Genomic DNA, 57671 nt, shown 5'->3' with positions numbered 1-57671 from the left:
CGACCGCGTCGGTCCCCACCAGGTCGGGCACGTACATCCGGCCCAGCCAGCCGTACAGGGCGGGCAGCAGGTAGAACGCGCCGAGCAGCGACAGGACCACGAGCGTGGTGCGGCGGGCGGCCCGGCCGTCCGGGTTGGTGTAGAAGCGGACGAGCACGTGCGGCAGGCCCATCGTGCCGAGAAAGGTGGCCAGGATCAGCGAGTACGTCGAGTACAGGCCGTACTCCTTGCCGCCGGCGAGCGGCACCTGCCAGGTGGCCGCGTCGGCCGCGCTCACCGTGGGCGCCCCGTCCGCGCGCCACGCCATGAGCAGGAACACCAGCGGTACGGCCAGCGCCGTCAGCTTGAGCCAGTACTGGAAGGCCTGCACGAACGTGATCGACCGCATGCCGCCCGACAGCACGTTGACCGCCACCACGGCCGCCACCAGCAGCCCGCCCACCCACACCGGCGCCCCGGTGACCGTCCGCAGCACCAGGCCCGCGCTCTGGAACTGCGGCATCAGGTAGAGCCAGCCGATGAGCACGACGAGCACGCTGGCCGTGCGGCGCACGGTCATCGACTCCAGCCTGGCCTCGGCGAAGTCGGGCAGCGTGTACGCGCCCGAGCGGCGCAGCGGCGCGGAGACCAGCACGAGCAGCACGAGGTAGCCGCCGGTCCAGCCGACGGGCAGCCACAGCATGTCGGCGCCGAACGACAGGATCAGCCCCGCCACGCCGAGGAACGAGGCCGCCGACAGGTACTCGCCGCCGATCGCCGAGGCGTTCCACAGCGGGCTGACCGAGCGGGAGGCGACATAGAAGTCGGAGGTCGTACGGGAGAACCGGATGCCGAACGCCCCGATGAGCACGGCCGCCACCACCACGACCACGACCGCGGTGAGGCTCATGGGCGTTCGACCAGGTCGGCGAAGTGGCGCTCGTTGCGTTCCGCCTGCCGTACGTAGAGCCAGGCGCCCACGACGAAGGCGGGGTAGATGAGGCCGGCCAGCACCGCCCACGGCAGCGGGATGCCCAGCAGGTCCGCCTCGCGCAGCTCCGGGATGGCCAGGAACAGCAGCGGCAGACCGCACACCACGCACGCCAGCACCGTGCAGACGAACAGGGCCAGACGGAACTGGGTGCGCAGCAGCGAGCGCATGTACACCTCGCCGAGATGCGTCTGCTCGTCGATCTCACGGGTGGCCGGGTAGCGGGGGCGGCGCGCGGCGGCGGTCCGGGGACTCGTCACCGTGACCCGGCGCGCGGTGTCGTGGCGGGCGAGCGGCACCCGGCGGGCGGGGCGGGGCTCCGGGCTCACTCCGGCCGTCCTCTCTTGGCCCTGCGGACGAGCATGTCGCGCAGTTCGCGGGTGTGGCGGCGGCTGACCGGGATCTCGGTGTCGCCGACCCGGACCGTGCACTTGCCCGAGTCGATGTGCAGCTCCTCGATGTGCTTGACCGCGACCAGGTGGCTGCGGTGCACCCGGACGAACCCGGCCGAGGCCCAGCGGTCCTCCAGCGTGGCCAGCGGGATGCGTACCAGGTGGCTGCCCGCGGCGGTGTGCAGGCGGGCGTAGTCGCCGTGCGCCTCGACGTAGACCACGTCGGCGCTGGAGACGAACCGGGTCACGCCTCCCAGCTCGACCGGAATCGTGTCGGATTCGCCGAGCTCGACCGGTACGTCAGCCGAGACGGCCACCCGCCTGATCGCCTCGGCCAGCCGTTCGGGGCGCACCGGTTTGAGCAGGTAGTCCTCGGCCTTGATCTCGAAGGCGTCGACCGCGTGCTCCTCGTACGCGGTGACGAACACGACCCTGGGCGGGTTGGCGAACTGCGACAGCAGCCGCCCGAGCACCACGCCGTCGAGCCCGCGCATCCTGATGTCGAGGAAGACGGCGTCGATCGGCCGGCCGTCGGCGATGGCACGGTCGAGCAGCCTCAGCGCCGCGGCGCCGTCCCTCGCGGTGGCCACCTCCCCGATGCGAGGATCGGCGCGGAGCAAGTACGACAGGTCTTCCAGAGCGGGTAGCTCGTCGTCGACGGCGAGGACCCGGAGTTGTGCCATAGACAGTGATAAAACAGACAACAAAGATCGAGGTCAACGGGCCGAGACGCCGGGGTGATACTTCGGCAACCTGATGTTGACCTTCGTGCCCGCTCCGGGGCCTGTCTCGACGACCAGCCCGTACTCGTCTCCGTACACCTGGCGGAGCCGCTCGTCCACGTTGGCCAGCCCCACGCCGCCCGCGGGGGCTATCTCACCGGCGAGGATGCGGCGCAGGTTGTCGGGCTCCATGCCGAGGCCGTCGTCCTCGACGTTGATGCGGCACTCGGCTCCGGCGTCCTCGGCGACGATCGTGATGCGGCCGACGCCGTTCTTGCTCTCCAGGCCGTGGCGGACGGCGTTCTCCACCAGCGGCTGCAGGCACAGGAACGGCACCGCGACCGGCAGCACTTCAGGGGCGATGCGGAGGGTCACCTGGAGCTGGTCGCCGAAGCGGGCGCGTTCCAGGATCAGGTAGCGGTCGATCGAGCGCAGCTCCTCGGCCAGCGTGGTGAACTCGCCGTGCCTGCGGAAGGAGTAGCGGGTGAAGTCGGCGAACTCCAGCAGCAGCTCGCGGGCGCGTTCGGGGTCGGTGCGGACGAACGACGCGATCGTGGTCAGCGAGTTGTAGATGAAGTGCGGCGAGATCTGCGCCCGCAGCGCCCGTACCTCGGCCTCCATCAGGAGGGTGCGGGAGCGGTCCAGCTCGGCCAGCTCCAGCTGCGAGTCCACCCACCCGGCCACCTCCTGGGCGGCCCTGACCAGCCCCGCCGAGGCATGCGGGCCGTAGGCCGCCAGCGCGCCGACGACCCGGTCGTCGGTGGTGAGCGGTACGACCACGGCGTGCCGGATCGGGCATTCGAGCAGCTCGCACTCGATGGCGAGCACCTGGGTGCGGCCGTCCTTCAGCGTCGCGCCCGCGTGCTCGAACGCCTGACTCGCGTGGTGCTCCCCCGCGCCGTCGTAGACGAGCAGCCGCTTCCCGTCGGTGATCGCCAGCGCCGAGGAGCCGAGCAGCGTACGCAGGTGCCGCGACGCCTTCTGGACGGCCTCCTCGGTCAGCCCGGCGCGCAGCGGCGGCCCGGCCAGAGACGCGGTGTGCAGGGTCTCGAACGTGGCCCGCTCAGCCGGGCTGGTGCCCAGCTCGCGCCGCCCGCGCAGGACCCTCCAGAGCACGATCGCGGGCACGCCCACGAGCACGGTCACCACGGCGACTCCGACCAGGTACTCCACGTCGCCGGAGCTTAATGCCCGCCTTGACGCTTTTGCAGTCTCGATCTACGTTCCGACAAAAAGCAAGGAGTTCTGTCATGGGCCTCGATCCGAAGTACACACCGGCGGGCTGGGTCGGATGAATCGCTGGTTACTCGCGGCAGCCGCGGTACTCTTCCAGCTCGCACTCGGCGCCGTCTACTCCTGGAGCGTGTTCTCCAAGGCGCTCCAGGCCAAGGCCAGCGACTTCGACCTCACCAAGGCAGAGGCCGCGCTGCCGTTCTCGGTGACGATCGGCATGATCTTCCTGGGCACCTTCATCGGCGGCCGGATCCAGGACATGCGCGGCCCCCGGCCGGTCGCCCTGGCGGGCGGCGTGCTCTACTCGGCCGGCATCCTGCTGGCCGGCTTCGCCGCCGATCACTCGCGGTTATGGCTGCTCATCCTCGGCTACGGCGTCATCGCGGGCTTCGGCCTCGGGCTCGGTTACATCGTGCCGATCGCCATGCTGCAGAAGTGGTTCCCGGACAAGCGCGGGCTGATCACCGGGATCGCGGTGGGCGGCTTCGGCTTCGGCGCCGTGGTGACCTCGCCCGTCGCGCAACGGCTGGTGGAGTCCAACCCGGTGGTGCCGACCCGGGCGTTCCTCACGCTCGGGGTGGCGTACCTGGTGATGACACTGGTGGGCGCGTTCTTCTTCCGCAACCCGCCGGCGGACTACCAGGTGGCCGCGACCGGGCGGATCGCCGCCAGCGGGCGCGAGTACACGCAGGGCGAGGCGCTGCGTACGCCCCAGTGGTACCTACTGGCCGGCGTCCTCTGTCTCAACGTGACCGCGGGCATCGCGCTCATCTCGGTGATCAGCTCGGCCGCCACGTCCATCGCCGGGTACACCGCGGCCGCCGCGGCCACGCTGACCGGTGTCATGGGGCTGTTCAACGGTGCCGGGCGGATCTTCTGGGGCTGGATCTCGGAGCGGACCGGGCGGATGGTCGCCTTCGCCGGGATGCTCGGCCTGCAGGGGATCTGCTTCCTGCTGCTCGGCCACGCCTCGCAGGTGGCCGTGTTCGCGGTCCTGTCGGCGGTGGTCTATCTCTGCTACGGCGGCGGGTTCGGCACCATGCCCGCCACCGCGGGCGACTTCTTCGGCCTGCGCAACGCGGGAGGCATCTACGGGCTGATGATCGTGGCCTGGAGCGTGGGCGGCATCGTCGGGCCGCTGCTCGCGGCCGCGCTCATCTCGGGCGACAACTACACGACGGCGTTCACCGTGATCGGGATCATCGCGCTGGTGGCCCTCGTGCTGCCGCTCGTCACCCGGCCGCCGAAGGCCGAGCGGGTCGTCACTCCGCAGGAAGCGCTTTAGCGATCAGCTCGGCATAGGACCGCGCCTCGTCCTCGGAGGCGTACTTGGTGCGGGGCCAGAAGAAACCGCGCAATCCGTCCTTCGGGTTGCGCGGCACCACGTGGACGTGCAGATGGGCCACGCTCTGGCTGATCCGGTTGTTCATCGCGACGAACGTGCCGGCCGCCTCCAGGCCCTCCTCGACCGCGCGGGTCACCAGCTGGACCCGCTCGAAGAAGGGGCCGACGTCGTCGAGCTCGCCGAAGGTCTCGACATGGATCCTCGGTACGACCAGGACGTGGCCCTTGAAGACCGGGCGGACGTCGAGGAAGGCGACGGCGACCTCGTCGGAGTGGACGATGTGGGCGGGCCGCTCGCCCGCGACGATCTCGCAGAACAGGTCGTTGCTCACCGGCCGACCCTACCGGGCTTTATCAGGCGGACCTGTCCGGGCGGCCTGGCCGGCTTTGACGGGCGGCCTGCCCGGCCTTATCGGGCGGCCTTGTCCGCGAAGGCCGTCCAGCTGGTCACGTTGGGCGCCGACCACTCCTCGGGCGCGTGCAGGAAGTGCTCGCCCACGTGCGCGCGGAGCCGGTCGGGCACCTCGGTCGTCTTGTGGCCGCGGCAGTGGTAGACCAGCCCACCCTGGCGCTGCCCCATCGCCATCCACGGCAGCCACGGCGAGACCCGGCACCACGAGAACACACACGGCACGCTCGGCACCCCGGAATCGAGATCCTTGGCCGAGGCGAAGAACTGGAACAGCTCCAGCGCCCGGTAGGTGTCACTGGCCGAGTTGTCGGGATAGTCGGCGACCTTGAGCGGTGACGGGTAGGCCAGCCGGATGTCGGCGTTGAAGACGACCTGGTCGCCGAGCCTGGTGGTGGGGACCGGGTAGGCGCCGAAGCGCTGGTTGACCGGGTCGTTGAAGACGTGCTGGACCTCGACGGACGCCCCGGTGAACGGGTTGTCCCAGGTGCCGAGGATCTCGCGGGACTTCGGGTCGAGGTAGGCCGCGGCCTCCCTGGTCAGCATCTGCCAGCCGCCGTCGGTCTCGACCGCCCTGGCCACGTTGACGCCCTCGAAGCCGAACAGGTGGTGCGGGCCGTCGTCCTGCTGCCAGCCGTAGACGTCACCGGTCCACCACGAGATCGTCTCCGCGCCGTCGGTCGAGGCACGCACGCGCATGAAATCCACAGGTCTCCCCCACGGGTGCTCTATTTGACGACGACCGCGAAGATCGCTTCGCCCGACTGCGCCTTGCTCTGCTCGTCGACGGGGCTGGCGCCGGCACTGGGACAGCGCCAGCAGTCGTACAGCCTGATCTCGGTGTTGCCCGGGTGCTTGCCGTTGAAGACGAAGTAACTCGTGCCGCCCGAGCCCGTCCCGCCGCCCTCGCTCTTGTATTCCTTGCTGATGAACGAGGCCACCTTGGCGTCGGGCACCGCCACGAGGCGCCACTGATCGCCGGTGGACGGGTTGTCGACCACGGCCAGCGAGAACCGCTGGCCCGGACCGACCTCCACCGTGACGGTCGAGCCCTTGGCGCCCTTGATGACCTTGCCGTAGTCGTTGACGGCCGACCCCGCGCCACAGCCCGTGCCGGCCCCCAGCATGAGGAGGGCCAGCAGGGCTGTGGCGGCCGTTCGACGAATCACTCAGGCAGGCTATCGGCTCGGGGGCTCACTTGCTCTTGTTGCGCCTCATGATCCGGCGCAGGACCAGGGCCACGAGGGCACCGGCGGCGGCGATGGCCAGCACGGGGCGCTTCCTGGCCTCCGTGGTGACCTTGTCGGCCGCTTCCTTGACCTGGTCGGGGGTGACATCTCGTACCTTGTCCGCCACCTCGGCGGCCTTGTCCTTCGCGACGTCCGCCACTACGGCGGCCTTGTCCTTGGCGACCTCGGCCACCACCGCCGCCTTGTCCTTCGCGACCTCGGCCACTACGGCGGCCTTGTCCTTGGCGACCTCGGCCACCACCGCCGCCTTGTCCTTGGCGACCCCGGCCACCTCGGTGGCCTTGCCCTTCGCCGCCTCCGCCGCGTCGTTCGCCCGGCCCTTCACGTCCGCCTTGTCGGCCAGGGCCGCCACGGTGTCTCCGAGTTCCTGACGGGTTTCCTTGATGTTTTTGTGCACGTCGTCCTCTTCCTCATCATCGTCGTCGGTCGCCGATTCCGCCCTCAGCGACTCCGTCTCGCCTTCCCTGGCCTCCGCCGCCTCGGTCCGGTCGTCGACCAAGGGGGGTTCGGGGATGAAGGTCTCGTGCTCCTGACGGGCGGCCTCCGCCTTCGTCGCGTTCTCCGCCGCGCCCGGCCTGGTCGGCGGTACGTTGACGGACTCGTGGTCCGTCGGCATGCCGACCGTCGTCCGGCGGGCGCCCACGTCCCCGGCGTGCTGCTCGCTGTATCCCTGCTCGCCGTATTCGGGGTCCGTCTCACTCATCGCCGAGCCCTCTCCTTGACCACGTCGATATCGGCCTTGACGCTGGCGATCGTCTCTTCCGGCACCAGCGGCGCGGCCTGTTTCACCTGGTTCTTACCGATGAGACCCAGCACTGCGGCAACGGCGAACAAGGCGCCCGCCACAACCGCGGCAGCCGCCCAGGCGGGCATCACCAGGGCGAGCAGCAGAATGACGGCCGCCACCAGGGCGGCACCGCCGAAGAACGCGGTCATTCCCGCCGCCCCGAACAGGCCCGCGCCGAATCCCGCCTGCTTGCCCTTCCGCGTGAGCTCCAGCCGCGCCAGCCGCAATTCGTCTCTGACGAGCCGGGAGACCTGCTCGGACAGTTCGTTGACCAGCTTGTGGGTGTCGTTCACGTCGCCTCCTCTGCCGAGGAGGCGACTACCCAGCGAAGTGGCTTTCTATCACCGCTTGGCGGCCCGCAGCAGGAAGTCGACGACGGACAGAACTGGGGACTTGGGAACGTCGCACCAGGTGTCGGGCTTCTCGGGCTTGCTCCACGGGGAGGGCAGCTCACACGAAGGAGCCGACGGCTTGGGCCGTTCGCACCACGATCCGGGAGGATTCATATTTTCACTGTACAACTTCCCCTGCGGGTGTCACCGGAATCGCCGACCCGCGCGGGGATGGGGAACCTCACCTGCGGGTGTCACCGGCCTGCGCGATGATGTGGGTCAGCGGGGCCACCCGCCGGTAGGGGTCGCTCGCCCCGGCCCGCTCCTCGCACTCCAGCAGGAGGTCCAGGTCGTCGGGGAGGGGCGCGTCGTCGGCCGCCAGGTCCGTGAGCACCCGCACGCCGTACCACTGCCGGACGCCCAGCCCTCGTACGGCCAGGCGCCGCGTCAGGTCGTCGAGCCGGTCGGCCCGCGCCCGGACGCCCAGGCGGTTGGTGTACGCGTCCGCGTCGAACGCCTCCCTGGCCGCCGCCCAGTCCCCCGTCATCCCCGGCCGCATGGCCAGCGCGTCACCGTTGCGTACGAGCAGGGACAGCACCCCGCCGGGCGCGAGCACCTCCGCCATGGCCGCCAGGAGCGGCTCGGGATCGTCGAAGTACATGAGCACTCCGTGGCAGAGGACCACGTCGAAGCTCCCGCGCCCGAACAGCTCCCCCAGGCGCTCGGCGGGCGCGTGCACCACCTCGATGGCCATCCCCGGCTCGATCCGCTCTTTCAGCAGCCCGAGCAGATCGCTGGAGGCGTCGAGCGCGGTCACCTGATGCCCCTGGGCGGCGACCCTGAGCGTCTGGGTCCCCTGCCCACAGCCGACGTCCAGCACCCTGGCCGGGGCGGGCGGGAGATGGGCCGCCAGCTGTCGGCTCACCAGCTCCTGCCTGACCACGTCACGCAGGCTGCCCAGCCGCTCCCGCCACCTTTTCTCGCCTGCTGAGAACCCCATCATGAAGGCCTTTCACAGAGTAAAACATCGGTCACGCAGTGTAGTATTTCCGATGACGCGAGCGAAAGGATGACCGCGATGGCCACCGGCACTACGCGCAGAAAGACACGCAGGCGTGCAGCCGCGCCTGAGCCCGGCGGCGACTGCCGGCCGTCGCCCGCGTGGGGTCCGGGCTGGGGGCGATCCGGACCGACCCAGACCGAGCTCAAACGCGAACAGCTCTGGCAAACCCTCATCGGAGAGGGTTGGAGAGCCGAAATCATCCGTGGAAGGGTCGTAGTGAGCCCCTGGACGAAGAGACGTCATGCGCAGCTGGTCCACCGCGTTCAGATGCAGCTTTTCGAGTTCGCGCTTGACAAGGGGTGGGAGTTCTACCAGACCTGGGCCGTTCACATCCCGCCCCATCGGGGCGACAAACGGCTTCCCGATCTGCTGGTCGCACCACCGGACAGCCCCGAGTTCGACGAGAACCAGGCCTACGGCCACGGCACGCTCCTGGTCGTCGAGATCACCTCCTCCGACAACCGGACCGATGATCTGCAGGTCAAGCCCGCCGAATATGCCCGGGCCGGCGTGCCCATCATGCTGATCGTCGACGACTTCTCCGCCCCTCGGTCGGTCACGCTGCTGTCGGACCCGCGTGATGGCGAGTATCGCAGCATGGCCAAGGTGGATGAAGGCGAGCAGGTGAAGTTGCCGGAACCGTTCGGGGTCGTGCTCGACACCGGCCTGATCTTCCGCTGAGCAAGGCACCCAGCCGGGGGCGCAGGTACGGGGCCTGAACAGCTTGATGACGCGAGCGAAAGGACGACCATGCCCACCGGCAGCACGTATGGGAAGGCACACGGGCACGACCCCGCCCTGGGTGCAGAGCGCCCGCCGATCGCCGCACCCACGTGGGGCCCTGGATGGGGCGCCTTGGGACCCACCGACGACGAGCGCCGCCGCGAACAGGTGTGGGAGAGGCTCGTCGGCCAAGGGCTGAGGCCGGAGATCGTCGATGGGCGGATCTATGTGAGCTCCAGGGCCAAGAGACGGCACTGCGTCCTGGTCGACCGGCTGGCGGACCAGCTCTGCGACGTCAAGCGGAAGAACGGCTGGGAGTTCTACCAGTCCTGGGCGGTTCACATTCCGCCGGGGCGTGGCGACAAACGGCTGCCCGACCTCCTGATCACCCCGCCGGGGAGCCCGGAGTTCGACGGCAACCAGGCCTACGGATACGGCACGCTGATGGCCGTCGAAGTGGTGTCGTCCGACAGCCGCGACGACGATCTGGAGGCCAAACCCGTCGCCTACGCGCGGGCGGGGGTCCCGATGATATTGATCCTCGACGACTTCTCCACCCCTCCGTCTGTCAGGTTGCTTCACGGGCTGTCCGACGGCGTGTACGCCACCTCGATCGTCGTCGAGGCGGGGCAGCCGCTGCCGCTGCCGGAGCCGTTCGGAGTCACGCTCGAGACCGGGCCCATCTTCCTCTAGAGGGGAGATACGCTGCCGAGATGCTGGTCGTACACGGGGTCTGGGCAGGAGACGCCCTCGCCTTCTGGGCAGAGGACACCGACGGCACCTCGCAATCCGCCGGCGCGCCCGCCGGCGGGACGACCAGCGGCGCCACCACCCACCCAGCCACCGAAACGACCGCGGGAACCGCCCAGCAGGCCGTCGGGACGGCCGCGGGAGTGGTCGTGCGGCCGCATCCGTTCGCCGCGACCGCTGCCGCGCTCGGCGATCTGCTCGGCCTCCTGCCTGACCCGGACGTCGCGCTCCATGACCACGCCTCCTCCGCCGGAAACCCGGCGCTCGGCGATCCGCCCGGCCTCGCGCCCGACTCAGCCATCACGCTCCGTGACCACGCCGCCTCCACCGAGGGCCTGCGGGAGGCATTCACGGAACGACAGCCGGCCGATCGGCTGCCGCCGGTGCCACTGGGTGGCTCCGTGCGCGGTCTGCGGTTGATGTTGCCCGGCTCCGCCAAGGAGCCGCTGGCCTCGCCCGAGGCCGGGCGACTGTCGGCGGTAGCCCGGCCGCGCCTGCATCTGTGGGAGGTGCCCGCCGTCGTCCCGGCCACCGATGACGCGCTGCGGGTCCTCGCCGAACACCCCGGCGCCGCCACCGTACGCCACTGGGGGGTGGTCGCCGAGTTCGCGCGCGATCTCGTACGGCGGGGCCGGGTCATCCCTCAGCTCATCCCCCAGAACCGGCAGCACTCGCGAGAAGCCGATGGGCGGGCGGTGTGGCGGGCGGTGCTGACCGGGGCCGACGCCGCCTACTTCCGGGACCTCGCCCTCGCCATGCCGCCCGCCTGCCGTACCTCCGAGATCGAGCGCCCCTCCGTGGAGGTGCTCGGGGCGGCGCTCGACGCGTTCGCCGACGCGCTCGTCAGGGCGTCGCTCACCGAGCCGCTCGTGACCGCACCCCGTACGGGCCAGGAGCGGTGGCTGGCGGCGCTGACCGGTGCCGACGACAGCTGCCCGGACAGCCCGGAGCTGCGCCGCGAGCTGGAGGAGTGGCGGGCTTCCGTAGCCGCCGCGGACGGGGCCGCCAGGGTGTGCTTCCGCCTGCTCGAGCCCACCGCCGACCTCGAACGCCTGGACGGCACCGCCCCCATCTCTGCCGACCACCTCGACCGACTGGGCGGCACCGCCCCGCCCCCTGCCGACGACCTCGACCGACTGGATGACACCGCAGGCACCGTGAATACCGCAGGCACCACAGGCACCGACGATGACGATGCCCGCGGCTGGCGGGTCGAGATCGCGTTGCAGGCCGCCGACGACCCCAGCCTCTACGTACGCGCCGAACGGGTGTGGAGCGGCGAGCCGGTGCCCGGCCTGCCCAGAAGCCCGGAGCGCGAGCTGCTGGCCGGGCTGGGCCGTGCCGTACGCCTGTACCCCGACCTCGACCGGGCCCTTCGGGTCGCCGAGCCGACGGGGCTGGAGCTGGACACGGCAGGCGCGTTCGAGTTCCTGCGGCAGGCGGCGCCGCTGTTGCAGGCCGCCGGGTTCGGGGTGCAGCTGCCGCGCTGGGCCGGCCGTACGAGGCTGGGGCTGAAGCTGACCACCCGCACCAAGAAGCAGAGCGCGGCCACCGCCCAGGGGTTCGGGCTGCGCGAGCTGGTGGACTTCCGGATCGACCTCGCGGTCGGCGGCGAGACGATCAGCGAGGCGGAGCTGGCCGAGCTGGCCAGGCTGAAGGTGCCGCTGGTACGCGTCCGCGGGCAGTGGGTGGAGCTCGACGACCGTCAGCTCAAGGCCGCGCTGAAGGCCGTCGGGGGCGAACGCACCGGCGAGCTGCCCGCCGCCGAGCTGCTGCGCCACGTGGTCCAGGGTGACGACGAGCTGCCGCTGCTGGAGGTCGACGCCGACGGCGTGCTCGGTGATCTGCTGTCCGGCCAGGCCGAGCGGCGGCTCCAGCCGATGGCCACGCCCAGCGGCCTGGACGCGACGCTGCGGCCCTACCAGGAGCGCGGGCTGGCCTGGCTGAGCTTCCTGTCGGAGCTGGGGCTGGGCGGGGTGCTGGCCGACGACATGGGGCTGGGCAAGACGGTCACCACGCTGGCGCTGCTGGTCCACGAGCGGGCGGGCACGCCGACGCTGCTGGTGTGCCCGATGTCGCTGGTGGGCAACTGGGAGCGGGAGGCGGCCAGGTTCGCGCCGGGGCTGCGGGTCTATGTGCACCACGGCAGTGGCCGGGACGCCCAGGCGATCGGCGACGCCGACCTGGTGATCACCACGTACGGCACGGCCCAGCGCGACCTGGAGACGCTGCGGCAGGTCGAGTGGCGGCGGGTGGTCTGCGACGAGGCCCAGGCGATCAAGAACAGCGGCACCCTGCAGTCGCAGGCGGTCCGGGCGATCCCCACGGGCACGCGGCTGGCCCTGACCGGGACACCGGTCGAGAACCATCTCGCCGAGCTCTGGTCGATCATGGAGTTCGCCAATCCGGGGCTGCTCGGGCCGCGGTCGCGGTTCAGGACCCGGTTCCAGGAGCCGATCGAGGCGCGCCAGGACGAGCAGGCCATGCGGGCGCTCAAACGGGCGACCGGGCCGTTCGTGCTGCGCCGCGTCAAGACCGACAAGTCGATCATCTCCGATCTGCCGGAGAAGATGGAGGTCAAGGAGTGGTGCCCGCTCACGCCCGAGCAGGCCAGCCTCTACCAGGCCGTCGTCGACGACATGCTGGGCCGGATCGACGACAGCGAGGGCATCGAGCGCCGCGGCCTGGTGCTGGCGGCCATGGCCCGGCTCAAGCAGGTCTGCAACCACCCTGCCCACCTGCTCAAGGACGGCTCGCTCCTGTCGGGCAGGTCGGGCAAGCTGGCCCGGCTGGAGCAGCTCGCGGAGGAGATCGTGGCCGAGGGGGAGAAGGCGCTGGTCTTCACCCAATACGCGGAGTTCGGGACGATGCTCCAGCCCTACCTCGCGCAGCGGCTCGACCGGCCGGTGCTCTGGCTGCACGGCGGCCTGCCCAAGAAGACGCGTGACCGCCTGGTCGAGCGTTTCCAGCATGACGACGAGCCGATGCTGTTCCTGCTGTCGCTCAAGGCCGCGGGCGTCGGCCTCAACCTGACGGCGGCCAATCACGTGATCCACGTGGACCGCTGGTGGAACCCCGCGGTCGAGGACCAGGCCACCGACCGCGCCTTCCGGATCGGCCAGCGCAAGAACGTACAGGTGCGCAAGCTCATCTGCGCGGGCACCCTGGAGGAACGCGTGGACGAGATGATCGAGCGCAAGAAGGCCCTGGCCGAGAGCGTGGTCGGCACCGGCGAGGACTGGCTGACCGATCTGTCCACCGGCGAGCTGCGCGAGGTCTTCCGCCTGACCGCCGAGGCGGTGAGCTGAAATGGCGTGGTTCGAGGCCGCCAAGCCGATCAGGGTCGAGGGCGGGCTGCGGGCGCGTACACAGCGGGGTTCGATCGGCTCCACCTGGTGGTCGCGGCGCTTCATCGACATCCTGGAACGCGTCTGCGACAAGGGCCGCCTGTCCCGGGGCCGCGCCTACGCCCGCGCGGGCCAGGTCCTGTCGATAGACCTCGCCCCCGGCCTGGTCACGGCGGCCGTCCAGGGCTCGCGGCGCCGGCCGTACGACATCAGGATCGAGATCGAGGCGTACGACGAGGCGCGCTGGACGGCCATCGAGGAGGCGATCGCGGCGCAGGCCGTCTACCGGGCGAAGCTGCTGGCCGGTGAGATGCCGACGGAGATCGAGGAGCTGTTCGCCGCGCTGGGCATCGACCTGTTCCCCCGGGACCTGGACATGGAGTGCTCGTGCCCCGACTGGGGTCTGCCGTGCAAGCACCTGTCGGCGGTGCTGTACCTGCTGGCGGAGTCGTTCGACGACGATCCGTTCCTGGTGCTGGCCTGGCGCGGGCGCAGCCGCGAGCGGCTGCTGGGGTCGCTGGCCGATCCGGAGCCGGAGCCGATCGCGGTGCGGGACGTGCCGTTCGCCGACCGGCTGGCCGACTTCTACGCCCCGGGCGCCACCGCCCACCGGCCCGAACGCCGTCCCGCCGCGGCGGCCTCCGATCTCCTGCCCCGCGTCTTCCCGCCGCCGCGCGATCTGGCGGACCCGCTGGCCGCGGCGTACCGCCGCCTCGGCGAACCCCCGCATGATGAGAGCCAACCGGGGGTATCGCCACCGGATGGCATGCCGTATCAGTGAGTTGGTGCTCGACTGTCGAGATCCCGAACGTCTTGCCGCGTTCTGGTGTGAGGTGCTCGGCTACGTCATTCTCGATCGGGACGAGGACGGCAGCATCGAGATCGGTCCTGAGGCTGAAGGCTTCGGCGGTCTCCAGCCGACACTCGTCCTCAGCCCGGACGACCATCCGAAAACCGGAAAACTGCCGCTGCACATCGACGTGAACCCCACCGACCGCGACCAGGACGCCGAGCTCGAACGCCTGCTGGCCGCCGGTGCCAAGCCCGCCGACGTCGGACAGACGGGCGATGAGTCCTGGTACGTCCTGGCCGACCCTGAGGGCAACGAGTTCTGTCTTCTGCGCCGGCGCTTGAACGACTAGTCGCCAAGTCCTAGCGGTCGTCGAAGTCGGCGGGCACCATGACGCGCACCCCGTTGGGCACCACGCGGAGCCGGATCGGGGTGCGCAGGCGCACTTCGCCGTCGACGTCGGCCGCCATCGGCGGGTCGGTCTCCAGCAGCATCTCCTGACCCATCACGAACGGGCCGCCCGCCAGGCTGCGCCAGCGGCCGGTCGTGGCGCGCACCAGCGTCTCGCCGAGCAGCCGCAGCTTCTTGCCCGAGCCGAGTTGGTAGGCGACCAGCATGCCGTTGTCGATGCTGACGTCCTTGGCCAGCTGCCAGCCGCCGTGGAAGCGGCCGTTGGCGATGTTGAGCTGGTGGGTGAACAGCTCGTGGCGCGTGCCGTCGACCGTGATGTACGCGCGGAACGGCCGGTGACCGGGCAGGACCCGCAGCGCGGTCAGCGGGTAGGCGGGACGGCCGAGAATGCGCTTGAGCCACGGCTTGACCGTGCCCGCCACCTCGACGGACACGCCGAAGCTGGCCAGGTTGGCGAACGGCCGGTCACCCGCCATGCCGAGGTCGATGTCGGCCACCTTGCCGGTGGCGAACACCCCGACCGCCCCGGCCAGGTCGAGCGGCAGGCCGAGGCTGCGGGCGAAGTTGTTGGTGGTGCCCAGCGGCAGCACGCCGAGCGCCACGTCACGGTGGGCCACGTGGCGGACCGCCGAGGACAGTGTGCCGTCGCCGCCACCGACGATCAACAGGTCGGGCCGGGTCTCGAGAGCCTGGTCGAGCAGGGCGCGCAGCCGTTTGGGGTTGGAGACCGACAGCTCGGCCTGCGGCTCGAAGCCGAGGGCGTGGATCTGGTCGATCACCTCGAAGTAGTGCCGGCGACCCCGGCGCGAGCGAGTGTTGACCACCACCGCCACCCGGCGGTCCTGGAGGATCGCCTCGGTGTGCTCGGTCTTGGTACGCAGTTCGCTCATGGTCATCAATGGTAGGTGCGTCGGGGGCCACCTGCGGCCGACCTTAGGTGAATGGAACGCTACCCGCGGCCAGCCGAAAGGGGCCGCCGGATGTCCCGGCGGCCCCTCGATTTACTTCAACAGCCGGTTACTTCCACAGCCGGATGGCTGTTACTTCTTCGGCGGGATCACCTGGACGATGGCGCCCAGGTTGCCGGGCAGCGGCGAGACCAGCTTGAACTGGACGCCGAGCGCCTTGCCCTCGTCACCCGGGTTGCCGGAGCCGGCCACGTGGCCGCCCCCCAGGTCCGTGCCGTACAGCTCGGTGGCCGGGGTTCCGTCGAGGTTCACGACGCGGGTGCTGTACGGCTGGTCGCCCTTGGACGGGACGACCACCGACGCGTCGAAGTCGCGGTAGAACAGGCTGCCGTTCTGCACTTCCAGACCCGGGTACCAGGTCTTGGCGTCGGTGAAGTTCGGCACGCCCTTCAGCGCCGCGATGTCCGTGCAGTACTCGCTGAACGGCTCGTCCGCCGCCTCCAGGCACTCCTTGAGCGGGTACGTCTTCCCGAAGGAGAACGCCGCGTTGGACGACTGGGTGCGGCCTTCGAGGTTCTTGTGCCGCGTCGGGTCCTTCTGCGCCGCGGTGCCGGTGCGGCGCAGCGGATCGAAGTGCGAGTCCACGACCAGCAGGCTGCCCTTCGACCCGATGCTCGGCTGGAGATCGAGGTTGTTGGACAGCGAGTTGTTGGTGAACGTCGAGTCGCGGTACCACACCAGCAGGCCAGGGGCGTTGTACTTGACCTTCTCCACCTTCCACGCCCCGTCACGGGAGTAGTTGGTGTCGTAGGCGTACTGCAGGCCCTGGTCGAACCCGTCGAAGTTGCGCCACTCGGCCAGGTAGAAGCGGGACACCTCGCGCGAGCCGTTGTTGATCGTCCAGCCCTGGCCGCTCGTGTTGGTGTGCGTGCCGCCGATGGCCTTCCAGCCGTTCTCGCCGCCCTCGACGTCGTCGCTCCACACGGCGGTGCCGCCGTTGGTGAGCTGGAAGTCGTCGGCGTGCCAGCCGCGCGGGGTGAAGGCCGCGTCGGTGTTGTACGCGAGGCGCAGCTTGATCGTCTTACCGGCGAACGCGGTCAGGTTGACGTAGTCGTGCCGCCAGCCGTTGGTGTTGCCGGTGAGCCCGTACTTCTTGTTGCCGAACGTCTTGAGGTTCTTGTTCGGGTCCGGGTAGCCGTCGGGCGTGCTGACCTCGTTGCCCGCCTCGTCGTAGACCTTCTGCTGGGCCCAGGTCTCGCCGCCGTCGGTCGACACCTCGACGAAGCCGAAGTCCCAGTCCTGCTCGATCTCGTAGTTGTTCCACATCCAGAACCGCAGGTCGGTTCCGGCGGGCACCGCCACGTCACGGGTCAGCTTGACGTCCGCCCATTCCTGGTCCAGCCCGGACCACCAGGCGTTGGCGCCGCTGTGCGGGTCGACCATCTTCAGCGGCGTGGAGGCCAGGTTCACTCGGACGCCGTCCTGGGTGAGCTTGGGCGTCCGCGACGACTGTCCGACGGTGACCAGCTTGGCGGCGTCGCCCGGGTTGAACGTCTTCGGGTTCGCCCAGCCGAGCACCCACTTGTCCCACAGACCCATGTGGGTCGGCATGGACTGGAAGATCGGCCCGGAGTGCGAGCCGCTCGACATCAGGTCCCAGAAGTCGACGGCGGAGCTGGCCTGGCCCGAGGTGTCGTACAGGTCGGGCAGACCGAGGTCGTGGCCGTACTCGTGGGCGAAGACGCCGACGCCGGAGTCCTCCGGCTGCACGATGTAGTTGGAGATCTTCTTGTCGCTGCCGGGGATCTTGTAGCCGCCGGCCACCGCGCTGGAGTGCGCCCAGATCGCGTACGTGCCCTCGGCGCCGCCGTTCGACGACTTGTCCTTGCCCGCGTGCACCATGACCAGGTGGTCGATGACGCCGTCGGGCTCGCTGAAGTTGCCGTCACCGTCGACGTCGGAGACGTCCTCGACGTCGTAGTCGGCCCACGGGAAGTTCGGCTGGCTCTTGGCCAGCGCGTCCACCGTGTCGATGGCGAGCTGGCCCGCGCCGAGCGGGTTGTCCGGGTGGCCGGTCATGTCCTGGGGAGCGCCGCCGCAGGCCGCCGCGCCGTACCAGGCCTCGGAGTGCGGCGCCTTGATCCAGCCGACCGCGGAGCCGGTGACCGAGTAGGCGCCCTTGGACATCTCCTCGTACATCTTCTTCATGGTGAAGCCGGAGATGTCGATGCCGGGGCGGCCGTCGCGCGGGTCCTTCAGGTCGGGACGTACGCGCTGGGTGATGCCCTTGTCGGTGTAGAGCATCGTGTTGAAGTGCGAGGTGCTGAAGTCCTTGACCCAGAAGCTGTTGTTGTCCTTGTGCGGCAACGTCGCGGGGTCGGGGATGTTGTTGTGCAGCGGGCCGTTCTTGACCGTGCCCGCCGGCTCGACCACGCAGTCATCGGGCGCGCTGTTGACCGTGCGCAGGCGGTTGTAGCCGGAGAAGTCGTCGTTGGCCTGCTCGTTGAACTCGACCAGGACGGTCAGCAGCTTGGCGACGCGGGTCTGCTTGGACTTCTTGAAGATGAAGTCGGCGGGGTTGCGACCGGTCTTGATCGCCTCGTTCTCGCGGGCCGCGAGCACCCGGGCGGCGGCCGGGTTGCCGCTGGTGAACTTCCTGTCGGTCTTCTGCGCCGGGCTGAGCGAGCGGGCCTTCTGGTTGGGCAGGAGAGGCTCGTCGGGCGTCTCTTCGACGCTGGGCGGCGCATAGTTGATGTAGAAGTCGGATGCGCCCGGCTCGTACCTGGCGGCAGAGGCAGGAGCGGCGGGGACCGTCAGCGCGGCGCCGAGGAGGGCGACCGCGGGTAATGCGGTTAACAGACGCTTTGTGCTGGGCACTGATAACCCTCTCTGCCCGGGATCGCCGGGCCGCATGGCCACAGGGTGCAATGCCGGAATTTAGAGGGTGAGTAAAGCCAACGTAAAGAGCCCGGTCGAAATGTGATGAAACTAGAACAAAAGCAGCGCCCCAGTCACGGCGCCCACAATCGCCCCGCCGTAGCAGAGCACCGCGATCAGCGAGTCGTAGCGGGCGATGCCGAACAACTCCTCGCTGGTGAACCGGATCCGATGCGCGGCGTGGAACAGGCAGAGCACGATGACCACGAGCAGCGCGAGCCGTACGAGGACGTTGTCCAGGAGCGCGCGCAGGTGCGCGACGGTCGGCCAGTCGATCACGCCGAGCGGCATGAGCACGCCGAACAGCAGGACCAGCACGGGCAGCAGCAGCGCGGCGGCCACTCCCCCGCCGCTGAAGAGCAGCCACAGGTACGGCTCTATCGTCCGCTTCACGGTGACCTCAGGATGAAGTAGGCGATCAGGACGGACAGCGCCAGCCACGCCGAATGGTTGCCGCCCTGGATCATCCAGGCGGGCACCCGCCAGCCGTCGAGCCGGACCACGGTGGCCTTCGGCGCCAGGTTCAGGAACGTGACGGCGTGGAAGGCGGTCGCGACCAGGGCCACCACGTTGACGGCGATCATCCAGGGCCGGGCGGCCAGGGCGGTGAAGTCCTGGAAGGTGCCGTTCAGCAGGGCGCCGACCAGCAGGAGCAGGAAGACGACCGTCCACGCGACCAGCACGCTGGTGAGCTCGCGCAGGACGAAGATGGTGTAGTTGCGGGTACGGGCGAACCAGAACGCGTCCCGCGGCGGCCGGTAGGTGCTCGTCGCTCGCTCGCTCCCGGGCGGCCTGGTCATCGCTTGCTCCAGGGCAGTACCGAGCGCAGGGCGGCGGTCAGCTTGCCGCGCTGGATCGCCTCGGCCGGGTCCACGTGCTTGGGACAGACCCGCGTGCACTCTCCGACGAACGTGCAGCCCCAGACCGCCTCCTCCAGGTTGAGCACGTCGAAGCGGTCGCCCATGTCCCGGGAATCGAGGTTGTAACGCTGCGCCAGCGCGATCGCGGCCGGGCCGAGGAAGTCGGGGTTGAGCACGTACACCGGGCAGGCCGAGTAGCAGAGCATGCAGTTGATGCACATGCTGTACTGCTTGTAGGCGTCGAGCTGCTCGGGCGTCTGCGCGTACTCCGTGGTCAGCGGCAGCTCCTCGCCCTCCCTGATGAGCCACGGCCGCACCGACGACAGCTTGGCCAGGAAGTCGTCGATGTCCACGACCAGATCCCTGATCACCGGGAAGCCCTTGAGCGGCTCGATCCTGATCGGCCCGTCGCCGTACTCGGTGAGGAAGGTCCCGCAGGTCAGCCGGGGCTCGCCGTTGACGGTCATGCCGCACGAGCCGCAGACGCCCATGCGGCACGACCAGCGGAACGACAGGCTGCCGTCGAGCCGGTCCTTGACGTAGTTCAGGCCGTCGAGCACCGCCCAGTCGGCCGTCAGCGGCACGTCGTAGTCCTGGAAGACCGGCTCGCTGTCCTGCCCCGGCCGGTAGCGGGCGACCTCCAGCCGGATCGTGCGGGTGGCCGCCGCCTGCCGTACGGACTCTTCGGTGTCAGTCACGTCCATAGACCCTTTCCCCCGGAGGCCAGCGGGTGATCGTCACGGGCAGCAGGCCGACCGACGGCGTGCCGTCGGGCGCGCGGTGCACCAGCGAGTGCGCGAGATAGGAGGTGTCGTCCCTGGCGGAGAAGTCGGTGCGCTGGTGCGCGCCGCGCGACTCCTTCCGGTTGAGCGCGCAGGCGACGATGGCCTGCGCGACATCGAGCATGGTGTGCAGCTCCTGCAGGTTGATCAGCTCGGTGTTGAACGTCGTGCTGGAGTCGTCGACACGCGCCTCTTGCGCGCGTTCGCGCAGCTCTGCGAGGGTGTCGACGGCTCTGGCGAGCACGCCGCCGGTCCGGTAGATCCCGGCCGCGCCCTCCAGGGTGTGCTGCATCTCCTCGCGCAGGTCGGCGATCCGCTCGCCCTTGCCCGGCGCATCTCGCGCGCGTTCCAGCCGCCGCCGCTCGTCATCCCCCTGTGTCCGTACGGCCTCGTGCTCGCCGTGCTCTTTGTGCTCTTTCGCGAACCTCGCGGCGGCCAGGCCCGCCCTTCTGCCGAACACGAGGATCTCCGGGAGCGAGTTCGAGCCGAGCCGGTTGGCGCCGTTGATGCTGACGCACGCGGTCTCACCGGCCGCGAACAGCCCGGCGACCGGAGTGGCGCCGTCGAGGTCGGTGTGGACGCCGCCCATCATGTAGTGCACGACCGGGCGGACCGGGATGAGGTCGGTGGCCGGGTCGAGGTTCTGGTAGCTCTTGCACAGCTCGCGGACGAACGGGATACGGGAGTCGATCTTGCCCTCGCCGAGGTGGCGCAGGTCCAGGTAGACGACCGGCCCGTACGGGGTGTCGACCGTGCGGCCCAGCTGCTGCTCGTGCACGAACGCCTGGGAGAGGCGGTCGCGCGGGCCCAGCTCCATGCTGCGCAACTTGGGTGTCGGCGTGGGTTTGCCCAGGTCGTAGTCCTGGAGGTAGCGGTAGCCGTCCTTGTTGATCAGCCAGCCGCCCTCCGCCCTGGCCGCCTCGGTGATGAGGATGCCGGTGAACGGCAGGCCGGTCGGGTGGTACTGGACGAACTCCATGTCCTTCAGCGGCGCGCCCGCCCGGTAGGCCAGGGCCATGCCGTCGCCGGTCTTGATCGCGGCGTTCGTGGTGAAGGGGAAGACCCGGCCGCAGCCGCCGGTGGCCAGGATGACGGTCCTGGCGGCGATGGTCTCGATGCGGCCGGTTCGCAGCTCGACGGCCACGACGCCGTGGACCCGGCCGTCGTCGACGACGAGCTTGGTGACGTGCCACTCGTCGTACCGCACGATGTCCGGATATTTCAGTGTTGTTTGGAACAAGGTGTGGAGAAGGTGGAAACCGGTTTTGTCGGCCGCGTACCAGGTGCGCATCCGCTTCATCCCGCCGAACGGCCGGACGGCCACCCGGCCGTCCGGCTCGCGGCTCCACGGGCAGCCCCAGTGCTCCAGCTGGATCAGCTCGCGGGGCGCCTCCTCCACGAACGCCTCGACCGCGTCCTGGTCGCAGAGCCAGTCGCCGCCGGAGATCGTGTCGTAGCAGTGCTCGTCGAGCGTGTCGCCGACGCCGATCACCGCGGCGGCGCCGCCTTCGGCGGAGACCGTGTGGCTGCGCATCGGGTAGACCTTCGACACGACCGCCACCGTGAGCGCGGGGTCCGTCTCGGCGACCGCGATGGCCGCGCGCAGACCCGCTCCGCCTCCTCCGACGATGAGCACGTCGATCATGTGCGATCAGCTCCCGTGGTCGGGTTGTATCGGGTCCTTCACCCGCTTGCCGTCATGGCGGATGGCGGAGAGGTGGATGCTGCCGTCGTGGTACTCGTGGCGGATCCGGCGGCAGCCGCAGTCGAAGATCTGGTCGCGGATCACCAGGCCGTAGCCGTCGTCGTCGACGAGGCGCTCGCCGGCGGACTTCTTGCCGCAGGGGGCCGTCTCGGGGGTGAAGGGAGTCTTCGTGCCGGTCATCGCCGATCTCCTTAGATGGGCGAAACGTCATCTCCACACAAGCACCCGGACCTGCTTCGGAGAAGGCCCGGCTTTCGGAACGGCTCTTTGGCACGGCTCTTTGGCACGTGCCGGTCAGCCGGGCTGCTCCTCGGTCTCTTTCGAACCCTCTTCCCCAGTCTCCTCTTCCCCGGCCCCCTCTTCGAATTCCTCCTTCGGCAAGTGCGGATAGTGCAGATCGAACGCGGGCCGTTCCGACCGGATGGGCGGGAGGAAGGTGAAGTTGTGCCGTGGCGGCGGACACGAGGTGGCCCACTCCAGGCTGTTGCCGTAGCCCCAGGGGTCGTCGAGCGTCACCTTGGGCGCCCGCCTGGCGGTCTTCCAGACGTTGTAGAGGAACGGCAACGTCGAAGCGCCGAGCAGGAATGCCCCGATGGAGGAGATCTCGTTCATCCCGGTGAAGCCGTCGGCCGGGCTGTAGTCGGCGTATCGCCTGGGCATGCCCATCGCCCCGAGCCAGTGCTGGATCAGGAACGTGGTGTGGAACCCGATGAACAGCGTCCAGAAATGCACCTTCCCCAGCCGGTCGTCGAGCATCCGCCCGGTCATCTTCGGCCACCAGAAGTAGAACCCCGAGAACATGGCGAACACCACGGTCCCGAACACCACGTAATGGAAGTGCGCCACCACGAAATACGTGTCGCTGATGTGGAAGTCGAGCGGCGGCGACGCCAGGATGACCCCGGTCAGGCCGCCCAGCAGGAACGTCACCAGAAACCCGACCGCGAACAGCATCGGCGTCTCGAAAGACAGGTGGCCCCGCCACATCGTGCCGATCCAGTTGAAGAACTTCACCCCTGTCGGCACCGCGATGAGGAACGTCATGAACGAGAAGAACGGCAGCAGCACCTGACCCGTGGGGAACATGTGGTGCGCCCACACGGTCATCGACAGTCCGGCGATCGCGATCGTCGCCCCGACCAGCCCGCCGTATCCGAAAATCGGCTTGCGGCTGAACACCGGGATCACCTCGGTGATGATCCCGAAGAACGGCAGCGCGATGATGTACACCTCGGGGTGCCCGAAGAACCAGAACAGGTGCTGCCAGATCAACGGCCCGCCGTTGGCGGCCTCGAAGACGTGCGTACCGAACTTGCGATCCGATTCGAGCACGAGCAGCGCGGCGGCCAGCACGGGAAACGCCATGAGGACGAGCATGCTGGTCAGCAGGGTGTTCCAGGTGAACAGCGGCATCCGGAACATCGTCATGCCCGGCGCCCGCAGTCCGATGATCGTGGTGATGAAGTTGACGGAGCCGAGAATCGTCCCGAGGCCCGACAGCGCGAGCCCCATGATCCACAGATCGCCGCCTATGTGCGGCGTGAAGGTGGCGGTGGAGAGCGGTGTATAGGCGAACCACCCGAATTCGGCGGCCCCGCCCGGCGAGGCGAACCCGGCCAGCACGATCAGGCCGCCGAACAGGAACATCCAGTACGCGACCGCATTGAGCCGGGGAAACGCGACGTCAGGTGCGCCGATCTGCAAGGGCATGATCACATTGGCGAATCCGGCGAACAGCGGAGTGGCGAACAACAGCAGCATGATCGTGCCGTGCATGGTGAACAGCTGGTTGTAGAGCTGCTGGCTCACGATTTGCATCCCGGGCTGTACCAATTCGGCCCTGATCACCATGGCCATAATGCCCGCGACGAGGAAGAACCCGAACGAGGTGATCAGATAGAGATAGCCGATGACCTTGTGATCGGTCGTCGACAGCCAGGACACAATGATCTTACCGGTGCGCCGGCGTCTGACCTGCTCGATCGAGGTCTCGCGAACTGTCGTCACGAGTGCTCCCTCCTTTGCGGAGTGTGCTCTGCCCCGATCCTCCAATTCCACGCCAACGATCGCCATACGGGAAGCAATTTTCAACATTCATCGCACACGTCTTTGCCTGGCACCCCTTTTTCGGTCCGCAGGGCATGCACTCGGCGCATGGATTCCATGCGAGATCGTCGCTGGTGGACCACCTTCCACCCCCGTAACGTTTCGCAATATGTCCCCCACCCCACCCGCCACCGGACCTTCCGTGGGACCTTTCACCGAACCCTCCACCGGACCCTTCGCCGAACCCTCCATCGGCCTTCACATGCCGAACGGCTTCGCCGCCGCCGACCGCCAGGGCGCCGCCCGGGTGGCCAGGCTCGCCGAAAGCCTGGGCTACGAGTCGCTGTGGACCGCCGACCACATCGTCCTGCCCAGCCCCCGAGTGGACTCCGCCCCTCTGGAACCGGACGTGCCGCTCCTGGACGCCGTGGTCTCGCTGGCCTTCCTGGCCGCGCACACCGAGCGCATCCTGCTGGCCACCGGCTGCGTCGTACTCCCCCAGCGCGACCCGCTGATCCTCGCCAAGCAACTGGCCAGCGTGGACGTCCTCAGCGGCGGCCGCCTGATCTTCGGCGTGGGCGCCGGCTACCTGGAGCCCGAACTCCGCGCCTTGGGCGTCCCGATGTCCGACCGCGGCTCCCGCCTGGAGGAGTACCTGACGGCCATCCGCTCCCTCTGGCAGGACGAGAAGCCCGCCTTCGACGGCCGGCACGTCTCCTTCAAGGACGTGGACGCCCACCCCCGCCCCCTCCAGCGCCCGGTCCCCGTCGTCATCGGCGGCCACACTCCGGCCGCCCACCGCCGAGCCGCCACGCTGGCCGACGGCTGGTACGGCTGGATGCTCGGCCTACGTGCCACAGCCACCCAACTGGAGTCACTGAGGGCCGTGTCGACCAAACCCCTGCACATCTCGGTCACCCCGGCCCGCCGCCTCGATGCCGCCACCGTGAGGTCGTATGCGGAACTGGGCGTGGACCGCCTCATCGTGGCCACCCCACCGGGCCTGTCCTTGCCCGAGCTGGAATCTTTCGTCACCCGAAACGCCCCAGCCGAATTCCTCACTTAAGTCCCGAACCTTTTCCCATTCCCCGGCATCCAACTCCGCATCACCATAAAGAAGATCACCTTGCGCACCCCAGCCACAACGGGCTTCGCTTCACCGGCGCTTCGCGCTTTCGAGGCTCAGGCGCTTCTTCCAGTCGAGCCAACGGCTCGACCCCTGTAGGGCCTCGCGTTGCTCGGGCTGCCTTCCTCGGGCGCGCCTTCGGCGCGCAACCCCTCACGACCGGCGCTTCGAGAGAGTGGGCAGTTTATTGTGGCTGCCCACGAAATTTGCTGAGTCGGTCGCCTTTCCATACGCCGCGACTCCGGTCCTCTGCTTCCAGCGCCACGCCAGAGCCGGTCACGTCTCTCAGATCATCACGGCGGGCCTGACCATAGCCGAGTAAGGCCCGGTGTCCGTGGCTATGGCTCTTGCTTGCATCGATGGTGGTGTTTCAGGAGTCCTTCCCAGACCGGCCGGGCGTCCGAGTAGCGGCCGCGGGCTGTCTCCTCATAGTGCTTGCCGTTGAAGCGCAGGATGAGGAACTTGCCGCCCTCGCTGCACCACTCGTACTCCCCGCAGCAGGAGGTTTCGGTTACCCGGAGGGGGCCATAGGGACTGTGCGGTTCCCATTCGGACGTCGCGATCTGGCTCCGTCCCACCTTAATCGCCAGTGGCGATCACGGTCGGCGGGCTGGCCTTGATGCGGCGCAGGCGCAGCAGGGTCCTGCCGTAGATGTAGGAGGGTTGCCGCGCGTGGCGGTCGAGACGCGCCAGCCGGACCGTCCCGGTGGCACCAGGAGCCAACAAGCCGAGCGCTTCGGTCAGCAGTGCGGCAGCCCGTTCGGACTCAGCGGTGATGCCGCACGCTCCCCGGCCGGAGTGGTCGATGGCCATCCATGAGAAGAAGGCATCGGTGTCGAAGTGCATGAATACATCAGAGCTGTGCGTGGTAGCACGCCAGAAGAGGACACTGGGAGGCGCTCCCGGATGTCCGCCCCCCGTGTCCGCCCGTCTCTGGAGGTGCGCTGGATGACCGATCACGTCCCGGCGGTTCCTGTCTGGGCCACCCGGCTGCTTGCCGCCCGTACCACCCGAGGTTGGTCGCAGCGCGAGCTGGCCCAACAGTTGGTCAAAGCCTCTGCCAAGCCGCTCCCCGAGCCGGCGAACCTGATCCGGCGCATTCGCGGCCACGAGACCGGCGAGCACCGGCCCGACGCCTTCTACACCAAGCTCTACTGCACTGCGTTCGGCGTGACGGAAGACCAGTTGTTCGGCACCGTCATAAAGCCGGTCCCCGCCCTCGCCCTTCCGTCACTGGCGCCCGACCCTGACCTGTACGAACGCATCACCCGCGCCATCAAGAACCCGCCACGGGTCGATCTGGAAACAGTGCAATGGCTGGAACACTGCCTGGCCGAACACCGCCGCGTCGAGGACACCATCGGCAGCCGTCCGCTGCTACCACTCGTCCACGCGCAGCTGTCCACCGTGGCAGACCTCGCGAGAGGCGCCAGAGGACCGCTGGCGGACCGCGCGGTCGCCGTCCTCGCCCAGTACGCCCAGTTCGTCGCATGGATGTGCCAGGACTCCCGCAACCATCCTGCCGCGCTCGCCTGGTACGACCGCTCCCACGCCTGGGCCGTCGAAGCCGGAGACGCCTGCCTCGCTTCAACCACCCTGAACATGCGCGCCCACCAGGCATGGAGCCTCGGCGACCCACACCGATGCGTCCGCCTCGCCGAGGCCTCCCGCTGGCAGGACGGCCGGACAACGCACGGTGTGCGAGGCATGGCCGCCCAGATGGCCGGCAGGGGGCACGCCCAGATGGGCGAGGCCAACCACGCACGCACCAGACTCGCCGAAGCCGAAGAACTCATCAGAACCGCGGCCGAACACCCCGACGACGAGCCGCCCTGGATGTACTTCTACGGCGAGGGCTGGTTCCTCATGCAGCGCGGCATGGCGGAACTGGAACTCGGCGACGGCCGCCGCGCCACCGACTACATCGAACGCGGGCTGTCGACCCTGCCTGAGCCTTACCGGCGCGATCGAGCATGGTTCGGGGCCTGCCTGGCGCGAGCCCACATCATGCAGGGCGATGCCGAGGCCGCAACCTCCATCGCCTTGAACGTGGCTCCGGATGCTGCGGCGGTCAACGCCTACGCCGTAGCCGAGCTCCGACGTGCCGCGCACGAACTGGCGGAGGCAGGCGCGCCCGGAGGACAGGCGATCAGAGACTCGCTTCTCGCCACATAGCGTGGGATACGTCGGCTAAGCGGCGCCTGCTTGGACTACTCAGGCCGCGTTGGTGCGGTGTCCGGTGAAGCTCACCTGGGTGTCGTCGTTGTCGAGGGCGATGTTAAGGGTGGCGTCAAGGGCCTCGGCCAGCTTGGGGAGAAGCGGCAGTGTGGGAACGGTGTCAGAGCCTTCGATCCGGGAGACCTTCGCCTGGGTGAGGCCCGCCCGGTCGGCCAATTCAGCCTGAGTGAGCCCGAGTTCGGTGCGCCGATCGTACACCGCCTTCGCCAGGGCCATGGACAGCCGGATCTCGCGACGAGCCTCGGCCACGTCCTCCGGCTCGGTGAAACCCGCGGCGAGCTTGCGTTCGCGCAAGGTCTTCCAACGGCTGTGGCTCATTGCTCCACCTCAACTTCCTCAATGGTGCGGATGAACTCCTCGTGTGCTGGACCGTATTCGTATGGCAGCACCGTCGAGGGTGGGCCGCAGCTAAAATCGGCGACGACTCGGTGCACGCCACGAGGGCCACCAAGGGGACGAAGTCGAATCCCGTACCCCAGACCCAGCAGTTCATCGCGGTACGCAAAGAACGCGGCCGTAGCTATCTACTGGGACCGGCACAACGACGATCAGAACCCTCGCCAAGCACCAGGCAGACGCGACGAAGATGGCCGCCAAGCTCTGCCGCATCGGCAATTGCTGAACGTCCTGGCCAACAGTCAGTTCAAGGAAGATCCTGGTCCTTCGACGAGTTGCATGCATACCCGGCCGGGCAGGACGCTGACGTCGCCCTGCTCATCTGGCGGAAGCAAGCCCTGGTTTCCAGACAGCCGTGCGTCTCCCCACATCGGTCCGGCCCTCTGGTCACCGGGCCTCGCCCCGCAGGATCTGCTCGAAGACATACCTGGCCATCGAGGTCAACGTCCATGGGGTTTCGCGGACGGTTTGCTCCGTGCGGTCGGTACGGCGGACGAAACTCTGACCGGCGGCGGCGCACAGTTCGTACGTCGTTTCGCGGCATTCACAAGTGTGGGAGATCACCCGGATGCGTGACGCCCGGGGGTGGGTTAATGCCAGGTCAGCTTGACATGCTCCGGCGTGGGTGGCGCGACGTGCGGGCCGTGAAAGTCAGCAAGCTCGTCGGCCGGCATGTCAGCGGGTCCTTCCCTCGAAGATCTCGACGAGGTCCTTGAGAGCTAGGTTCACACGGATCATGACGAGGTCGTGGATGTGATCTCCGCCTGGAGGCAGCCGGTAGCCGTGCTTCTCGAGTACGGCTCGGATCTCGACTGCCAGGCGGGGTTCGAATCGTAGGTCTGTGACGGGGTTAGCCATGGGTCGGGCCTCCGGCATCCGATCAGGGTTCGCCCAGCGCCATCTCTTGGTCGAACCTCGACATCTTGAGAGCCTTGCACTGCCAGCCTAAAGCAAACGTCCGCAAACGTCTGCCCCTAATGTCAAACATGGGTGGCTGACGGACTACGGAGGCGGACATTTACGGTCAATGCTTATGACGATCGACCATGAAGGGCCCACACCGCTCTACCGGCAGCTCGCCGACCTGCTGCGGGCCCAAATTGTGGATGGCACTCTCCCACCCAACCGGCCGATCCCGACCGAGCAACGGCTGATGCATGAACACGAGTTGGGCCGCGACACCGTCAGAAAAGCCGTAGCCATCCTGCGCAAGGAAGGCTTGATCATCGCGATCCGTGGCCGCGGAACCTTCGTGGCCCCCAGCAAGAGCCTGTCCGAGACGGAGTCGCAGTAGAACTCAGGCGATCGCGTCCACCACCCCGGGCGTTACCTGATCCCTGCACTCAGTAGCCATCGGAGCGGCCTGGCCTGACACCCAAGGCCATTGCGTTCTCGGCTGGTGCAACTGCTGCACCCCTGGGCCGGGCGGCCGAGTAAGGGCGCCCCAATGCGGAGATGACAAACGCGACCCCTGATGATCGTCGGTGTCTAGCCAGTCGATCAAGAACAGGGGCCGCGTTCGCGTGCCATCATCCCCGATCGACGTGCTCTCCCGCCACTTGGAGCACGTCACCCTCACCGACCCGGCCATCGACCTGCCCACCCTGGCCGAGGTACTCGACGCCGTCCCCGACCCCCGCAGCCGCAGAGGACGCCGCTACCGGCTCGGACCACTGCTCGCCTTAATCCTGCTCGCCGTCCTCAGCGGAGCAACGTCACTGGCGCAGCTCGCCAGGTTCATCGCCGGGTACGACCCCGGCCTGCGCACCCAACTCGGCCTCCCGGCCACGACGCGACCGGCCGCCTCCACCCTGGGACGACTGCTGGCCCGCCTGGACGGCGACGCTTTCGACGCCGCGACCTGCGGCTACCTCGCCGCGTTGGCCGCCTGCCAACCACCCGAACAGGAGACATCCGCCCGAACGCCCCTGCTCGGCCTGGCCGTGGACGGCAAGACCCTACGCGGCAGTCGCACCGTCGACGGCACCACGGTCCATCTGCTGGCCGCCATCCGCCACGACACCCAGACCGTCCTGGCCCAACGCCAAATCGAAGCTAAAAGCAACGAGATCCCCGCCTTCACACCCCTTCTGCGCAGCTTGGACCTATCCAGCACGGTCATCACCGCCGACGCCCTGCACACCCAGCACGACCACGCCCGGCAGATCATCGCCGCCCGCAGCCACTACCTCTTCATCGTCAAAGGCAACCAGCCCACGCTCCTGCGCCGGCTCAAGGCCCTGCCCTGGCGAGAGGCGATCCTCAACGACCGCACCGACGAGACCGGGCACGGCCGCCGCGAGATCCGCCGTATGAAGATCTGCACCGTCCGGCCCGGCCTGCCCTTCCCGCACGCCGCTCAGGCCATCCAGGTCAAACGCCGCCGCACTGACCGCAGAACCGGCAAAACCACCGTCGTCACCATCTACGCGATCACCAGCCTCCCACCGGGCCGGATCACTCACACCCAACTCGCCGCATTGATCCGCAGCCACTGGAGCATCGAGGCCCTGCACCACGTCCGCGACGTCACCTACCGCGAAGATGCCTGCCGAGTCCGGACCGGAGCAACCCCGCGCATCATGGCCAGCCTGCGCAACCTTGCCATCGGCCTGGCCCGCCTGCTCGGCTGGGCCAACATCGCCTCCGCCGCGGACTACTACCGCAGCCACCCAGCCGACGGCCTTCACCCACTCGGTCTCACGACCTGAGAACGCTTCGGCCCTGGCCTGACACCGGATCGATGTTCACGTCCGGGCATGGCGGAATGATTAACTCGGCAACATCAACCGGGATTTCAAGACCCTCTTCGAGATGCGCGGGCCTGCTCAAGATCCGGTTCCACGGCTTGAGATACTCATGCGCCCCGCTCCTGCTGGATCAAGACGCGTATATCGTCGTGATCAAGGAGTTGCTTGGTCACGCCCACATCGCGATCGCCGCCGACAACTACGCCCATGTCCAACTCCCTCTGCAGGGCGACGCCACCGAAAGCATGGCAACTCCCTCGACAACCACCGCGAAACGTAGCCGTCAGAAAACGATCAGGACTTTCGTGCCGACAGGCAGGCCTAATCCCCTTCGCCCTGTGCGTCGACATGTGGTTCATGAGTCCACATATCCGACCAAAAAACAAGTTTTGCCATGGGCGCGTCAATAAGAGCCAACGAACGCCTACCATCATTTAGCTGAATTGAAACTAGCCTCACTTCATCGGCTTCATACTCAGCCAAGAAGCGGACGAGCCTATTTACTTCAAGATATTTTCGATGACTTGCCGAGAGGCGCCGCAATCTGCGTTCATATGTTCTTCGAAGTTCTTCGACCTGGACCAGCGAATGCCTATCCTCAACATGGGAGATTTCATCCAGGAAGCAGACAAAGTCTTCGGGCACGACTTTTCGCGCTATCGCCTGAATAGCCATAGCGCGGAAAGCTTCAATTATCATGCCTCAACCTCATTAGCAGCCGGGACGATGCCAGGGCCCTCCACCGATGCTTACTTCCGCCCCGGTCTGAATCCCAGCTATAAGAACTTCACTCTCATCATATATATCAGGAGATTCGAAAATCCTATTAGGCGAAACCGCACCCTTGCGAATTCTCAGAACAACCCCAGGCGGCCCCATCTCTTCTGCCGCGTCTCGGGCCACCCCATCGAGATCAGTCGTCCACGACGTAAACTTGCTTCTCGTATTTCCGCCATTATGGCGCGCAGGATCGCTATGACCGCCGAGCGGTGGCGCTATTCCGCGAAGCGCGCTCTGGTAGAACCAATGCCCCTCCGGGATTCCCCTGTAAAGGTAGTCGTCATCTCCAGCATCGTTGTGGACAAGGATAGCTCGGTCGCCTGCCACCACATAGTAAGTGTGCAGGTCATCGACAGCCAGATTGTGGACACGACGGGTCGCGGTCCATTTCGCGATCGCTGTTATCTGCACATATGTGCCCGTTGACGTCTGCAACCACATGCCGGGCTTCAGCTGGTCGGCAGGGAGCCACAGCCGGAGAGCGGGTACCCAGAACGGGTGGTTGTCGGTAGCGGTGATTGCTCCGGTCTTGTCGCCCCGGTCTCCGTCGATGTCAATCGTAAGCTTGACGAGCCGTTTGGTGCCCTCGCCCGTAATCAGTGCGGTGACAGGTCTGGGTTCGGTGTGGCCGGTCGCCGGGTCGGCGGCTACGACCTGGTCGCCGATCTTGACGTCTTCGATCGACTTGGTGCTGCCATCGGCCATGAGGACCTTGGTGCCGGAGACGAAGCTGTTACCTGGGTTGCAGTCAAAGATGGGCGCCGTTGGTGGCGGGCCGTCGGAGTCAGGGTCTGTCTCGGTGGGCTCGACCGCGGCGACACCGTCGGTGCAGGTGCCTGTGCCATATCGAGAGGAGTCGCATTTGATGATGGGATCGCCATACTCGACGCCGTGATCACTCAGATTGTCTACGGAGGAGTCATCGAGAGTAATCGCGTCTGGGTTCGCGCACGGTTGACCGGTTGAGCATGGCTTCGGGCAACTCGACTCCGGGCATGGAGGGCTGCACACCGACTTGCAGCCTCCGTCCGCCCCTCCCTTCTTTACTTTCTTGGAGACATCCTTTTCCCTGTCGCAATTTGGCTTACATGACCTCGTAGTGGGTGTGCCTGAGGTGACACAGCCGCCAGGTTTCACACATCCGCGGGATTGCGATCGCGGCGTGGACGATGCAGTACTCGTGGTCTTTGGTTTGGTTTTAGTCTTAGTTCCGCTGTAGAGATCTCGCCTCGGCTCCGGGCGATCATAGCGTGTTGAGGAGTTTGTCTTGGAGTCCGGCTTTACCTTCGGAACCTGATGAGCATTGGCGGAAGTTTTAGCTAATTGCGCAGCTCTAGCTGCTGCGCGGACTGCATTGGCTGCCCGCTCAACTGCCTGGGCGGCGGCCCGTGCTGCTGCTGCTGCCGCCGCACCGGCGCCTACCGGTATAACCGGGGCCCCGTTTCCCCCTCCACGACTCATGGTCGCCGTATTGCTACCCCCGCCGCCAACTTGGCCCATGTCATCATGATGACCTGAAGGATCTATTCTAGAAAGAGGGCCAGCGCTGGCATAGGCGTAGCGGTTCGATTGAATTGAAGGTTCTGGAGAAAGGCTCCAAGTATCGCGGGAGGAGAAGCCTGCAGTACCGGGTTGGTACCAGCGGGCGTGCATGTTGACTTTGCCAGTGTCGGGGTCGGTGTATTCGCTTTGGTAGCCGAGCCTCGACTGGGTGCCGGTTTGGGCGATTACTTCGCCATAGGGGTTGTAGGCCGTGGTGCTGGCCAGGGCGGTGCCGAAGAAGGTGCCGACTAAGTCGTCGTGGATGTCGGTCATGGCGCCGAGGGCAGGACCGCCGGCTTCCTGGGTGCTGACGAGGCCGCCGAAGGGGTCACGGCCGTACTTGGCTTGGACGGCGCCGCTCTGGTCGGTGATGGCGATGATGTCGTTGTCGAGTCCGGCGTAGGCGAAGCGTTGCTGGCCGCCGCCGGACTTTTGGCGAGTGGCCATGCGGTCGAAGGCGTCGTAGGTGTAGGCGGTGTCGCCGTCGTTGATGAGCCGGTCGAAGGCGTCAAACGTGAGGTTCCGGGTGGTGCCGTTCTTGGTCTCAGTGGCAAGGGTGCCGCGCGGGGTGTAGGTGTAGTCGGTGCCGTCGCCGCTGGTCAGGCGGTTGCGCTGGTCGTAGGTGTAGGTCTTGTTGCCCGCCTTGGTGCGGTTGCCGGACTTGTCCCACTCATAGGCGGTGGTGGTGCCGTCCGGGCCGGTCCAGGAGGTGAGGCGGCCGGCGTGGTCGTAGCCGTAGGTGTTGTTGCCGGCGCCTGCCGTCCCTGCGGTGATCTTGCTGGTGAGGTTGTCGTCCTTGTCCCAGCCGTAGGTGATCTTCGCGAGTTGGCCGCCAGTGCTGTTCTTGAGGGTGTGGGTTTTGAGGCGGTCGGCGTCGTCGTAGGTGTAGCTCTGGGTGTTGACCGGGTTAGTGGAACTGATGGTGGTCAGGCGGTCGGCGTTGTCGTAGTCGTAGGTGTTGGTGCGGCCGCTGACCGGGTCGACAACCGTCCTGAGGCGGCTGCCATTGTCCCAGGTGTAGGTGGTGGTGCCGGTGGAGTCGATGCGCTGGGTGGGGTTGCCCAGGTTGTCGTAGGCGAACGAACTCGAACCTGACGGGCCGGTGACCTCGGTGAGCAGGCTGCGGTCGTTGTATTCGAGGGTCTGGTCACTGACCGTGGTGACGCGGTCTGCCAGGTCGTAGCCGTAGGTCTTGTCGGGAGTCACGATGCCGGCACCCGAGCCGCTGACCTTGGTGACCCGGTTGAGCTGGTCGTACTCCCGATCGAGGCGGACGCCGCCGGGCTGGATGAGCGCGGTCTCGTTGCCTGCGACGTCGTAGACGTGGGTCCAGGTGCGGTCGGCCAGGTCGGGGTGGGCGGTGGTGGCGGGCTCGGTCAGCGTCTCGATCAGGCCGAGGGTGTTGTAGCCGGTCCAGGTGGAGTTGCCGCGGCCGTCGGTCAGGCGGGTGCGGGCGCCGGTGGCGTCGTAGCCGAAGCTGGTGATGATCGAGTCGGTGGCCGAGACCGGTTCGACGAGCTGGGTGAGCAGGTCGGTGGCGTCGAAGGTGCGCCGGGTGATGTGGCCCTCACCGGAGGTGATCTGGGTGAGGTTGTCGGCGGCGTCGTAGCTGAACCCCTTGGACTTGACCGTCGCACCGGCGCTGTCCAGGTTCTTCAGACTGGTCAGGCGACCGGCCGGGTCGTAGTCGGCGCTCATCGCGTTGCCAAGCGCGTTGGTGACCTTGGCCGGACGGCCAGCAAGGTCGTAGGCGTAGGTGGTGGTGTGGTTGAGCGGGTCTGTTTTGGTAATGACCTGTCCAGCGGCGTTTACCGTGTAGCCGATGGTCTTGGTGGTGGGCAGGGTAACCTTGGTGGGGTCGCCAGCGTCGTTGTATTCCAGTTTGGTGGTGTATGCCGCAGTGGTTGGCTTGCGTTCGACGGTGGTCTGGGTGATCTGGCGACCGAGGTCGTCGTAGGTGGCCTCGTTGCGCGCCCCAGTGGGGTCGATCGCGGCCAGTTCCTCGCCCAGCAGGTCGTACTGCGAGATCCACTGCCCGGCGGGTTGGCCTGCGGCGGGGGGCGGGTCGGTGCGGCGGACCGGGTTGCCGAGCGCGTCGTATTCGACGGTGGTGACTTGATTGCGCGGGTCTGTGGTCTTGACCAGGCGGCCAGCCGGATCGTAGCCGTAGGTGGTCTTGGGGACGAGGGTGCTGCCGCCGGGCGGGGTGTACGGCGCGCCGGTCACTGAGGTCAAGCGTCCGACCCGGTCGAAGCCGGAGGTGGTGATGCGGCCTTCGCCGTCAACGCCGTGGGTCTGGCGGCCAGCGTTGTCATAACCGAAGCGAGTGGTGACCCGCTTTTGCTGAGTGGTGCCCGCCTTGTCGATCTGTACGGGTGGTGACGTGGCCTCGACCAACTGACCGGCCAGGTCGTAGCGCATGCTGGCGGTGTAGGCGGCCGGGTCGGCACCGGACAGGTTGCCGCGTCCGTCGACCGCCTCCACCACCAGTCCACGGTCGTCGACCTTCCACGTCGTGGTCAGGTCCTGACTGTCGTTCTTGACCGTGCGGCGGGTGGGGTAGTTCTCCTTGTTGTAGGCGAACTCGCTGGTTTCGACCCTGGTCGTGCCCGTGGCGGTGCTCTTGGTGGTGATGACGTTGTCGTTGGCGTCGTAGCCGTATGTCGTCTTGCGTCCGAGTTTGGCCGGGTCGAGAGTTTCCGATGTCAGGCGGCTGGCGGCGTCGTAGACGTAGTCGGTTCGGGTCGTCGTGCCGCCGAGTACTTGCTGGGTGCGGTTCCCAGCGTTGTCGTACGTGTTGGCCTCGACGACCACATCCTTGGTCGTGGTGGAGCCGTTCAGCTTGACGTCATCGGCGATCACCTCGGAGAGCAGGTCGTCGTCGAAGTAGTTGTAGGTGGTTATGCGACCCATCGCGTCCGTACGTCCGGCCAGGCGTCCGGCCGGGTCGTAGGAGAACGACTCGAGGGTGATCTCTTTGGCGGGGATGGGGGCGACGGGGCTGCCGGTCCAATTTTTCAGCGCGCGCGTCGCCAATTCGCCGCGTTTGGTGTAAGTGAAGCCGGTGATCGAGCCCAGCTCGTCGGTGACGGTGGTGCGAGCGCCTATTTCGTCCCAGGTAGTCCGGGTCACTCCGCCTTCCGGCCCAGTGGCGGTGTCTTCTCGGCCGTGGCCGTCATAGGTATAGGAAGTGGTCCGGTCCGGGTCGCCGCCGGTCAGGTCCTTGTCGGTCTGGGACAGCACGTTGCCGTCCGGGTCATAGGCATAGACCGTCTGCGCCGTGTGGGTGACGTCGGTGACCTCGTTCTTGACCCCCGCGCCGGTCTCGGTGACCAGCCGACCTAGATCGTCATAGGTGTAGGTGGTCGTAACCCCGCCGGGCTGTGCCGCAGATACCTCGGTTCGGCTCTTCATCCGGCCCAGGACGTCGAAGGCGGAGTTGACGACCAATCCTTCCGGCTGGGTCTGCTGGGCGAGATCACCGGCGGCGGTGTAGCGGTTCGTGCCCGAGTTACCCCGAGCATCGGTCCACGATTTCACCAGCCCAGCCGGTGTCACTCCCCCACCGACTGCGGGCTCGCTGCCGTCGGTGTAGGCGATAACCGTCGACCGGCCGCTGGGGAAGTCGGTCGTAGTCGGTGTCGTCTCCTTAGTTTGCTCGCCGTACTGGTTGTACTCGTAGCTGGTGGCGTAGGTGTTGTCGGCAGAGCCCGATGAGCGGGCGTCGCGCACCTTCAACACACGGTCATTTCGCGCGTCGAACTGGTCGTCCTTGTTGAAGTAGAACTGCATGTAGGCGACCTGGCAGCTGCTGTCCGTACGACACGTGCCGGTGGAGAGCGTGTTCCCGCGCTTGTCGTTGTACCAGGTCGTGGTGTTGTTGTTCGCGTCGGTCATTTCCGACAGGAAGCCGCCGGTGTCATAGTCGTAGGTCGTCTTCTTGCCAAGTTGGTCGGTCCTGGAGATCAGCCGGTAGCCGCGCCAGACGTCGTGAACGGCCGTCAGCTTCTCATTCTTCGGATCGGTCACTACGACCGTCGAGGTGCCCGCCGTACGGTCGAGGGTCGGCTCGGCCAGTTGCCAGGTGCCGCCGTGCTGGTCGGTGTGGGTCTTGATCCGCTCAGTGGAGGAGTCGTAGATGTTAGCGGCCCAGACCCGGCCCGACGGCAGGGTGACCTTGATTAGTTCGTGCGGCGCCGCCACACGAGCCGCGTAATGGCGGGCCACCTCCACCGCCGACAACGGCCGATCATAAACCGCGGTCTCATCGACGGTGGCGGCGATCCCGCCACCGATGTCCAGCGCCTCATCATCGGAGAAGCCGGCGAGGGTTTCGGTCACCGTCCCGGCTGGCTGGCCGTCCACATACAGGGTCTGCACCTTGCCACCGACGGTGACCACCGCGTGGTGCCACAAGCCGTCCTTGACCGACGCGCTGGTGACAATCGGGGTGGAGTTTTCCTGGTAGGCGGCCGACAGCTTGCCCGCAGCCGTCACCTCCAACAACGGATGCGGCTCGCGGAGGAATCCATACCCGGTGGTCATCAGCGTGCCGGTGGCGGTGGTCTTGAACCAGGTCTCCACCGACCCCCACGCCCCGATCCGCGAAATGGCATCGGAAGACAAGTTGATATTCGGAGTACTGGAGGCGGCGATCTGCACCGCGGTGTCCGTGGTGCCCGCCAGGGCGCCCGGCTTGGCGAGGGTGTAGTCGATGTTGTAGTGGGCGTCCCCGCCCTGCCAGCCGAGGTTCTTCGAGGTCGATCCGGTGCCTTCGCCCAGCCGCCAATAGCCCATCGGGTCAGAATCGAGCACCGTACTGCGATACAGCGACCCCGGGTTGAGCTGGTAGAGCGTGCAGGCCGTACTCGGGTCACACACCTTCTCCAGCATGTCGCCGTTGTAGGAGTACGCCCAGCTCAGAACCTTGCCGTCCACCGCGTCCGTCGAGACGGTGGTGACATGCGCGCCGCTCCAGGAGAACGTCAGCGACCTGCCTCCAGGCGCGCTCACCTTGCCCAGCTTGCCGTCCGTCCCATACGTCAACTCCTGGCTACGGCCCCTGCTGTCACTCACCTTCAGCAAGCGCCCGCCGACATCGAACAGATACGAGGTAGACGACTTGTCCATCAACCGCCAACTGCCGTCAGCGTTCTTGGCCAGGGTCGCGTACATGCCCGGCGGCGGCTGATACGTCCCGTCATCCTTCTTCGCGAAGCGCACCTGACGACCATCCGGATAGGTCACCAGCGCGGCGTCACGCGCGCGCACACTCTCCGCCACGATCCGCATGTCCCAGCGCGTCGACCAACCAGCGCCAAACGCACCGTCACGGCGCGGGTCCATGCTGTTGTACGCACGCACCACCGACAGCGGCGGCCCCGCCACAGCCACCTGCGCATCAGTGAACGTCGTGGTGTAGTTACCGGACTGCTGATTGAACTCCTGGCCGTTAACACCCCGCACCGACAACTGCGAGGTGATCGTCGGCTGACGCACACCGATGACGAAGGTGTACGTCGGCGAATACCCGCTCGACCCGCCGATCGTCGACGCGTCACTGACCAGCGCCCGCCACCAGTACTGACGGCCCCACCCCAACGTGTCCTTGGGAACCGTCCAACTGTTGTCGAAAGGATATTCCCTCACGCAACCCGTCATGGAAGGGCTCTCGCAAACCTCGAACGAGTATCCGATCGAGCCCCCCGGCCACGTCGTGGCCTGAACAGTCAACGTCGGCTCCGTGGTCATCAACTGGATGCCATTGTCGGGAGACATCGACGTCACCGTGGGCGGCGGCGGCTTGGGACAATCCCCGATCAGCAACCAGCCGGTCCCCTGCTCCTCAGGAGGATAGATATTGAGGTTGGCAGGAATGTTCTGAATGGCTTTCCAAATACGCTGACCCGACGCCACATACGTGCCGTACGCCACGTACACGGACCGCTGCCACGGCGAATACGAGCCACATGGCGGACCAGCCGCCGCGACCGGCGCCGCCCCACGGATCAATGACGACGCCAGCGGACCGGCCTGCTTGGTGCGGACTACCCCCTCCCGCACCTCCCTCGGCAACGCCTTCTTCGGGACCGCGATCTTCGCCTTCGGCGTACCCGGATCCACCTTCGCCTTCGTCGCCTCAGCAGACACAAGCGACGGCAAACCGCCAGCAGAACCTGACATCTGCTTCGGCGTATCAGGCACGCTTCCGAAAGCCGAAACAGCGTTCGCGGAAGCAGCGGCCACCGGCTGCGGCTGCAAAGCCAGAAGACCCGGCAGAGTCGCCACCAAGGTCAAAAACACAAGGCCGAACCTGAAACGAGCAGAATGAGCCCATGCCAGCAAGCGGCGCATACGCCGTCACACTCCGAACCACGCAGGGCGCCCAAAAGCGCCGGACGAAGCCCCACCCCCACGACCCCGACCCGAAGGTCCCTAGCTCGTGCGACTCGGAGCATGACTGCAAACGGACAAAGCGTAAGCTCGGCATAAAGGGCGCACAAGATCTATTTAAGTGATCAAACATGACGGAGTGCGACTTACCGCTTCATTCGTCCGGCTTCGTGGCAGCTTCCCGCAGCCGCGTCCTCCAAGTGCGTGGTCCTGCCTGCCCGACCGGCCATCCACATGGCGGACCGATTCCTGCTCAGGGCCGTGCGTCTTCTATCCTTCGTATCCGACCCGATCGGAGGAGTAGATCCAGTGAACGCTCAGCGCGACTACGCCGAACTCGTCCAGCGTGGCCTTTCGCTCGACCTGACCCGGGGGAAGCCGTCGCCGCGACAGCTGGATCTCGCCAATGACCTGCTCAAACTGCCGACGTCCTACAAGGCGGCCGACGGCACCGACGGGCGTAACTACGGCAACCTGCAGGGGCTCAGCGAGCTGCGGGAGCTGTTCGGGCCGTTGCTGCAGGTGCCGGCCGAGCAGTTGGTCGTCGGGGGCAACTCCAGTCTTGCCGTGATGCACGACACGATCGTGCACGCGCTGCTCACCAAGGTGCCCGGGGCCGAGCGGCGGTGGGTGGAGGAGCCGGAGATCACGTTCCTGTGCCCGGTGCCGGGGTATGACCGGCATTTCACGATCTGTGAGCGGTTCGGGATCAAGATGGCGCCCGTGCCGATGAACGGCGAAGGGCCCGACATGGACGTCGTCGAGCGGCTGGTCGCCGAGGACGCGAGTGTCAAGGGCATCTGGTGTGTGCCGAAGTACAGCAACCCGTCCGGTGTCACCTACAGCGACGAGACCGTGCGGCGGCTGGCCGCCATGGCTACTGCGGCGTCTGATTTCAGGATTTTCTGGGATAACGCCTATGCGGTTCACCACCTCACCGACACCCACGCCGAGCTGGCCGACCTGCTGGCCCTGTGCGCTGAGTACGGCAACGCCGACCGGGCCTTCGTGTTCGGGTCCACGTCCAAGGTGACGCTGGCGGGCAGTGGCGTGTCGTTCTTCGGGGCCTCGCCCGCGAACGTCAAGTGGTTCCTGGCCAACACCGCCAAGCAGTCCATCGGGCCCGACAAGCTCAACCAGCTCCGGCACGTCGAGTTCCTGAAGGACGCCGACGGGGTGGCCGCGCACATGCGCAAGCACGCCGAGCTGGTGTGGCCCAAGTTCGAGCTGGTCGACCGGGTGCTGGCCAAGGAGCTCGGCGACCTCGGCACCTGGACGAGCCCGCAGGGCGGCTACTTCATCAGCCTCGAGGTGTCGCATGCCGGTGAGGTCGTGGCCAGGGCCAAGGCGGCCGGGATCGCGCTGACCCCTGCCGGGGCCACCCACCCCTACGGCCAGGACCCCGACGACCGGACGATCCGGATCGCACCCACTTATCCTGATCTGGATGAGCTGGAGCAGGCCATCATGGGCCTGGCCGTCTGCGTCCGCGCGGTGGCCGAAGAGCGCGCCTGACACCTGCGGCTTCCGGTACGGCCTGCCCGCCGTACCGGAAGCGCGGGGCTAGGTGGTGCGGGTCTGGCGGAAGCCGAAGATGTACTCGCGGGTCTCGCTCGGGTGGAACGACACCCCGACCCCCGGCTCGAACACCACGTTGTCCCGCGGGCAGTAACACAGCTTCTCCCACACGGCGAGCGCCTGTACCCGAGCCGGGGCCTCCGCCGTGTCCCGTTTGCGTGCCCCGTACGACCCCAGCACGAACAGCAGCCCGAACCCCCAGAACAACCCGGTCAGGCAGAAGGGCGCGAGCAGTACCTCGGTCCAGTTCGCGTCCTTGCCCATCGCGATCACCAGCGCGGTCACCAGGTGGACCAGGGCGGCGACGCCGAGCAGGATGTAGCCCTGGTTCCTGGTCCACGCCGTGTAGTGGCGGCTGGGGAACGACAGCCAGACCGCCAGCTGCGTACGGCTCATGAGGTGTTTCGAGGCGCCCAGCGAGGCCGCCGTCGGCAGGTCCACGATGTCGCGCGTGGCGGCCATCCGGGCGCGGCCGATCCGGTACGTGGTGCCCGCCGCCACCACTCCCGGGACTGCGGAGACCTGGTCAGACTGGCTGCATACCGGACACGTGACTTCCACCTTGGGCAGTCTGGCCTTTAGCCGCGGTCGGCGCAAACCGTAAGGTTTCCCTTGTGAGACCCATTGATGCCTTGGTGAACGCCCTGCCTGAGGGCCGCGTCCTGACCGACCCCGACGTCATCGACTCCTACGCACGCGACCGTACGTTCCTGGAGCCGGGCAAACCGCTGGGCGCGGTGCTCGCCACATCGCGTGACGATGTGGTGACGACGCTCAAGTGGGCGACCGAGCATCGGGTGCCCGTGGTGCCGCGCGGCGGCGGTACGGGGCTGGCCGGCGCCGCCACCGCCGGCGACGGATCGGTGATCCTCTCCGTGGCCAGGATGACGGCGATCAAGGAGCTCTCCCCCGCCGACGAGATCGCCGTGGTCGAGCCCGGGGTGATCACCGCCGACCTCGACCGGGCGGCCAGGGAGCACGGGCTGATGTACGCGCCCGACCCGTCGTCGTACGAGATCTCCACGATCGGCGGCAACCTGGCCACCAACGCGGGCGGGCTGCGCTGCGTGAAGTACGGCGTGACCCGCGACTCCGCGCTCGGCCTGGAGGTGGTGCTGGCCGACGGCCGGATCCTCGAGACGGGCCGCCGCACCATGAAGGGCGTCACCGGGTACGACCTGACCGGCCTGTTCGTCGGCTCGGAAGGCACGCTCGGCGTGATCACCTCGGCGACGGTACGGCTGCGCAGGGCACCGGACAAGCCGCCGGCGACGTTCGCGGCGGAGTTCGGCTCGCTGCGCGACGCGGGTGCGGCCGTGTCGGCGATCATGGCCGCCGGGTGCCAGCCGTCGCTGATGGAGCTGCTCGATCGGGCGACGCTGGAGGCCATCGACGACTGGCGCAACATCGGCCTGGAGACGAGCACGATCGCCATGCTGATCGGCCAGTCCGACGCGTCGGACAGCGAGTCGGTCGTCAAGCGCATGGAGCAGCTGTGCGTCGACAACGGCGCGTCGTTCGTGGCGGTCTCCTCCAGCCCGCAGGAGACCGAGGAGCTGATCGGGCTGCGCAGGATGGCCTACGACGCCAAGGAGCGTATGGGCGCGTGCCTGGTGGAGGACGTGTGCGTGCCGCGTTCGGTGCTGCCTGACATGATCATGGCGATCGAGGCCGCCGCCGTACGGCACGGCGTGAAGATCGCCACGGTCGCGCACGCCGGTGACGGCAACCTGCACCCGGTCTTCATCTTCGAGCACGGCATGGCCGAGCCGCCGCCCGAGGTGTGGGCGGCGGCGGACGAGGTGTTCAAGCACGCTCTGGGGCTCGGTGGCACGCTGACCGGCGAGCACGGTGTCGGCCTCCTCAAGCGGCGCTGGCTCGGCCTGGAGTTCGGACCGGTGGCGCAGGAGATGCAGCAGGGCATCAAGGCCGTCTTCGACCCGCTTGGCCTGCTCAATCCGGGCAAGGCGATCTGAGTTCACCAAGCCGTGACCTAGTCCGGTCAATGTGGACACGACCTGCCCCGAAACGCTGACATTCTGCGTCAAAAGGTGAAACATCTGACAGGTCCGGGCCACGCCCCAAGGGTCACGCTGGTAGCGTTTCGCACCATCTGTCGATTTGTTGTGCGTGGTCTTGGGGGTACGGCGTGAATCAGCACCAGCCGCTGGCGGCGGACGACCCGCGGCGGCTGGGGGCCTACGACCTCGTCGCCCGGCTAGGTGAGGGCGGCCAGGGAGTCGTGTACCTCGGCCAGAGTGACAGCGGTGAGCAGGCGGCGGTCAAGCTGCTGCACAACGCGCTGGTGGCCGACGCTGACGCCAGGAGCAGATTCCTGCGCGAGGTCGCGGTGGCGCAGCGGGTGGCCAGGTTCTGTACGGCTCCGGTGCTGCACGCCGACCTCGAGGGCAGCCGGCCGTACATCGTGAGCGAGTACGTACCGGGGCCGTCCCTCCGGCAGCTGGTGATCAACGAGGGCCCGCGCCGGGGAGCGGCGCTGGAGCGGCTCGCGATCAGTACGGCGACCGCGCTGGCGGCCATCCACCGGGCCGGGATCCTGCACCGCGACTTCAAGCCCGCGAACGTCCTCATGGGACCCGAGGGCCCCGTCGTGATCGACTTCGGCATCGCCCGAGCGCTGGACTCCCCCGGGGCGACGGCCACGGGCATGGCCATGGGGACGCCGTCGTACCTGGCGCCCGAGCAGCTCAGCGGGGCTGCCGTGTCCGAGGCGGCGGACGTGTTCGCCTGGGGCGTCACGATGGTGTTCGCGGCGACGGGCAAGCCCGCCTTCGGCGCCGACTCGATTCCCGTGGTGATGAACCGGATCCTGAACGAGGAGCCGGAGCTGGGCGAGATGGAGGGGGCGCTGGGACAACTGGTGGCGGCGTGCCTGTCCAAGGACCCGTCGCAGCGGCCCAGCGCGGACCAGCTGATCGTGCACCTCACGGGGCAACCGGCGCCGCCCGCGGCCGTGGACCCGCTGACCACGGGTGCTCAGCGCGGCGCCCAAGCGGGCGCTGTCGCGAGCGCCCAGCCTGGCGCTCACACGGGTGCCGTCGCGGGCGCCCAGACCGGTACGGGGCCGCAGCCGGGAGCGAACCCGCAGGACTCCTACCCCGGCCCCTGGATACGGCCCAGTGCCGCGCCTCAGCCCGGTCAGACGGGCCCTGCCGGCCAGACGGGTCCGACCGGCCAGACCAGTCACTTCGGGCTCCCCGGCGCGACCAAGAGCGGCGCTCCAGCTCCCATGGCGGCGGCAGGCCCCTCGGCCGGTACGTCCGGCATGCCCCAGGGCCACCCCCCGACCGGTCAGAACATGCCGCACGGCAACGCGCCGACCGCCCCCGGAATGCCCGCCGGCGGGCAGGGAGCACCCGGCGGTCCGACGCGACAGGCCCCCATGGCCCAGGGGGCGGGCGTTTCCGGTCAGCCCATGGGCGGCGCTCCAGGACAGCCGATGGGCGGCGCTCCAGGCCAGCCCATGGGCGGCATACCGGCGCAGAGCGGCGCTCCGGCGTTCGGCGCAGGCGGCCCGGCATACGGTCCTGGCGGCCCCGGCGGTCGTGGGCCGGGCGCGGGTGGGCCCGGTGCGGGTGGGCCGGGGCAGGGACCTCAGGACGCCGGGTCGGCGAAGCAGCGTCGTACCCTGACCTTCGCCCTGACCGGCGCGGCCGCGGCGGCCCTGCTGGTCGTCGGCGGCGCGGTGATCGTGCAGGCCAACAGCGGCGGCATCCAGAAGGTGGTCGCCGTCGGCACCACCTCCGAGGCCACCCCCACCGACGGCTCAGGGGCCGGACAGCCCGTCGAGCCGCCCCTGACGGAGGACAGCCCGGTCGTCTCGCAGCCGGTCCCGACGCTGAGCGAGCCCGAGCCCACCAAGAGCAAGACCAAGGAGCAGGTGATCCAGGACCCGAGCACCCAGGTCCCGGTCACCGTCCCCACGGTCCCGCAGACGTCGAAGCCGACGACGCACAAGCCGGAGTCGGATCCCAAGCCCACCAAGACCAAGCGCACCGACATGGTGGACCCGGACCCCGATCCCAAGACCTCGCCCACCGAGGACAACACGGACGACCCGAACCCCCAGCCGAGCACCAAGCCCACGACGAAGCCCACGACGAAGCCGACCGTGAAGCCAACGGTGAAGCCGACCGTCGCGCCCAAGCCGAACACCTTCAGCGCCACGGCGGTGTGCGGCTCCGGCTTCAAGGTGATCGACAGCCACGCGCTGGGCAGCAACGCGACGATCTACCTGCTGTACGGCAACGGCAAGAACTGCGTGGTGACGATGTCCAAGCTGGTGTATCCCGGCAAGGTCCCGATGAACGCCACCCTCCAGGTACAGAACGGCGGCAGCGGCAGCAACCCGGGCAAGTTCACCGCCTACGCGGGCCCGGTGCGGGTGGCGGCCGTCAAGAAGTGCGTGATCTGGGGCGGCTCGTGGGGCACCGCGTCCTGGAAGTCCGGCTGGAGCCACTGCACCTGACATAGCCCTCCACGAAGCCCTCCACGACGGCCCTCCACGACGGAAAGGATCGTCGTGGAGGGCTTTTCTCGTGCCGGACTAGCGGGTTACGCTAGTTGACGTGATCGTCAAGTCCGAGCTGACCGCCAGAGGACGGCGTACGAGGGACGCGCTCGTACGGGCGGGCCGGGAGGCGTTCGACGAGCACGGCTACGAGGCGGTGCGCATCGACGACGTGTGCGCCCGCGCCGGGGTCTCCCACGGCACCTTCTACACCTACTTCGACTCCAAGGAAGCCCTGTTCGGCGAGGTGGCGGCGGCGGTGGTCGGGGAGATGTTCACGGCGAGCGTCGTGGGGCCCGGCGTTCCCGGCGACCCCTACGCGCGCATCGAGGCGGCCAACCGGCTCTACCTGCGTGCCTGGGCGGCCAACTCGCGGCTGGTCAGGATGCTCGAACAGGCCGCCACCGCCGAGGAGAGCCTGCGTGGGCTGCTGCTGGAGCTGCGCGAGGTGTTCGTCCGGCGGGGTGCCGAGGGGCTGCGGCGATTGCAGGAGCAAGGGCTGGCCGACCCGGCGCTCGATCCCCGGCTGACGGCCGTCATGCTGGGCGGGATGGTGGAGCACTTCGCCCACGTCTGGCTTGACCTGGGCGAGCGGGCCGACGAGCGGACGGCCGTGGAGCTGCTCACCAAGCTCTGGGCCAGGGCCATCGGGTTGACATCGGCGTCAAGTTGGCAACAGGAGGGCGTGTGATCCGGAGCAGGCTCGATCCCAGCGGCGCCGACCATCAGGAGCGGCGCGCGGCGATGCTGGGCAAACTGGACGAGCTCGACGCCGAGCAGGCCAAGGCGGTCGCGGGCGGCGGCGACAAATACGTGGAGCGGCACCGGAAACGGGGCAAGCTGCTGGCCCGCGAGCGGATCGAGCTGCTCGTCGATCCCGACTCCCCCTTCCTGGAGCTGTCGCCACTGGCCGCGTGGGGCAGCGAGTTCCCGGTGGGTGCCAGCATGGTCACCGGGATCGGGGTGATCGAGGGCGTCGAGTGCGTGATCACCGCGAACGATCCGACGGTCAGGGGCGGCGCGTCGAACCCGTGGACGCTCAAGAAGTCGCTCAGGGCCGCCGACATCGCGCTCCAGAACCGCCTGCCGTACGTCAATCTGGTGGAGAGCGGTGGCGCGGACCTGCCGACGCAGAAGGAGATCTTCATCCCGGGTGGGCGGATATTTCGGGACCTGACGCGGATGTCGGCGGCGGGGATTCCGACGATCGCGCTCGTGTTCGGCAACTCCACGGCCGGTGGGGCCTACGTGCCCGGAATGAGCGACTACGTGGTGATGGTGAAGGAGCGGGCCAAGGTGTTCCTCGGCGGGCCGCCGCTGGTCAAGATGGCGACCGGCGAGGAGTCCGACGACGAGTCGCTCGGCGGGGCCGACATGCACGCGCGCACCAGCGGCCTGGCCGACTACCTGGCCCTCGACGAGCACGACGCGCTGCGGATCGGGCGGCAGATCGTCCGGTCGCTCAACTGGCGCAAGCTCGGCACGGAGCCTCAGGCCGTACAAGAGCCGCGATATCCGGTCGAAGAGCTCCTCGGGATCGTGCCGCAGGACCTGAAGGTGCCGTTCGATCCGCGCGAGGTGATCGCGCGGATCGTGGACGGCAGCGAGTTCGAGGAGTTCAAGCCGCTGTACGGGGCCTCCCTGGTGACGGGGTGGGCGCGGTTGCACGGCTATCCGATCGGGATCCTGGCCAACGCGCGCGGGGTGCTGTTCAGCGAGGAATCGCAGAAGGCGACCCAGTTCATCCAGCTCGCGAACCAGTCGCGCACTCCGTTGCTGTTCCTCCAGAACACGACCGGTTACATGGTCGGCAAAGACTACGAGCAGGGCGGCATCATCAAGCACGGCGCGATGATGATCAACGCGGTGTCCAACTCGACGGTGCCGCACCTCACCGTGGTGATGGGCGCCTCCTACGGGGCCGGAAACTACGGGATGTGCGGCCGGGCCTACGATCCGCGGTTCCTGTTCGCGTGGCCGAGCGCGAAGTCGGCGGTGATGGGGCCCACGCAGCTCGCCGGGGTGCTGTCGATCGTCGGGCGGGCGTCGGCCGAGGCCCGTGGTCAGGTGTACGACGAGGAGGGCGACGCGGCCATGCGGGCGATGGTGGAGGCGCAGATCGAGGCGGAGTCACTGCCGTACTTCCTGTCGGGGCGGCTCTACGACGACGGGGTGATCGACCCGCGCGACACCAGGACCGTGCTGGGGCTGTGCCTGTCGGCGATCAACAGCGCCGCGGTGCCCGAGGCGGCGGGATTCGGGGTGTTCCGGCCGTGATCACTCGTCTGCTCGTCGCGAACCGGGGCGAGATCGCCCGGCGCGTCTTCCGTACCTGCCGCTCGCTCGGCATCGAGACGGTGGCCGTCTTCTCCGACGCCGACGCCGGGTCGCCGCACGTGGCCGAGGCCGACTACGCGGTACGGCTGCGCGGCGCCAAGCCCGCGGAGACCTATCTGGACATCGAGCGGATCGTGGCGGCCTGCCGGTCGGCGGGCGCCGACGCCGTGCATCCGGGATATGGGTTCCTGTCGGAGAACGCGGGCTTCGCCCAGGCTGTGCTCACTGCCGGGCTGGTGTGGGTGGGCCCGCCGCCGGCGTCGATCGCGGCCATGGGGTCGAAGATCGAGGCCAAGCGGCTGATGGGCGAGGCCGGGGTGCCGGTGCTGCCATCGCTGCCGACAGCCGTCACGGAGTTCCCCGTGCTGGTGAAAGCATCCGCCGGTGGTGGCGGGCGGGGTATGCGGGTGGTCCGCGACCCAGCCGAGCTGGAGCGGGAGATCGCGTCGGCGCGGCGCGAGTCCGAGGCGGCGTTCGGCGACGGGACCGTGTTCGTCGAGCCGCTGCTCGAAGGGGCCAGGCACGTCGAGGTCCAGATCCTGGCCGACCGGCACGGCACCGTGTGGGCGCTCGGCGAGCGGGAGTGCAGCATCCAGCGACGGCACCAGAAGGTCGTGGAGGAATGCCCCTCGCCCGGTATCACCCAGCGGGTCAGGGACGAGCTCTGCGAGGCGGCGGTCAGGGCGGCCAGGACCATCGGCTACGTCGGGGCCGGGACGGCGGAGTTCCTGGTCAAGGGGGATCAAGTCGCCTTCCTGGAGATGAACACCCGGCTCCAGGTCGAGCACCCGGTCACCGAGCTGGTCTACGGTGTGGACCTGGTACGGCTGCAGATCGAGGTGGCCGAGGGGCTGGCGCTGCCGGGCTCCCCGCCGCCGCCTCAGGGGCATGCGGTCGAAGTGCGGCTGTACGCGGAGGACGCGGACTATCTTCCGCAGACCGGGGTCTTGCGGCGGTTCGAGGTGCCTGAGGACGTACGGGTTGATTCGGGGGTCGAGGCGGGGTCGGTCGTCTCCGCTCATTACGACGCGATGCTCGCCAAAGTGATCGCTCATGGCTCGTCCCGGGACGAGGCGATACGGAAGCTGACGACGGCGCTGCGACGCGCTCGGATCCACGGCATAACCACCAACCTGGATCTGCTGGTTAGCGTCCTGACAAATCGTGACTTCAGGGCTGGGGACACGCACACCGGGTTCCTGGACGGACACGACCACGGCCAGAGACACCTCGATGAGCTGGCCGTACTGGCCGCCGCCCTCGCCCAGGCCGCCGCCAACCGGGCCGCCGCGCCGGTCCTGCGCAGCCTGCCCTCCGGCTGGCGGAACGTCCGTTCGCAGCCCTCGCGCGCCGTCTTCGACGAGGCCGAGGTCGTCTACGAGCCGCTTCCCGACGGAATCGAGCTGGTCCATGCGGACCCGTCCAGGATCGTCCTGGAACGCGGCGGCGTACGGCACACCTTCGAGATCGCCCGCTACGACGGGAAGGTCTGTGTCGACTCCCCCAGCGGTTCCGTCGAGCTGACGCCCGCGCCCCGGCTGCCCGAGCCCGTCGAGCAGGTCGCGCCGGGCTCACTCCTCGCCCCCATGCCGGGTAGCGTGCTGCGGGTCGAGGTCGAGCCGGGTGACCGCGTGGTGAAGGGCCAGGCGGTGCTGGTGCTGGAGGCGATGAAGATGGAGCATCAGATCGCCGCGCCCGCCGACGGCGTCGTCTCCGGCGTACACGTCGAGAAGGGGCAGCAGGTCGAGGCGGGCGCCGTGCTGGCGATCATCCGGGAAGGGGACTCATGACTAGCCTGGTCCACAAGGAGTTGGACGGCGGCATCGCGACGATCACGCTGGACTCGCCGGCCAACAGGAACGCGCTGTCGGTGCGGCTGCTCGGCGACCTGGAACGCCGGCTGAACTGGGCGCTGACCGAGCCGGACGTCCGGGTGATCGTGCTGACCGGCGCGGGGCCGGTGTTCTGCTCGGGCGCCGACCTGAAGGAGCAGCGCGTCGAGCCCGCTTCGGGGGTCGGCGACGCGCCGGTGACGGCGTCGTTCCCGGAGATCCTCTCGTTGATCTGGGAGAGCCCGAAGCCGGTCATCTGCCACCTGAACGGCACGGCCCGCGCGGGCGGGCTCGGCCTGGTGGCCGCGTGCGACTTCGCGATCGCGCCGGTGACGGCCTCCTTCGCGTTCACGGAGGTACGGCTCGGCGTCGTGCCCGCGATGATCTCGGTGCCGGTCCTGCGCAGGCTCGATCCCCGGGCGGCGGCCGAATACTTCCTGACCGGCGAGGTGTTCGACGCGGCCAGGGCGGCGGAGATCGGGCTGCTGACGCGGGCCGTACCCGCCGAGGAGCTCGACGCGACCGTGCGGCACTATGCCGGGATGCTGCTCAAGGGCGGCCCCGAGGCGCTGGCCATCACGAAACGGCTGGTCAGGGAGCTGCCGCAGCTGTCGTTCGAGGAGGGGCTGCGGCAGATGACCGCGCTGTCCGCCCAGCGCTTCACCTCCGAGGAGGGCCAGGAGGGCATCGCGGCCTTCATGGAGAAGCGTCCGGCCAGGTGGGTCCCCGGCATATGACCTTGCGCATCGCCAATTGCAGCGGCTTCTACGGTGACCGGCTGTCGGCCGCGCGGGAGATGGTCGAGGGCGGGCCGATCGACGTGCTCACGGGCGACTGGCTGGCGGAGCTGACGATGCTCATCCTGGCCGGCAACCGCCTCAAGGGCCGCCCCGGCTACGCGCCGACGTTCCTGACCCAGCTCGAAGAGGTCCTCGGCACCTGCCTCGATAGAGGCATCAAAATCGTGACCAACGCCGGAGGGCTGGACCCGGCCGGGTGCGCCGCCGCCGTACACGAGCTCGCCGCCCGCCTCGGCCTCTCCCCCAAGGTCGCCCACGTCACCGGCGACGACCTCACCGGCCGCGACCTGGACCTGACCAACGCCGACACCGGCGAGCAGCTCGCCGCGACGCCCCTGACCGCCAACGCCTACCTGGGCGGCCGCCCGATCGCGGCGGCCCTGTCGGCCGGCGCCGACGTCGTGGTGACCGGCCGCGTCACGGACGCGGCCCTGGTGACGGGCCCCGGCATCTGGCGGTACGGCTGGGGACCCGGCGACCTCGATCCCCTGGCGGGCTCGGTGGTCGCGGGCCACATCATCGAATGCGGCTGCCAGGCCACGGGCGGTAACTACGCGTTCTTCCAGGACGTACCGGATCTGGCGCACTGCGGCTTCCCCATCGCCGAGCTGCACGCAGACGGCTCCTCTGTGATCACCAAGCATCCGGGGACGGGCGGCCTGGTCTCGATCGGCACGGTGACGGCCCAGCTCGTCTACGAGATCGCCGGGCCCCGCTACCTCGGGCCCGACGTGGTGGCCCGCTTCGACACCATCACCCTGACGGACGACGGTCCCGACCGGGTGCGCGTCTCCGGCGTACGCGGCGAGCCGCCGCCCGGCACGCTCAAGGTCGCGGTCAACTACCTGGCCGGATACCGCAACACGATGACGCTGGTCCTGACGGGCCTGGACATCGAGGCCAAGGCCCGCGTGGCGGAGGAGGCGATCTGGGCCAGGGTGCCGAAGGAGTCGTTCGACGCGGTGGACGTCACGCTCGCGGACGGGGGGCTGCTGCGGATCACGGTCATGGACGCCGACCAGCGCCGGGCCGGCCGCGCCTTCTCCTCGGCCGTGGTGGAGACGGGGCTGTCCGGCTATCCCGGCTTCTACGGCCTGACCCCGCCGGGCAACGCGTCGCCGTACGGGGTGTACTTGCCGGTCCTGGTACCGGCCGCGGAGGTGCGGGCCCAGGTCTTCCTGGACGGCGAGGAGGTCCCCGTGCCCGTGGGCGTCTCGGCAGCGGCCGGCTTGGAGCCGGACGTCGTACGGCGTCCCCCATCGCGGCTCTCGGCGGATCAACCCACCGTCCGCCTCCCGCTGGGCCGCCTGGCGGGCGCCCGCTCGGGCGACAAGGGCGGCAACGCCAACCTGGGCGTCTGGGTCGACACGGCGGAGCGGTACGACTGGCTGGCGGCGCACCTGACGACGGACCGCCTGAAGGAGCTCCTCCCCGACCTGGCGGCCCACCGGATCACCCGCTACGAGCTCCCGAACCTCCACGCGCTCAACTTCGTCGTCCACGGCCTGCTGGGCAGGGGCGTGGCGGCCAGTCCCCGCATGGACCCCCAGGCCAAGGCACTCGGCGAGCTGCTACGCGCCCAGCCTGTCGACGTGCCGGCGATGCTGCTGCCCTGATAGCGGAATCCGCTTGTCTGATCACACTCCGTAGCCATATTGTTGCGGCGGGATGACTATGCGGAGTCGCTAACTAGGCGACGGAGATCGTCATGGGTAAGCACGAAGGCGAGTCGAAGAAGTACAAGGAGTTCGTTGCTGAGAAGCCCGACCGCGGAGACAGGTTGGAGGGTGGAGACGGCAAGCACAACGGCGGGAAGAGCGGCAACGAGGACAACGGCAACAACGGGGACAAGAAGTGAACGTCCCCGACCGAATCGAGCGGATGCTCGACGAGATCCAGGCCGTTTCCCCACGCAGCAAGTGGGTGCTCAGCGCGCTGCGAGCCGTTCCCCGTCACTTGTTCATCCCGTCGATCGCGCAGGGGTTCGTCGGGATGGAAGAGCGTGAGATCATCATCGACCGCGACGCCGACCCCGATACCTGGTGGGAGGTGGTCTACTCAGACAGCGTGCTGGTCACCCAGCTCGACGACGGTGCCACCGAGATCCAGCTCGGCGCCACCGGCTTCACCTCGTCCAATTCCGCGCCCAGCACTGTAGCCGACCTGCTCCAATGGCTGGACCCCGAACCCGGCCATCGGGTGCTCGAGGTGGGCACCGGCACCGGCTGGACCGCTGCCCTGCTCTCTCACGTGGTCGGCGAGACCAACGTCACTTCGATCGAGATCGACAGGGCAAACGCCGAGCAAGCGGCCAAGAACCTCGTCGCCGCCGGAGTACAGCCGCATCTTCTCGTCGGTGATGGCGCGTACGGCTTCCCCGGCCACGCCCCCTTCGATCGGGTGCATGTCACGTGCGGCATCCACACCGTGCCCTACGCCTGGATCGCACAGTCCCGGCCCGGCGCGGTGATCGTCGCCCCCTACTGTCCCGGCTTCGGCCTCAACCATGCGGTGCGGCTCGTGGTCAGGCCGGACGGCACGGCGATCGGCCGCTTCCCCGGCTTCGCCTCGTACATGATGATGCGCTCCCAGCGGTGGGCCGGAGTCACCGCCGTCGATCCTGAGGAGGCGCGCGATTTCACGACCACGGTCGACCCGCGCACCCTCGCCTACGCCCCGGCCGGAGCCGATCTGGCGATCTCGGCGCTGACCCGCCTGCACTCTCATACCTACCGCGAGCCTGGCTTCTTTCGCATGTGGGTCATGGGTGACAGCGACCGGTGGGGGGCGGCGGCCTGGGAGCCGAAGCGTGACTATTACGACGCCTACCAGATCGGCGACCGGGCCGTCTGGCAGGAGGCCGTGGACGCCTACTTCCGGTGGGTGAGCTGGGGCGAGCCCGGCCGTGACCGGTTCGGCATGACGGTCACCCCCGAGGGCCAGCACATCTGGCTGGACACGCCGGAGCGGGTCATCGGCTGATCGGTTGCCAGTGGGTCTCCTGGGCGCGCCAGCCCAGGAGGCCCGCGCCCAGGAGGCCCGCGTGGACGCCGAGGGCCGAGACGCGCAGGGCCGGTGGGCGACGGAAGGTGAGCAGGGACGCCAGCCGGTCGCGCAGGGGCGCGATCAGGGTGTCGCCCGCCAGCGAGAGGCCGCCGCCGATGACCACCAGGGCCGGGTCGAGCAGCAGGGTGTACGTGGCCAGGGCCAGGGACAGCGCCTCCACCGCCTCGTTCCAGACCGCCACGGCCTGAGCGTCGGCCGTCCGCACGCGGGCGACCACGTCGGCGGCGGAGCTCGCGCCGCAGCGGGCCGCGATGGCCGAGGCCGAAGCGTACGCCGCCAGGCAGCCGCGCTGGCCACAGGCACAAAGGACACCGTCGGGCCGTACCGGGATGTGGCCGATCTGGCCGGCCCAGCCGGCGGCTCCGCCGTACAGGCTGCCCGACAGGACCACCGCGCCCGCGATGCCGGTGCCGATGGGGAGGTACAGCACGTCTCCCGATCCGCCGCCGTACGCCAGTTCGGCCTCCCCCGCCGAGCGGACGTCGTGGCCGAGCGCGACCGGCAGGTCGACCTCGGTGAACGCCTCGACGGGCACGTCGCGCCAGCCGATCGCGGCGGAGAACACCGCGTGCGTCGCCGTCACCAGCCCCGGCACGGCCAGCCCCACGGCGACAGGCTCCAGTACCCCACCACCGGAAGAGCGTGCGCGGGAGAGGTCCGTGACGAAGGCCGAGATGGCGGCGATCACCTGTCCGGGGCCGTCGGCGCGTGGCGTGGCCCGGCGCTCCACGTACAGCGGAGTGCCGTCGCGGCCGACGAGGCCGCCCTTCAGCGTCGTCCCGCCCACATCGACCGCCACAACGCACTCCACACTCCTAGTAAATCGTTTTGAACAAGCGGCCGGGGACCAGGAAAGATGTCCGGCATGAATCCGCGCCTGCTGTCCCGAGCCGACCTCGACGCCTGCACCCGGCTGGCCCAGGACCGCGAGTGGCCGCCCGAGCGGCACAAGTGGGGGCTGCTGTTCGAGGTCGGCGAGGTGTACGGGATCGATGCGCCCGACGGGGACGGCCTCGCCGCGACGAACATCCTGACCCGCTACGGCCACGGCCACGCCGTGATCAGCATGGTCCTCACCGCCTCCAGGTACGGCAGGCAGGGATTGGCCGGCAAATTGATGGAGCACGTGCTGCGGCAGGCGGGAGGCCGCGTCGTCTGGCTGCACGCGACCGAGAACGGGCGCCCGCTGTACGAGCGGCTCGGCTTCCGTACCGTCGGCAGGGTCGCCATGCACACCGGCGTCTTCCGGGGCGAGCGTTCCGGCCGCACCCGGCCCGCCACGCAGGAGGACCTCGGCGCGATCCTGGCGCTGGACGCGGAGGTGTTCGGCACGGACAGGTCGCCGCTGCTGCGCCGCATGTTCGGTTTCGGGGAGCAGGTACGGGTGGCCGAGGGCGGCTTCGGGCACGCGTGGCGCAACGACGGCAACGTGGTCATCGGCCCGGTCGTGGCGCGCGACCAGGCGACCGCCGAGGCGCTGATCGGCGACCTGGCCCTGGACGTGGGCGGCGTCGTGCGACTGGACCTCGACCTGGCCAAGGACGGCCTGGTCAGGTGGGCGGGTGAGCACGGCATCGGCAACCCGTGGCCGGTCTCGCTCATGGTGCTGGGCGGCGAGCTTCCTGGCGACCGGGCCCGCCAGTTCCTGCCGTACATGCAGGCGCTCGGTTGACCGGCCGAACGCGCCTCTCATAAGGTACTAGAACTTCATTCTACAAAAGGGCGGCGATGACCTCCACCCACATCGACGTCGGCGCCATCGACTTCGGCGCGCTCGGCGCCTGGATGGACGCCCGGGGCCTGCCCGGCGGCGTCATCGGCGACGCCGTCCCGGTCCTCGGCGGCACGCAGAACGTCATGGTCCGCTTCGAGCGCGGCGGCATTCCGTACATCCTGCGCAGACCTCCCCTGCACGCCCGGCAGCAGAGCAACGAGGTGCTGCGCCGGGAGGCGCGGGTGCTCGCGGCGCTGCGCGACACCCCGGTGCCCGCGCCGAGGCTGGTGGCCGCGCAGACGGCGGACGAGCCGGTCTTCTACCTGATGGAGCCGGTCGACGGCTTCAACCCGTCGAACGGGCTGCCCGAGCCGCACGCCTCCGACCCGGCGATCCGGCACCGGATGGGGCTGGAGGCGGCGGCCGCGCTGGCCGAGCTGGGGCGCGTCGATCCCGCCGCGCTGCCCGGCTTCGGCCGGCCTGACGGGTTCCTCGAACGGCAGGTGCCGCGCTGGCTCAAGGAGCTCGACTCGTACGGCCGACTCGACGGCTACCCCGGCCCCGATATCCCCCGCCTCGCCGAGACGGCCGAGTGGCTGGAGCGGCACCGGCCCGCGACGTTCACACCGGGGGTCATGCACGGCGACTACCACTTCGCGAACCTGATGTTCGCCCACGACGGCCCCCGGGTGGCGGCGATCGTCGACTGGGAGATGTCCACCATCGGCGACCCGCTGCTCGACCTGGGCTGGCTGCTGGCCACCTGGCCGTCGAACAACGACCACGTCCCGGGCCTGCCAGCGCCGGGAGAGCTCGTCGCCTACTACGCGGCGCTGTCCGAGCGCGACCTGTCGGCCATCGACTGGTACGCCGTGCTGGCCTGCTTCAAGCTGGGCATCGTGCTGGAGGGCAGCCATGCCAGGGCGTGCGCGGGCCAGGCCCCCAAGGACATCGGCGACATGCTGCACGCCACCACGCTGGCCCTGTTCGCGAGGGCCCAGGAGTTCATGGACGGACTCCTCTAAATTCCGATTTTTCCCAAAACGATCATTTATGTCCGCCCGACCCATACAATTGCGCGCAATTGCAGTTGATACTCGGGGAAGGATAGACATGCGGATGCGGTTCCTCGGCTCCACATCGGAGGCGGGCGCCTGCCCCACCCTGTACGAGACCGATCGGGGCACGATCGTCGTTCAGGGCCTCGAACTCACCGACAAAGAAGCGCTCGCGGACCTTCGCGACATCCTCGATGGCGAGACGGCCGTGGAGGTCCCCCGCGAGCTCATCACCGAAATAGCCCGCCGAGTCCTGGCCGAAACCCCGGCAACCGCTCTCCCAAGCAGGGACGGGACACCCCCAGCGACCGATTGATCACAATTGCAAACCGGGTCTGGCATGATCCACGCAACCCGGTCTAGCCTCATGCGGTGACGTCGTTTCAGCAGGCGCGCGTCGACCTCGGCAGCCAGCTACGCCAGTTGCGCGAGGCCGCCCACCTTTCGGGCAAAGAGCTGGCCGAAAGGCTCCGGTGGCAGCCGTCGAAGGTGTCACGCCTGGAGAACGCCCGGCAGACCGCCACAGAGGACGACGTGGTCGTCTGGGCGGCTGCCGTACACGCGCCTTCGGAGACGGCGGACGACCTGATCCGGCAGTCCATCGCGCTGCTGGAGCGGCACGACGACTGGAAGCAGCGGCACCGCAGCGGCCTGGCCGCGCTCCAGGAGGACATCCGCGATCTGGAGGCGCGCACCAAGCTCTTCCGGGTGTTCGAGCCGGCGATCGTCATCGGGCTGCTGCAAACCTCCGAGTACGCCAGGCACGTCTTCCGCAAGGTCAAGCGCCTCTACAGCGCCGCCGACCAGATCGACGCGGCGGTCCGCGTACGGATGCAGCGCCAGGAGATCCTCTATGACCGCAGCCGCACGTTCAGGTTCGTCGTGACGGAGTCGGCGCTGCGCACCCGGATCGCCCCGCTCGACGTCATGCACGGCCAGCTCGACCGGCTGCTGGCGGTGAGCACGCTGCCGAACGTGGAGTTCGGGGTCATCCCGTTCAGCACCGAGATCCCCTCGTCGCCGATCAACGGGTTCTGGATCTACAACGAGGCCATGATCGGCCTGGCCACCATGACGAAGGACCTGGTGCTGCGCGACCCCGACGACATCGCCTTCTACGTGCGGGCGTTCGAGGACTACGCGAAGTGCGCCGAGTTCGACGAGGCCGGTCGAGACGTCATCATCCGCATTCTTAACGACTATCGGCAACAATCCTCACATTAACCATCGCAATTGCTTGCCTCCCACCACAAGATCGTGCAATTCTGTCGCGAGACGTTGCGGAGGTGACGCATGATGCTTGACACCGCGCTCAGCCTCGAGCGGTTCGCTTGGTATGCGAGACGGCACGCCGACCTGGCGATTCAGAACCTCGCTCTGTCCAGCGACCCTGCTTATGTGTCCGTGCGCAACCGCTTCTCCGCCACCCTGGCCGAAACCGTCACTCTCTCCGAGAGTGGAAGTTTCATCACCTCGTGGGGATATCGGCTCGGCACGACGGACGACGTCGAGGGCGCGGCCGCCCGGCTGGCCTTCCTCCTCGCCGCGCTGCCCGCGTAGCCCCTTTTTTGTGCCTCGCGGGAAAGCGCCTTCCCTATTCGAACGACGAAGGCTCGATCCCGGCCTCTCTGGCCGCCGCCGTGTGTGCGTGGTCCAGCAGGCGGGAGCGGGTCAGAGCCGCCGGGTGGAGGGTATAGCGGATGATCAGGCCGTCCAGCATGGCGTCGATGCGCTCGGCGGAGGCCGCCGGGTCTTCGCAGCTGAACTCG

General features: G+C 68.3%; 52 protein-coding genes (2 of these 52 running past the window's edge). 26 read left to right on the top strand and 26 right to left on the bottom strand.

The features are described 5' to 3' along the window. The 4 genes in view from LDL49_RS05175 to LDL49_RS05160 are tightly spaced (at most 33 nt apart) and all read right to left on the bottom strand, a layout consistent with a single transcriptional unit that may run on beyond the window. Window positions 1-889 carry the 5' portion of a sodium/solute symporter gene (locus LDL49_RS05175; RefSeq protein ID WP_225289720.1) on the bottom strand. Its footprint begins 599 nt before the window's first position, so the window shows 889 of its 1488 coding nt (coding positions 1-889); the start codon lies at window positions 887-889; its stop codon lies off the left edge, out of view. Further along, window positions 886-1299 (bottom strand): hypothetical protein, encoded by a 414-nt coding sequence (locus LDL49_RS05170; RefSeq protein WP_225289719.1) that lies wholly within the window; start codon window positions 1297-1299, stop codon window positions 886-888. The genes LDL49_RS05175 and LDL49_RS05170 overlap by 4 nt, the downstream gene beginning before the upstream one ends. Continuing rightward, complete coding sequence (locus LDL49_RS05165; protein ID WP_225289718.1) at window positions 1296-2045, bottom strand: LytR/AlgR family response regulator transcription factor; 750 nt, start codon at window positions 2043-2045, stop codon at window positions 1296-1298. Before LDL49_RS05165 ends, LDL49_RS05170 begins: the two co-directional genes overlap by 4 nt. Before the next feature lie 33 nt (window positions 2046-2078). Further along, complete coding sequence (locus LDL49_RS05160) at window positions 2079-3257, bottom strand: histidine kinase (protein ID WP_225289717.1); 1179 nt, start codon at window positions 3255-3257, stop codon at window positions 2079-2081. A 118-nt stretch (window positions 3258-3375) separates the two neighbouring features. Between LDL49_RS05160 and LDL49_RS05155 the strand changes: the two genes are divergently transcribed. Continuing rightward, window positions 3376-4602 (top strand): L-lactate MFS transporter, encoded by a 1227-nt coding sequence (locus LDL49_RS05155; RefSeq protein WP_225289716.1) that lies wholly within the window; start codon window positions 3376-3378, stop codon window positions 4600-4602. On the opposite strand, the gene LDL49_RS05150 is transcribed toward LDL49_RS05155, so the two are convergent. The 7 genes from LDL49_RS05150 to LDL49_RS05120 all read right to left on the bottom strand — a co-directional run bounded on the left by LDL49_RS05150 (window position 4580) and on the right by LDL49_RS05120 (window position 8442). Further along, on the bottom strand, window positions 4580-4993 hold the full coding sequence (locus LDL49_RS05150) for an HIT family protein (protein WP_225289715.1): 414 nt from the start codon (window positions 4991-4993) through the stop codon (window positions 4580-4582). The genes LDL49_RS05155 and LDL49_RS05150 overlap by 23 nt on opposite strands. Window positions 4994-5070: 77 nt before the next feature. Then, the gene (locus tag LDL49_RS05145; RefSeq protein ID WP_225289714.1) at window positions 5071-5769 is read right to left on the bottom strand and encodes a DUF1838 family protein; all 699 of its coding nucleotides are present in this window, start codon (window positions 5767-5769) and stop codon (window positions 5071-5073) included. Window positions 5770-5798: 29 nt separating this feature from the next. Further along, window positions 5799-6239, bottom strand: a complete 441-nt coding sequence (locus LDL49_RS05140) for a protease inhibitor I42 family protein (RefSeq protein WP_225289713.1) — start codon at window positions 6237-6239, stop codon at window positions 5799-5801. A gap of 25 nt (window positions 6240-6264) precedes the next feature. Next, entirely contained in the window at window positions 6265-7023 is a 759-nt protein-coding gene (locus tag LDL49_RS05135; RefSeq protein ID WP_225289712.1) for a DUF3618 domain-containing protein, read from the bottom strand. After that, a complete protein-coding gene (locus LDL49_RS05130; protein WP_225289711.1) occupies window positions 7020-7400 on the bottom strand; it encodes a phage holin family protein in 381 nt (126 codons plus the stop codon). Before LDL49_RS05130 ends, LDL49_RS05135 begins: the two co-directional genes overlap by 4 nt. A gap of 48 nt (window positions 7401-7448) precedes the next feature. Then, window positions 7449-7613 (bottom strand): hypothetical protein, encoded by a 165-nt coding sequence (locus LDL49_RS05125; RefSeq protein ID WP_225289710.1) that lies wholly within the window; start codon window positions 7611-7613, stop codon window positions 7449-7451. Between the two features lie 67 nt (window positions 7614-7680). After that, window positions 7681-8442 (bottom strand): class I SAM-dependent methyltransferase, encoded by a 762-nt coding sequence (locus LDL49_RS05120; RefSeq protein ID WP_225289709.1) that lies wholly within the window; start codon window positions 8440-8442, stop codon window positions 7681-7683. Window positions 8443-8517: 75 nt separating this feature from the next. Between LDL49_RS05120 and LDL49_RS05115 the strand changes: the two genes are divergently transcribed. The 5 genes from LDL49_RS05115 to LDL49_RS05095 all read left to right on the top strand — a co-directional run bounded on the left by LDL49_RS05115 (window position 8518) and on the right by LDL49_RS05095 (window position 14464). Continuing rightward, window positions 8518-9183, top strand: coding sequence for a Uma2 family endonuclease (locus LDL49_RS05115; protein WP_225289708.1), 666 nt, complete (start codon window positions 8518-8520; stop codon window positions 9181-9183). Window positions 9184-9252: 69 nt separating this feature from the next. Then, on the top strand, window positions 9253-9918 hold the full coding sequence (locus LDL49_RS05110; RefSeq protein WP_225289707.1) for a Uma2 family endonuclease: 666 nt from the start codon (window positions 9253-9255) through the stop codon (window positions 9916-9918). A 20-nt stretch (window positions 9919-9938) separates the two neighbouring features. Further along, window positions 9939-13283: a DEAD/DEAH box helicase gene (locus LDL49_RS05105; RefSeq protein WP_225289706.1), complete on the top strand. Its 3345-nt coding sequence runs from the start codon at window positions 9939-9941 to the stop codon at window positions 13281-13283. A gap of 1 nt (window position 13284) precedes the next feature. Beyond that, window positions 13285-14103, top strand: a complete 819-nt coding sequence (locus LDL49_RS05100) for an SWIM zinc finger family protein (protein WP_225289705.1) — start codon at window positions 13285-13287, stop codon at window positions 14101-14103. Continuing rightward, window positions 14084-14464: a VOC family protein gene (locus LDL49_RS05095; protein WP_225289704.1), complete on the top strand. Its 381-nt coding sequence runs from the start codon at window positions 14084-14086 to the stop codon at window positions 14462-14464. Before LDL49_RS05100 ends, LDL49_RS05095 begins: the two co-directional genes overlap by 20 nt. A 10-nt stretch (window positions 14465-14474) precedes the next feature. On the opposite strand, the gene LDL49_RS05090 is transcribed toward LDL49_RS05095, so the two are convergent. The 8 genes from LDL49_RS05090 to ctaD all read right to left on the bottom strand — a co-directional run bounded on the left by LDL49_RS05090 (window position 14475) and on the right by ctaD (window position 23722). Continuing rightward, complete coding sequence (locus tag LDL49_RS05090) at window positions 14475-15413, bottom strand: diacylglycerol/lipid kinase family protein (protein ID WP_225289703.1); 939 nt, start codon at window positions 15411-15413, stop codon at window positions 14475-14477. Window positions 15414-15563: 150 nt separating this feature from the next. Beyond that, window positions 15564-18308 carry an immune inhibitor A domain-containing protein gene (locus LDL49_RS05085; protein WP_225289702.1) on the bottom strand — a complete coding sequence of 915 codons (2745 nt, stop codon included), beginning with the start codon at window positions 18306-18308 and terminating at the stop codon, window positions 15564-15566. A 111-nt stretch (window positions 18309-18419) separates the two neighbouring features. Further along, on the bottom strand, window positions 18420-18761 hold the full coding sequence (gene frdD, locus LDL49_RS05080) for a fumarate reductase subunit FrdD (protein WP_225289701.1): 342 nt from the start codon (window positions 18759-18761) through the stop codon (window positions 18420-18422). Then, window positions 18758-19168, bottom strand: a complete 411-nt coding sequence (locus tag LDL49_RS05075; protein ID WP_225289700.1) for a succinate dehydrogenase/fumarate reductase transmembrane subunit — start codon at window positions 19166-19168, stop codon at window positions 18758-18760. Before LDL49_RS05075 ends, frdD begins: the two co-directional genes overlap by 4 nt. Then, on the bottom strand, window positions 19165-19926 hold the full coding sequence (gene sdhB, locus LDL49_RS05070) for a succinate dehydrogenase iron-sulfur subunit (protein ID WP_225289699.1): 762 nt from the start codon (window positions 19924-19926) through the stop codon (window positions 19165-19167). The genes LDL49_RS05075 and sdhB overlap by 4 nt, the downstream gene beginning before the upstream one ends. Beyond that, a complete protein-coding gene (frdA, locus tag LDL49_RS05065; RefSeq protein ID WP_225289698.1) occupies window positions 19919-21655 on the bottom strand; it encodes a fumarate reductase (quinol) flavoprotein subunit in 1737 nt (578 codons plus the stop codon). Before frdA ends, sdhB begins: the two co-directional genes overlap by 8 nt. Before the next feature lie 6 nt (window positions 21656-21661). After that, window positions 21662-21895, bottom strand: a complete 234-nt coding sequence (locus tag LDL49_RS05060) for a hypothetical protein (protein WP_225289697.1) — start codon at window positions 21893-21895, stop codon at window positions 21662-21664. Between the two features lie 114 nt (window positions 21896-22009). Continuing rightward, on the bottom strand, window positions 22010-23722 hold the full coding sequence (gene ctaD / locus LDL49_RS05055) for an aa3-type cytochrome oxidase subunit I (RefSeq protein ID WP_225289696.1): 1713 nt from the start codon (window positions 23720-23722) through the stop codon (window positions 22010-22012). Window positions 23723-24023: 301 nt separating this feature from the next. Here ctaD and LDL49_RS05050 point away from each other — a divergent pair, with 301 nt between their 5' ends. Continuing rightward, window positions 24024-24827 (top strand): LLM class F420-dependent oxidoreductase, encoded by an 804-nt coding sequence (locus tag LDL49_RS05050; RefSeq protein ID WP_225289695.1) that lies wholly within the window; start codon window positions 24024-24026, stop codon window positions 24825-24827. Window positions 24828-25466: 639 nt separating this feature from the next. On the opposite strand, the gene LDL49_RS05045 is transcribed toward LDL49_RS05050, so the two are convergent. Then, a complete protein-coding gene (locus LDL49_RS05045) occupies window positions 25467-25733 on the bottom strand; it encodes a hypothetical protein (RefSeq protein WP_225289694.1) in 267 nt (88 codons plus the stop codon). 102 nt (window positions 25734-25835) lie between these two features. Between LDL49_RS05045 and LDL49_RS05040 the strand changes: the two genes are divergently transcribed. After that, a complete protein-coding gene (locus LDL49_RS05040) occupies window positions 25836-27062 on the top strand; it encodes a helix-turn-helix domain-containing protein (protein ID WP_225289693.1) in 1227 nt (408 codons plus the stop codon). 39 nt (window positions 27063-27101) lie between these two features. Here the strand turns inward: LDL49_RS05040 and LDL49_RS05035 are convergent, their stop codons facing one another. After that, entirely contained in the window at window positions 27102-27443 is a 342-nt protein-coding gene (locus tag LDL49_RS05035) for a helix-turn-helix domain-containing protein (protein ID WP_225289692.1), read from the bottom strand. Between the two features lie 1111 nt (window positions 27444-28554). On the opposite strand from LDL49_RS05035, the gene LDL49_RS05030 reads away from it, so the two are divergent. The 3 genes from LDL49_RS05030 (at window position 28555) to LDL49_RS59050 (ending at window position 30681) form a co-directional block, all read left to right on the top strand. After that, complete coding sequence (locus LDL49_RS05030) at window positions 28555-28815, top strand: GntR family transcriptional regulator (RefSeq protein ID WP_225289691.1); 261 nt, start codon at window positions 28555-28557, stop codon at window positions 28813-28815. Between the two features lie 229 nt (window positions 28816-29044). Next, window positions 29045-30232 (top strand): ISAs1 family transposase, encoded by a 1188-nt coding sequence (locus LDL49_RS05025; RefSeq protein WP_225289690.1) that lies wholly within the window; start codon window positions 29045-29047, stop codon window positions 30230-30232. Window positions 30233-30264: 32 nt separating this feature from the next. After that, a complete protein-coding gene (locus LDL49_RS59050) occupies window positions 30265-30681 on the top strand; it encodes a tyrosine-type recombinase/integrase (RefSeq protein WP_225289689.1) in 417 nt (138 codons plus the stop codon). Here the strand turns inward: LDL49_RS59050 and LDL49_RS05015 are convergent. Beyond that, the gene (locus LDL49_RS05015; RefSeq protein ID WP_225289862.1) at window positions 30593-30970 is read right to left on the bottom strand and encodes a hypothetical protein; all 378 of its coding nucleotides are present in this window, start codon (window positions 30968-30970) and stop codon (window positions 30593-30595) included. The genes LDL49_RS59050 and LDL49_RS05015 overlap by 89 nt on opposite strands. Before the next feature lie 12 nt (window positions 30971-30982). Further along, window positions 30983-38947 carry a polymorphic toxin-type HINT domain-containing protein gene (locus LDL49_RS05010; RefSeq protein ID WP_225289688.1) on the bottom strand — a complete coding sequence of 2655 codons (7965 nt, stop codon included), beginning with the start codon at window positions 38945-38947 and terminating at the stop codon, window positions 30983-30985. Between the two features lie 348 nt (window positions 38948-39295). On the opposite strand from LDL49_RS05010, the gene LDL49_RS05005 reads away from it, so the two are divergent. After that, entirely contained in the window at window positions 39296-40501 is a 1206-nt protein-coding gene (locus tag LDL49_RS05005) for an aspartate aminotransferase type Ic (RefSeq protein ID WP_225289687.1), read from the top strand. Between the two features lie 48 nt (window positions 40502-40549). On the opposite strand, the gene LDL49_RS05000 is transcribed toward LDL49_RS05005, so the two are convergent. After that, window positions 40550-41125: a hypothetical protein gene (locus tag LDL49_RS05000; RefSeq protein ID WP_225289686.1), complete on the bottom strand. Its 576-nt coding sequence runs from the start codon at window positions 41123-41125 to the stop codon at window positions 40550-40552. 53 nt (window positions 41126-41178) lie between these two features. On the opposite strand from LDL49_RS05000, the gene LDL49_RS04995 reads away from it, so the two are divergent. From LDL49_RS04995 to LDL49_RS04950, 9 genes are all read left to right on the top strand, one after another. After that, window positions 41179-42540 (top strand): FAD-binding oxidoreductase, encoded by a 1362-nt coding sequence (locus tag LDL49_RS04995; RefSeq protein WP_225289685.1) that lies wholly within the window; start codon window positions 41179-41181, stop codon window positions 42538-42540. A 173-nt stretch (window positions 42541-42713) separates the two neighbouring features. Further along, window positions 42714-45053 carry a serine/threonine protein kinase gene (locus LDL49_RS56660; RefSeq protein ID WP_308016072.1) on the top strand — a complete coding sequence of 780 codons (2340 nt, stop codon included), beginning with the start codon at window positions 42714-42716 and terminating at the stop codon, window positions 45051-45053. 100 nt (window positions 45054-45153) lie between these two features. Next, a complete protein-coding gene (locus LDL49_RS04980; protein ID WP_225289684.1) occupies window positions 45154-45786 on the top strand; it encodes a TetR/AcrR family transcriptional regulator in 633 nt (210 codons plus the stop codon). A gap of 53 nt (window positions 45787-45839) precedes the next feature. Beyond that, window positions 45840-47372 carry an acyl-CoA carboxylase subunit beta gene (locus tag LDL49_RS04975; RefSeq protein ID WP_225289858.1) on the top strand — a complete coding sequence of 511 codons (1533 nt, stop codon included), beginning with the start codon at window positions 45840-45842 and terminating at the stop codon, window positions 47370-47372. Beyond that, entirely contained in the window at window positions 47369-49222 is a 1854-nt protein-coding gene (locus LDL49_RS04970; RefSeq protein ID WP_225289683.1) for an ATP-binding protein, read from the top strand. The genes LDL49_RS04975 and LDL49_RS04970 overlap by 4 nt, the downstream gene beginning before the upstream one ends. After that, the gene (locus tag LDL49_RS04965) at window positions 49219-50001 is read left to right on the top strand and encodes an enoyl-CoA hydratase-related protein (RefSeq protein ID WP_225289682.1); all 783 of its coding nucleotides are present in this window, start codon (window positions 49219-49221) and stop codon (window positions 49999-50001) included. The genes LDL49_RS04970 and LDL49_RS04965 overlap by 4 nt, the downstream gene beginning before the upstream one ends. Next, on the top strand, window positions 49998-51680 hold the full coding sequence (locus tag LDL49_RS04960; RefSeq protein WP_225289681.1) for an acyclic terpene utilization AtuA family protein: 1683 nt from the start codon (window positions 49998-50000) through the stop codon (window positions 51678-51680). The genes LDL49_RS04965 and LDL49_RS04960 overlap by 4 nt, the downstream gene beginning before the upstream one ends. 92 nt (window positions 51681-51772) lie before the next feature. Beyond that, window positions 51773-51922 (top strand): hypothetical protein, encoded by a 150-nt coding sequence (locus tag LDL49_RS04955; RefSeq protein WP_225289680.1) that lies wholly within the window; start codon window positions 51773-51775, stop codon window positions 51920-51922. After that, window positions 51919-53046, top strand: a complete 1128-nt coding sequence (locus LDL49_RS04950; RefSeq protein WP_225289679.1) for a methyltransferase domain-containing protein — start codon at window positions 51919-51921, stop codon at window positions 53044-53046. The genes LDL49_RS04955 and LDL49_RS04950 overlap by 4 nt, the downstream gene beginning before the upstream one ends. Here the strand turns inward: LDL49_RS04950 and LDL49_RS04945 are convergent. Then, a complete protein-coding gene (locus tag LDL49_RS04945) occupies window positions 53036-53929 on the bottom strand; it encodes an ROK family protein (protein WP_225289678.1) in 894 nt (297 codons plus the stop codon). The two genes, LDL49_RS04950 and LDL49_RS04945, sit on opposite strands and share 11 nt — an antisense overlap. 66 nt (window positions 53930-53995) lie before the next feature. Between LDL49_RS04945 and LDL49_RS04940 the strand changes: the two genes are divergently transcribed. From LDL49_RS04940 to LDL49_RS04920, 5 genes are all read left to right on the top strand, one after another. Then, complete coding sequence (locus LDL49_RS04940; RefSeq protein WP_225289677.1) at window positions 53996-54802, top strand: GNAT family N-acetyltransferase; 807 nt, start codon at window positions 53996-53998, stop codon at window positions 54800-54802. A gap of 56 nt (window positions 54803-54858) precedes the next feature. Next, complete coding sequence (locus LDL49_RS04935) at window positions 54859-55869, top strand: phosphotransferase family protein (protein ID WP_225289676.1); 1011 nt, start codon at window positions 54859-54861, stop codon at window positions 55867-55869. A gap of 88 nt (window positions 55870-55957) precedes the next feature. Next, on the top strand, window positions 55958-56218 hold the full coding sequence (locus LDL49_RS04930; protein ID WP_225289675.1) for a hypothetical protein: 261 nt from the start codon (window positions 55958-55960) through the stop codon (window positions 56216-56218). Between the two features lie 56 nt (window positions 56219-56274). Continuing rightward, window positions 56275-57126: a helix-turn-helix domain-containing protein gene (locus LDL49_RS04925; RefSeq protein ID WP_225289674.1), complete on the top strand. Its 852-nt coding sequence runs from the start codon at window positions 56275-56277 to the stop codon at window positions 57124-57126. 69 nt (window positions 57127-57195) lie between these two features. Continuing rightward, window positions 57196-57462 (top strand): hypothetical protein, encoded by a 267-nt coding sequence (locus LDL49_RS04920; RefSeq protein WP_225289673.1) that lies wholly within the window; start codon window positions 57196-57198, stop codon window positions 57460-57462. A gap of 34 nt (window positions 57463-57496) precedes the next feature. Here LDL49_RS04920 and LDL49_RS04915 read toward each other — a convergent pair whose 3' ends face one another. Next, a protein-coding gene (locus tag LDL49_RS04915; RefSeq protein ID WP_225289672.1) for a TetR/AcrR family transcriptional regulator crosses the window boundary here: on the bottom strand, window positions 57497-57671 show its final stretch. The gene runs 443 nt beyond the window's last position; 175 of the gene's 618 nt are visible here — the last part of the coding sequence; its start codon lies beyond the right edge, outside the window; its stop codon occupies window positions 57497-57499.

This window comes from Nonomuraea aurantiaca, assembly GCF_020215705.1.
Classification (GTDB): domain Bacteria; phylum Actinomycetota; class Actinomycetes; order Streptosporangiales; family Streptosporangiaceae; genus Nonomuraea; species Nonomuraea aurantiaca.
Note: the sequence above shows the minus strand (reverse complement) of the source record. Positions and strands in the feature narration are given on the sequence as shown.

Coding starts and splice junctions, on each gene's coding strand:
- LDL49_RS05165 (WP_225289718.1), bottom strand. CDS start 2,045: ATGGCACAACTCCGGGTCCTCGCCGTCGACGACGAGCTACCCGCTCTG.
- LDL49_RS04965 (WP_225289682.1), top strand. CDS start 49,219: ATGACTAGCCTGGTCCACAAGGAGTTGGACGGCGGCATCGCGACGATC.
- LDL49_RS05145 (WP_225289714.1), bottom strand. CDS start 5,769: ATGCGCGTGCGTGCCTCGACCGACGGCGCGGAGACGATCTCGTGGTGG.
- LDL49_RS05030 (WP_225289691.1), top strand. CDS start 28,555: ATGACGATCGACCATGAAGGGCCCACACCGCTCTACCGGCAGCTCGCC.
- LDL49_RS04975 (WP_225289858.1), top strand. CDS start 45,840: ATGCTGGGCAAACTGGACGAGCTCGACGCCGAGCAGGCCAAGGCGGTC.
- LDL49_RS05105 (WP_225289706.1), top strand. CDS start 9,939: ATGCTGGTCGTACACGGGGTCTGGGCAGGAGACGCCCTCGCCTTCTGG.
- LDL49_RS05090 (WP_225289703.1), bottom strand. CDS start 15,413: ATGAGCGAACTGCGTACCAAGACCGAGCACACCGAGGCGATCCTCCAG.
- LDL49_RS04960 (WP_225289681.1), top strand. CDS start 49,998: ATGACCTTGCGCATCGCCAATTGCAGCGGCTTCTACGGTGACCGGCTG.
- LDL49_RS05095 (WP_225289704.1), top strand. CDS start 14,084: ATGGCATGCCGTATCAGTGAGTTGGTGCTCGACTGTCGAGATCCCGAA.
- LDL49_RS05035 (WP_225289692.1), bottom strand. CDS start 27,443: ATGAGCCACAGCCGTTGGAAGACCTTGCGCGAACGCAAGCTCGCCGCG.
- LDL49_RS05100 (WP_225289705.1), top strand. CDS start 13,285: ATGGCGTGGTTCGAGGCCGCCAAGCCGATCAGGGTCGAGGGCGGGCTG.
- LDL49_RS04920 (WP_225289673.1), top strand. CDS start 57,196: ATGATGCTTGACACCGCGCTCAGCCTCGAGCGGTTCGCTTGGTATGCG.
- LDL49_RS05120 (WP_225289709.1), bottom strand. CDS start 8,442: ATGATGGGGTTCTCAGCAGGCGAGAAAAGGTGGCGGGAGCGGCTGGGC.
- LDL49_RS05155 (WP_225289716.1), top strand. CDS start 3,376: ATGAATCGCTGGTTACTCGCGGCAGCCGCGGTACTCTTCCAGCTCGCA.
- LDL49_RS05045 (WP_225289694.1), bottom strand. CDS start 25,733: ATGCACTTCGACACCGATGCCTTCTTCTCATGGATGGCCATCGACCAC.
- LDL49_RS05125 (WP_225289710.1), bottom strand. CDS start 7,613: ATGAATCCTCCCGGATCGTGGTGCGAACGGCCCAAGCCGTCGGCTCCT.
- LDL49_RS05110 (WP_225289707.1), top strand. CDS start 9,253: ATGCCCACCGGCAGCACGTATGGGAAGGCACACGGGCACGACCCCGCC.
- LDL49_RS05060 (WP_225289697.1), bottom strand. CDS start 21,895: ATGACCGGCACGAAGACTCCCTTCACCCCCGAGACGGCCCCCTGCGGC.
- LDL49_RS05075 (WP_225289700.1), bottom strand. CDS start 19,168: ATGACCAGGCCGCCCGGGAGCGAGCGAGCGACGAGCACCTACCGGCCG.
- LDL49_RS05135 (WP_225289712.1), bottom strand. CDS start 7,023: ATGAGTGAGACGGACCCCGAATACGGCGAGCAGGGATACAGCGAGCAG.
- frdA (WP_225289698.1), bottom strand. CDS start 21,655: ATGATCGACGTGCTCATCGTCGGAGGAGGCGGAGCGGGTCTGCGCGCG.
- LDL49_RS05010 (WP_225289688.1), bottom strand. CDS start 38,947: ATGCGCCGCTTGCTGGCATGGGCTCATTCTGCTCGTTTCAGGTTCGGC.
- LDL49_RS05115 (WP_225289708.1), top strand. CDS start 8,518: ATGGCCACCGGCACTACGCGCAGAAAGACACGCAGGCGTGCAGCCGCG.
- LDL49_RS05015 (WP_225289862.1), bottom strand. CDS start 30,970: ATGATAATTGAAGCTTTCCGCGCTATGGCTATTCAGGCGATAGCGCGA.
- LDL49_RS05050 (WP_225289695.1), top strand. CDS start 24,024: ATGCCGAACGGCTTCGCCGCCGCCGACCGCCAGGGCGCCGCCCGGGTG.
- LDL49_RS04930 (WP_225289675.1), top strand. CDS start 55,958: ATGCGGATGCGGTTCCTCGGCTCCACATCGGAGGCGGGCGCCTGCCCC.
- LDL49_RS04940 (WP_225289677.1), top strand. CDS start 53,996: ATGAATCCGCGCCTGCTGTCCCGAGCCGACCTCGACGCCTGCACCCGG.
- LDL49_RS04955 (WP_225289680.1), top strand. CDS start 51,773: ATGGGTAAGCACGAAGGCGAGTCGAAGAAGTACAAGGAGTTCGTTGCT.
- LDL49_RS04935 (WP_225289676.1), top strand. CDS start 54,859: ATGACCTCCACCCACATCGACGTCGGCGCCATCGACTTCGGCGCGCTC.
- LDL49_RS05040 (WP_225289693.1), top strand. CDS start 25,836: ATGACCGATCACGTCCCGGCGGTTCCTGTCTGGGCCACCCGGCTGCTT.
- LDL49_RS59050 (WP_225289689.1), top strand. CDS start 30,265: ATGTTCACGTCCGGGCATGGCGGAATGATTAACTCGGCAACATCAACC.